The organism is Enterococcus sp. AZ071, from assembly GCF_050499065.1.
Taxonomy (GTDB): domain Bacteria; phylum Bacillota; class Bacilli; order Lactobacillales; family Enterococcaceae; genus Enterococcus_A; species Enterococcus_A ferrettii.
The window spans coordinates 3,790,244-3,847,914 of the sequence record NZ_JBIPAS010000001.1 but is presented as its reverse complement, the minus strand read 5'-3'; the positions used below and the strand labels follow the sequence as shown (position 1 = coordinate 3,847,914).

At 42.5% G+C, this 57,671-nt stretch carries 57 protein-coding genes (1 of these 57 cut by a window edge); 10 read left to right on the top strand and 47 right to left on the bottom strand.

Annotation, left to right across the window (positions count from 1 at the left end; all coding sequences use genetic code 11):
- On the bottom strand, window positions 1-631 hold the beginning of the coding sequence (locus IGI49_RS18595; protein WP_429962912.1) for a collagen binding domain-containing protein. It extends 3,674 nt beyond the left edge of the window; only the first 631 of its 4,305 coding nucleotides appear in the window; it begins with the start codon at window positions 629-631; its stop codon lies off the left edge, out of view.
- A 196-nt stretch (window positions 632-827) separates the two neighbouring features.
- Here IGI49_RS18595 and IGI49_RS18590 point away from each other — a divergent pair, with 196 nt between their 5' ends.
- On the top strand, window positions 828-1,295 hold the full coding sequence (locus tag IGI49_RS18590) for a DUF2798 domain-containing protein (RefSeq protein WP_429962911.1): 468 nt from the start codon (window positions 828-830) through the stop codon (window positions 1,293-1,295).
- Window positions 1,296-1,343: 48 nt separating this feature from the next.
- Here IGI49_RS18590 and IGI49_RS18585 read toward each other — a convergent pair whose 3' ends face one another.
- The 11 genes from IGI49_RS18585 to IGI49_RS18535 form a co-directional block, all read right to left on the bottom strand.
- Window positions 1,344-1,982, bottom strand: a complete 639-nt coding sequence (locus tag IGI49_RS18585; RefSeq protein WP_429962910.1) for a uroporphyrinogen-III synthase — start codon at window positions 1,980-1,982, stop codon at window positions 1,344-1,346.
- Window positions 1,983-1,996: 14 nt separating this feature from the next.
- A complete protein-coding gene (hemC, locus tag IGI49_RS18580) occupies window positions 1,997-2,890 on the bottom strand; it encodes a hydroxymethylbilane synthase (protein ID WP_429962909.1) in 894 nt (297 codons plus the stop codon).
- Between the two features lie 19 nt (window positions 2,891-2,909).
- Entirely contained in the window at window positions 2,910-3,731 is an 822-nt protein-coding gene (locus IGI49_RS18575) for a formate/nitrite transporter family protein (protein WP_207701511.1), read from the bottom strand.
- Between the two features lie 67 nt (window positions 3,732-3,798).
- A complete protein-coding gene (cobA, locus tag IGI49_RS18570; RefSeq protein ID WP_429962908.1) occupies window positions 3,799-4,743 on the bottom strand; it encodes a uroporphyrinogen-III C-methyltransferase in 945 nt (314 codons plus the stop codon).
- 2 nt (window positions 4,744-4,745) lie between these two features.
- Window positions 4,746-5,048, bottom strand: a complete 303-nt coding sequence (locus IGI49_RS18565) for a nitrite reductase (NAD(P)H) small subunit (RefSeq protein ID WP_207701509.1) — start codon at window positions 5,046-5,048, stop codon at window positions 4,746-4,748.
- 1 nt (window position 5,049) lies between these two features.
- Window positions 5,050-7,482, bottom strand: a complete 2,433-nt coding sequence (gene nirB / locus IGI49_RS18560; protein ID WP_429962907.1) for a nitrite reductase large subunit NirB — start codon at window positions 7,480-7,482, stop codon at window positions 5,050-5,052.
- 168 nt (window positions 7,483-7,650) lie between these two features.
- Complete coding sequence (locus IGI49_RS18555) at window positions 7,651-8,103, bottom strand: precorrin-2 dehydrogenase/sirohydrochlorin ferrochelatase family protein (protein ID WP_207701507.1); 453 nt, start codon at window positions 8,101-8,103, stop codon at window positions 7,651-7,653.
- The gene (locus IGI49_RS18550; protein ID WP_207701506.1) at window positions 8,088-8,783 is read right to left on the bottom strand and encodes a sirohydrochlorin chelatase; all 696 of its coding nucleotides are present in this window, start codon (window positions 8,781-8,783) and stop codon (window positions 8,088-8,090) included. Before IGI49_RS18550 ends, IGI49_RS18555 begins: the two co-directional genes overlap by 16 nt.
- Window positions 8,784-8,794: 11 nt before the next feature.
- Window positions 8,795-9,427: a response regulator transcription factor gene (locus IGI49_RS18545; RefSeq protein WP_207701505.1), complete on the bottom strand. Its 633-nt coding sequence runs from the start codon at window positions 9,425-9,427 to the stop codon at window positions 8,795-8,797.
- 6 nt (window positions 9,428-9,433) lie between these two features.
- Window positions 9,434-10,411 (bottom strand): sensor histidine kinase, encoded by a 978-nt coding sequence (locus IGI49_RS18540; RefSeq protein ID WP_429962906.1) that lies wholly within the window; start codon window positions 10,409-10,411, stop codon window positions 9,434-9,436.
- 7 nt (window positions 10,412-10,418) lie between these two features.
- Window positions 10,419-10,847: a GAF domain-containing protein gene (locus IGI49_RS18535; RefSeq protein ID WP_429962905.1), complete on the bottom strand. Its 429-nt coding sequence runs from the start codon at window positions 10,845-10,847 to the stop codon at window positions 10,419-10,421.
- A 121-nt stretch (window positions 10,848-10,968) separates the two neighbouring features.
- Here IGI49_RS18535 and IGI49_RS18530 point away from each other — a divergent pair, with 121 nt between their 5' ends.
- Window positions 10,969-12,450 carry an amino acid permease gene (locus IGI49_RS18530; RefSeq protein ID WP_429962904.1) on the top strand — a complete coding sequence of 494 codons (1,482 nt, stop codon included), beginning with the start codon at window positions 10,969-10,971 and terminating at the stop codon, window positions 12,448-12,450.
- 15 nt (window positions 12,451-12,465) lie between these two features.
- On the opposite strand, the gene IGI49_RS18525 is transcribed toward IGI49_RS18530, so the two are convergent.
- Complete coding sequence (locus tag IGI49_RS18525; protein ID WP_429962903.1) at window positions 12,466-13,245, bottom strand: helix-turn-helix domain-containing protein; 780 nt, start codon at window positions 13,243-13,245, stop codon at window positions 12,466-12,468.
- Window positions 13,246-13,714: 469 nt separating this feature from the next.
- Between IGI49_RS18525 and IGI49_RS18520 the strand changes: the two genes are divergently transcribed.
- Entirely contained in the window at window positions 13,715-14,710 is a 996-nt protein-coding gene (locus tag IGI49_RS18520; protein ID WP_429962902.1) for a hypothetical protein, read from the top strand.
- A 77-nt stretch (window positions 14,711-14,787) separates the two neighbouring features.
- Here the strand turns inward: IGI49_RS18520 and IGI49_RS18515 are convergent, their stop codons facing one another.
- From IGI49_RS18515 to IGI49_RS18495, 5 genes are read right to left on the bottom strand one after another with little or no spacing between them, the layout of a single operon-like run.
- The gene (locus IGI49_RS18515) at window positions 14,788-15,513 is read right to left on the bottom strand and encodes a tyrosine-protein phosphatase (protein WP_429962901.1); all 726 of its coding nucleotides are present in this window, start codon (window positions 15,511-15,513) and stop codon (window positions 14,788-14,790) included.
- A gap of 9 nt (window positions 15,514-15,522) precedes the next feature.
- A complete protein-coding gene (locus tag IGI49_RS18510) occupies window positions 15,523-16,308 on the bottom strand; it encodes a PhnE/PtxC family ABC transporter permease (RefSeq protein WP_207701499.1) in 786 nt (261 codons plus the stop codon).
- Window positions 16,309-16,317: 9 nt separating this feature from the next.
- Complete coding sequence (phnE, locus tag IGI49_RS18505) at window positions 16,318-17,112, bottom strand: phosphonate ABC transporter, permease protein PhnE (RefSeq protein ID WP_207701498.1); 795 nt, start codon at window positions 17,110-17,112, stop codon at window positions 16,318-16,320.
- Complete coding sequence (phnC, locus tag IGI49_RS18500) at window positions 17,099-17,917, bottom strand: phosphonate ABC transporter ATP-binding protein (protein ID WP_429962900.1); 819 nt, start codon at window positions 17,915-17,917, stop codon at window positions 17,099-17,101. The genes phnE and phnC overlap by 14 nt, the downstream gene beginning before the upstream one ends.
- Window positions 17,917-18,831 (bottom strand): phosphate/phosphite/phosphonate ABC transporter substrate-binding protein, encoded by a 915-nt coding sequence (locus IGI49_RS18495; RefSeq protein ID WP_429962899.1) that lies wholly within the window; start codon window positions 18,829-18,831, stop codon window positions 17,917-17,919. Before IGI49_RS18495 ends, phnC begins: the two co-directional genes overlap by 1 nt.
- Window positions 18,832-18,960: 129 nt before the next feature.
- Here IGI49_RS18495 and IGI49_RS18490 point away from each other — a divergent pair, with 129 nt between their 5' ends.
- Complete coding sequence (locus IGI49_RS18490) at window positions 18,961-19,614, top strand: GntR family transcriptional regulator (protein WP_207701495.1); 654 nt, start codon at window positions 18,961-18,963, stop codon at window positions 19,612-19,614.
- Between the two features lie 61 nt (window positions 19,615-19,675).
- Here the strand turns inward: IGI49_RS18490 and queG are convergent, their stop codons facing one another.
- The 15 genes from queG to IGI49_RS18415 form a co-directional block, all read right to left on the bottom strand.
- Window positions 19,676-20,818, bottom strand: coding sequence for a tRNA epoxyqueuosine(34) reductase QueG (queG, locus tag IGI49_RS18485; protein WP_429962898.1), 1,143 nt, complete (start codon window positions 20,816-20,818; stop codon window positions 19,676-19,678).
- A 104-nt stretch (window positions 20,819-20,922) separates the two neighbouring features.
- Window positions 20,923-22,272 (bottom strand): MFS transporter, encoded by a 1,350-nt coding sequence (locus IGI49_RS18480; RefSeq protein ID WP_429962897.1) that lies wholly within the window; start codon window positions 22,270-22,272, stop codon window positions 20,923-20,925.
- A 42-nt stretch (window positions 22,273-22,314) separates the two neighbouring features.
- Window positions 22,315-23,898, bottom strand: coding sequence for an alpha-rhamnosidase (locus tag IGI49_RS18475; RefSeq protein WP_429962896.1), 1,584 nt, complete (start codon window positions 23,896-23,898; stop codon window positions 22,315-22,317).
- A 57-nt stretch (window positions 23,899-23,955) separates the two neighbouring features.
- On the bottom strand, window positions 23,956-25,203 hold the full coding sequence (locus IGI49_RS18470) for an MFS transporter (RefSeq protein WP_429964941.1): 1,248 nt from the start codon (window positions 25,201-25,203) through the stop codon (window positions 23,956-23,958).
- A 222-nt stretch (window positions 25,204-25,425) separates the two neighbouring features.
- Window positions 25,426-26,418, bottom strand: coding sequence for an AraC family transcriptional regulator (locus IGI49_RS18465; protein ID WP_429962895.1), 993 nt, complete (start codon window positions 26,416-26,418; stop codon window positions 25,426-25,428).
- Window positions 26,419-26,548: 130 nt separating this feature from the next.
- The gene (locus IGI49_RS18460; RefSeq protein ID WP_429962894.1) at window positions 26,549-27,943 is read right to left on the bottom strand and encodes an oxaloacetate decarboxylase subunit alpha; all 1,395 of its coding nucleotides are present in this window, start codon (window positions 27,941-27,943) and stop codon (window positions 26,549-26,551) included.
- Complete coding sequence (citX, locus tag IGI49_RS18455; RefSeq protein WP_429962893.1) at window positions 27,936-28,499, bottom strand: citrate lyase holo-[acyl-carrier protein] synthase; 564 nt, start codon at window positions 28,497-28,499, stop codon at window positions 27,936-27,938. Before citX ends, IGI49_RS18460 begins: the two co-directional genes overlap by 8 nt.
- Window positions 28,480-30,012 carry a citrate lyase subunit alpha gene (gene citF / locus IGI49_RS18450; RefSeq protein ID WP_429962892.1) on the bottom strand — a complete coding sequence of 511 codons (1,533 nt, stop codon included), beginning with the start codon at window positions 30,010-30,012 and terminating at the stop codon, window positions 28,480-28,482. The genes citX and citF overlap by 20 nt, the downstream gene beginning before the upstream one ends.
- A 2-nt stretch (window positions 30,013-30,014) precedes the next feature.
- Window positions 30,015-30,902: a citrate (pro-3S)-lyase subunit beta gene (citE, locus tag IGI49_RS18445; protein ID WP_429962891.1), complete on the bottom strand. Its 888-nt coding sequence runs from the start codon at window positions 30,900-30,902 to the stop codon at window positions 30,015-30,017.
- On the bottom strand, window positions 30,890-31,198 hold the full coding sequence (citD, locus tag IGI49_RS18440; RefSeq protein WP_429962890.1) for a citrate lyase acyl carrier protein: 309 nt from the start codon (window positions 31,196-31,198) through the stop codon (window positions 30,890-30,892). Before citD ends, citE begins: the two co-directional genes overlap by 13 nt.
- Window positions 31,185-32,204 (bottom strand): [citrate (pro-3S)-lyase] ligase, encoded by a 1,020-nt coding sequence (gene citC, locus IGI49_RS18435; protein WP_429962889.1) that lies wholly within the window; start codon window positions 32,202-32,204, stop codon window positions 31,185-31,187. Before citC ends, citD begins: the two co-directional genes overlap by 14 nt.
- A 15-nt stretch (window positions 32,205-32,219) precedes the next feature.
- Window positions 32,220-32,345 (bottom strand): OadG-related small transporter subunit, encoded by a 126-nt coding sequence (locus IGI49_RS18430; protein WP_010755538.1) that lies wholly within the window; start codon window positions 32,343-32,345, stop codon window positions 32,220-32,222.
- A gap of 13 nt (window positions 32,346-32,358) precedes the next feature.
- Complete coding sequence (locus IGI49_RS18425; RefSeq protein ID WP_429962888.1) at window positions 32,359-33,474, bottom strand: sodium ion-translocating decarboxylase subunit beta; 1,116 nt, start codon at window positions 33,472-33,474, stop codon at window positions 32,359-32,361.
- Between the two features lie 32 nt (window positions 33,475-33,506).
- Window positions 33,507-33,911, bottom strand: a complete 405-nt coding sequence (locus tag IGI49_RS18420; RefSeq protein WP_429962887.1) for an acetyl-CoA carboxylase biotin carboxyl carrier protein subunit — start codon at window positions 33,909-33,911, stop codon at window positions 33,507-33,509.
- Between the two features lie 14 nt (window positions 33,912-33,925).
- On the bottom strand, window positions 33,926-34,261 hold the full coding sequence (locus IGI49_RS18415; RefSeq protein ID WP_429962886.1) for a hypothetical protein: 336 nt from the start codon (window positions 34,259-34,261) through the stop codon (window positions 33,926-33,928).
- A 419-nt stretch (window positions 34,262-34,680) separates the two neighbouring features.
- Here IGI49_RS18415 and IGI49_RS18410 point away from each other — a divergent pair, with 419 nt between their 5' ends.
- From IGI49_RS18410 to citG, 3 genes are all read left to right on the top strand, one after another.
- On the top strand, window positions 34,681-36,027 hold the full coding sequence (locus IGI49_RS18410) for a CitMHS family transporter (RefSeq protein WP_207701480.1): 1,347 nt from the start codon (window positions 34,681-34,683) through the stop codon (window positions 36,025-36,027).
- Between the two features lie 73 nt (window positions 36,028-36,100).
- Window positions 36,101-36,796, top strand: coding sequence for a GntR family transcriptional regulator (locus tag IGI49_RS18405; RefSeq protein WP_207701479.1), 696 nt, complete (start codon window positions 36,101-36,103; stop codon window positions 36,794-36,796).
- A complete protein-coding gene (gene citG, locus IGI49_RS18400) occupies window positions 36,789-37,679 on the top strand; it encodes a triphosphoribosyl-dephospho-CoA synthase CitG (protein WP_429962885.1) in 891 nt (296 codons plus the stop codon). The genes IGI49_RS18405 and citG overlap by 8 nt, the downstream gene beginning before the upstream one ends.
- Here the strand turns inward: citG and IGI49_RS18395 are convergent.
- A complete protein-coding gene (locus IGI49_RS18395) occupies window positions 37,652-38,362 on the bottom strand; it encodes a winged helix-turn-helix domain-containing protein (RefSeq protein ID WP_207701477.1) in 711 nt (236 codons plus the stop codon). The two genes, citG and IGI49_RS18395, sit on opposite strands and share 28 nt — an antisense overlap.
- A 54-nt stretch (window positions 38,363-38,416) precedes the next feature.
- Between IGI49_RS18395 and IGI49_RS18390 the strand changes: the two genes are divergently transcribed.
- Window positions 38,417-40,231 carry a sensor histidine kinase gene (locus tag IGI49_RS18390; RefSeq protein WP_429962884.1) on the top strand — a complete coding sequence of 605 codons (1,815 nt, stop codon included), beginning with the start codon at window positions 38,417-38,419 and terminating at the stop codon, window positions 40,229-40,231.
- A 10-nt stretch (window positions 40,232-40,241) separates the two neighbouring features.
- On the opposite strand, the gene IGI49_RS18385 is transcribed toward IGI49_RS18390, so the two are convergent.
- The 8 genes from IGI49_RS18385 to IGI49_RS18350 all read right to left on the bottom strand — a co-directional run bounded on the left by IGI49_RS18385 (window position 40,242) and on the right by IGI49_RS18350 (window position 48,244).
- Complete coding sequence (locus IGI49_RS18385) at window positions 40,242-40,664, bottom strand: phosphate-starvation-inducible PsiE family protein (protein WP_429962883.1); 423 nt, start codon at window positions 40,662-40,664, stop codon at window positions 40,242-40,244.
- A 217-nt stretch (window positions 40,665-40,881) separates the two neighbouring features.
- Window positions 40,882-42,306: a PASTA domain-containing protein gene (locus IGI49_RS18380; protein ID WP_429962882.1), complete on the bottom strand. Its 1,425-nt coding sequence runs from the start codon at window positions 42,304-42,306 to the stop codon at window positions 40,882-40,884.
- The gene (locus IGI49_RS18375) at window positions 42,299-42,973 is read right to left on the bottom strand and encodes an ABC transporter ATP-binding protein (protein ID WP_207701473.1); all 675 of its coding nucleotides are present in this window, start codon (window positions 42,971-42,973) and stop codon (window positions 42,299-42,301) included. The genes IGI49_RS18380 and IGI49_RS18375 overlap by 8 nt, the downstream gene beginning before the upstream one ends.
- 12 nt (window positions 42,974-42,985) lie before the next feature.
- A complete protein-coding gene (locus tag IGI49_RS18370; RefSeq protein ID WP_429962881.1) occupies window positions 42,986-44,455 on the bottom strand; it encodes an ABC transporter permease in 1,470 nt (489 codons plus the stop codon).
- 28 nt (window positions 44,456-44,483) lie between these two features.
- A complete protein-coding gene (locus IGI49_RS18365) occupies window positions 44,484-45,173 on the bottom strand; it encodes an ATP-binding cassette domain-containing protein (protein WP_429962880.1) in 690 nt (229 codons plus the stop codon).
- The gene (locus IGI49_RS18360; protein WP_429962879.1) at window positions 45,170-46,444 is read right to left on the bottom strand and encodes an ABC transporter permease; all 1,275 of its coding nucleotides are present in this window, start codon (window positions 46,442-46,444) and stop codon (window positions 45,170-45,172) included. Before IGI49_RS18360 ends, IGI49_RS18365 begins: the two co-directional genes overlap by 4 nt.
- A gap of 58 nt (window positions 46,445-46,502) precedes the next feature.
- Window positions 46,503-47,585, bottom strand: a complete 1,083-nt coding sequence (locus IGI49_RS18355) for a sensor histidine kinase (RefSeq protein ID WP_429962878.1) — start codon at window positions 47,583-47,585, stop codon at window positions 46,503-46,505.
- Window positions 47,576-48,244: a response regulator transcription factor gene (locus tag IGI49_RS18350; protein WP_207701468.1), complete on the bottom strand. Its 669-nt coding sequence runs from the start codon at window positions 48,242-48,244 to the stop codon at window positions 47,576-47,578. The genes IGI49_RS18355 and IGI49_RS18350 overlap by 10 nt, the downstream gene beginning before the upstream one ends.
- 654 nt (window positions 48,245-48,898) lie before the next feature.
- On the opposite strand from IGI49_RS18350, the gene IGI49_RS18345 reads away from it, so the two are divergent.
- On the top strand, window positions 48,899-49,360 hold the full coding sequence (locus tag IGI49_RS18345) for a hypothetical protein (RefSeq protein WP_429962877.1): 462 nt from the start codon (window positions 48,899-48,901) through the stop codon (window positions 49,358-49,360).
- Window positions 49,361-49,405: 45 nt separating this feature from the next.
- Here IGI49_RS18345 and IGI49_RS18340 read toward each other — a convergent pair whose 3' ends face one another.
- The 3 genes from IGI49_RS18340 to IGI49_RS18330 are packed head-to-tail and all read right to left on the bottom strand — an operon-like array spanning window position 49,406 to window position 51,587.
- Window positions 49,406-49,831: a heme-binding protein gene (locus IGI49_RS18340; RefSeq protein ID WP_429962876.1), complete on the bottom strand. Its 426-nt coding sequence runs from the start codon at window positions 49,829-49,831 to the stop codon at window positions 49,406-49,408.
- A 44-nt stretch (window positions 49,832-49,875) separates the two neighbouring features.
- Window positions 49,876-50,748, bottom strand: a complete 873-nt coding sequence (locus IGI49_RS18335) for an ROK family protein (RefSeq protein ID WP_429962875.1) — start codon at window positions 50,746-50,748, stop codon at window positions 49,876-49,878.
- An 11-nt stretch (window positions 50,749-50,759) separates the two neighbouring features.
- A complete protein-coding gene (locus IGI49_RS18330; protein WP_429962874.1) occupies window positions 50,760-51,587 on the bottom strand; it encodes an AraC family transcriptional regulator in 828 nt (275 codons plus the stop codon).
- A 90-nt stretch (window positions 51,588-51,677) separates the two neighbouring features.
- On the opposite strand from IGI49_RS18330, the gene IGI49_RS18325 reads away from it, so the two are divergent.
- On the top strand, window positions 51,678-53,849 hold the full coding sequence (locus tag IGI49_RS18325; RefSeq protein ID WP_429962873.1) for an alpha-galactosidase: 2,172 nt from the start codon (window positions 51,678-51,680) through the stop codon (window positions 53,847-53,849).
- A 45-nt stretch (window positions 53,850-53,894) separates the two neighbouring features.
- On the opposite strand, the gene IGI49_RS18320 is transcribed toward IGI49_RS18325, so the two are convergent.
- Together IGI49_RS18320 and IGI49_RS18315 are read right to left on the bottom strand one after the other, a co-directional pair.
- The gene (locus IGI49_RS18320) at window positions 53,895-55,526 is read right to left on the bottom strand and encodes a glycoside hydrolase family 13 protein (RefSeq protein WP_429962872.1); all 1,632 of its coding nucleotides are present in this window, start codon (window positions 55,524-55,526) and stop codon (window positions 53,895-53,897) included.
- On the bottom strand, window positions 55,519-57,471 hold the full coding sequence (locus IGI49_RS18315) for a sucrose-specific PTS transporter subunit IIBC (RefSeq protein ID WP_429962871.1): 1,953 nt from the start codon (window positions 57,469-57,471) through the stop codon (window positions 55,519-55,521). Before IGI49_RS18315 ends, IGI49_RS18320 begins: the two co-directional genes overlap by 8 nt.
- Window positions 57,472-57,671: the final 200 nt, after the last annotated feature.

Genomic DNA, 57,671 nt, shown 5'->3' with positions numbered 1-57,671 from the left:
TTGTTGATTCTTCCGTCGACGTTGCTTCACTGCTGCTGGTTTCTGACGTTTCCACTTGGCTGGAACTAGTCGATTCCTCACTAGCGGCAGACTGTGCAATTTCTGCTGTTACACGCTGTTGCCCAGTCATTACAGAAAATTCTTTTTTATCGGTCGGATTGACAGTTAGCTTTATACGAAGAACCGGGCTGCTATGTACATTGGGCTTTGTGACAAGGCGAAGTTGATTTCCTGTAATATTTGTTGCTTCCATTGGCTGAAGAGGGGATTCAGTTAATCCATCGCTGGAAGAAGTGGTTGCTTCAGGCTGGATTTGCGAAAGAATAGAGGGCATGTCGGCCATTTCAGCCACAACGTTTCCATCATCCGGTGCAATCACTGCTTCATCGATGGTCACCCCTTCATCGAAAGTCAAAATCGTCTCATTTGCGGACGATTGATCGTTTTTCACCTCTAGCTTTAATTCCCCATTTACTTGTCCTTCTGAGAGCGCATCTACTTTAAACTCATTCAACCGGACAACATCATCAGATGACAGTGTCTCAGCGATTACGGTTAATGGCATCAAATTTGAAAGTATTATTACAATTGTCATAAAAAAATAAATTATTTTAAAACTCGGCTTTTTCATTTTTTTCCTCCTTAATTACAGCGATTATTATCTATCCACCCATCTTATCAAATTCCTTAAATTTTCTAAAAAGATATGATTGTAAATGATAAGTGTCTAATCATTGCCAATTAAAGGAAAAACAAAAATAAAACTTACATGAAATTTTCAAATGTGCTATGGTAAAAACTAGATTTAAAAAAAGGAGTGGATTTATTTGCCAACGAACAAAAAAGAAGGAACTATTTTTACTACACTGATGTGCTTTTTAATGGTTTTGGGAATGAGTGCGTACAACCTGCTGATTCACCAAAGCTTTACACTAGCTGCTTTGCTCACTGGTTTAGTCCCAGGATTTGTGGTTGCTTTCATTTTGGATGTTTTCGTAGTAGGCGTTTATGCCAAGAAGCTTGCCTTTAAGCTGCCGATCAATCGGGAAAAGAAATGGCAGGCCATTATTGCCATTTCCTCCCTAATGGTAATTGGGATGGTTACCTTCATGTCTTTATTTGGCGTAATGATGGAAATTGGATTGACTAATCATTTATTTTCCGACTATTTAACAGCTTGGAAAATGAACGTTATCGCAGCGTTGCCGTTGCAATTATTGTTTGTGGGTCCCTTCTCTCGTATGATTTTGCAAAAGATTCAAGCAACGAATGAGGAAACACCCGCAGTCAGCTAAAACAAAACGGACAAATCGAAGCCTTTAGACTGGCCAGATTTGTCCGTTTTATTTTACTGATGTACATTCTTCTATCAATAGTGCTTTACAGCCAGTTTTTTCAAGCGCCTTTTTGGTAGTTTCACCAATCACAACCAGTTCCATCGGCAAATAGTAGCGTTGATAAACTGAATAAAACCGTTGCCATGCAGAAGGGCTGGTAAGATAAACGCTTTGGATTGCTGCTTCTTTTAACAGATGATCCAGCTTTAACTGGTTGTCTGGTAAAAACAGGTTTTCATAGGCGACAAAGCTGTATACCTGATAGGTGTCTTCAAGCATTTGTTCCAGCAGATTATCTGCCAGCTGACTTTTAGGATAAAAGATAGTGGTTTGCTTTGGATACAACGCCATCCACTCCTGCAACATCCCTCGCTTGGTTTCCTTAGAGCTGACAAAGGCTGGTTCAAACCCCATCCTCCGAACAGCCTCTGCTGTTTTCTTCCCAATCACTGCTATATTGACATCAGGCAATGCCTGGGATAAAACCTGCGGAACCGCTGCCTGACTAGTAAAAAATAGCCAGCTGCTCAAATGAAGCTGCGTCAAGGCCTTCTCTGTTAACGGCAAGATCTGAATCGAAGTTAACGGCAGCACCATTGTCCGATAACCAATTGCTTCAAAAAATGCCTGATCGGCTTCATTCAAACCTTCTGCACGTGTCAGCAGTATTGTTTGCTGGGGACCAGCTCCTTGATTGCTTGCTTGGCTAAAGATAGCGGATCGCCTCCTGTCAATCGAATCCTAGCACCTTCAGCTTCTAAATCCTCTGCCAAAAAACCATAAAATTCCCAGTCCTTCGATAATCGATTCGCAAAAGCGCCAATCGGAATTTCGCAATTGCCATCCATCTGGCGCAAAAAATAGCGTTCAGCCTCTGCAGCTAAATGCGTGTCAGGGTCACTGACCTGAGCCAACAGCTGCTGCAGCTCAACATCCTCCTTGCGACATTCAACACCTAAAATTCCTTGTCCCACTGCCGGCACACATTCAGCTGGAGAAAGAATCCGATAGGCCGGCAGCTGATCAAAATAATTCATACGCTCCAAACCAGCACAGGCCAAAACAGTTCCATCCATGTTCTCAGTGACCATTTTTTTCAGTCTGGTTTCAATTTTTCCGCGAATAGGTACTATTTTTGCATGGGGATAAAGTCTGCTGATTTGCTTATTACGTCGAATGCTGCTGGTACCAATAATGATTTCGTCCTTAGCAGTTAGCCCCGTTGGCTCTGTCAAAATCAGGCAATCATAAGGCATAGCCCGTTTAGGCGTTGCTGCTAAAACTAGATCCTCAGGCAGACGCGCCGGTAAGTCCTTTAAGCTATGTACAGCAAAATCAATCGTCTTTTGCTGCAGCTGATATTCAACTTCCTTAACAAAAACACCTTTTCCACCAATCTGGGTTAAAGGGGCATGCTGCATCCGATCTCCTTTAGTAGAAAGTCCGACAATCTCAATTTCTAAAGGACAGATTTTTTTCAATTGATCAACTACCAGCTGCGTTTGGCGCATGGCTAATGGACTTTTCCGCGTGCCTACTCTTAAGGTCTTCATTATTTTCCCTCTATCTTCATTATTCTTCTACGATTATAGATGAGCTGTCTTTGTTTTCCAACTCTTTCCCAGCAGGCTTCATGCCTACTTTGAAAGCTAAAAAGTACATGCCGGCCAAAATGACTCCACCACCGACTAGATTACCGGTCCATACAAATACCATGTTTTGAGCAAATTCGCCGATGGTTGCTCCGCCAGCTAAGATCCCTGCGGCAATTAAAAACATATTCGCTACCACGTGTTGATAGCCAGCAATGACAAAACCGGCGACTGGCAGCAAGGTACCAAACATTTTTCCAACAAAATCACGAGCAGCCATATTCATGTAAACACCCGTACAAACTAAAATATTGCAGGCAATTCCTGATAAAAAGGCCTGCAGTGGTGCATCCGCTGTTCGTCCCTGTGCAACTGCTATCGTGCGTTCTACAAACGGCCCCTGCAGCGTGTTGGAAAAATAGCCGAAGAAAATCGCTACTGCTACTGCACCTACTAAATTAAACAGCGTAACCAAAAACATATTACGCGCCCATTGCTTTATCGTAATTTCCTTTGCATACAATGCCATGCTAACCGCCAACATATTGCCAGTGACCAGTTCACCACCAACCAGCAATAGACAAATAAGTCCAAAGGGAAAAATTAATGCACCCATTAAATTGACGAAGGTTCCCCACTCTTTTGGCATCGACCCCATCGTGCGAATCATTGCTACGCCGGCTAGTCCAATAAATACACCCGCCATAATTCCTAATACTGCCGTTGTTAGAAAGCTGTAATTTGCCTTGGCTTTTCCGCGAGCAATCGCTTCATCCACTAACTCTTTTGGTGATAATGACATGCAAAACACTCCTACTAATTATTTTTTAACATCTATTTTCTTGGCTTTTTTGTATCACTTCTTTTGTTCAATTTTCGTAAACAGCTTTTGCTTGTTCATCAATGAACAATACTTGGCGAAAGGATTGCTCTGACAAATAACGTTCGCTGATTTCGTCAAAGCGCCGATCTCGCTGCTCGCCCACCTGATGCCACCAAATATCGGCACCTTGACTCGTGAAGGAAATCAACTCCTCTATGGTTGGTGTTTTTGAGGCGACCAGCAGCAGTCGTTCTCCAAACCTCGGCAGTTGGTCAAACCAGCTGAATTTTATTTCCGCCTTTACCGATTCACCAATGATCGCCATTGCTGGATTCTTCATTCCTGCTTGGGCTATTTTGGTTTGAATCGTGGTAAAGTCACCCACTACTTTTTGCTGACGGCCATAGGTTCCCCAACTAATTACGGCAATATCAGTGTCGGTTGGAAAGCCTTGCTTCTGCAAGTGTTCAAGAAATTCAGGCAATGCCCCCATTCCCATATACAAACAAATCGTCTGCTCCTGTCCAAAGACTGGGAAGGTCTGCTGATCGTCATTCTTTAAATGACCGGTCATAAAGGTTACCGAGCGTGCCTTGCCGCGTTCAGTCAGAGAAATCCCACTATAAGCGGCAGCTCCGCTGGCAGAAGTTATTCCTGGGACCACTTCAAAGTTAATCTCGGCAGCAGCCACGGCCTCCAGCTCTTCTGTTAAACGACCAAAAATCACTGAGTCGCCGCCTTTCAAGCGGACGACTCGTGGATAATTTTGATGACTTTCAATTAAGCATCGGTTAATTTCTTCTTGCTTCATGGTGTTTTGATAAGGTGTCTTTCCTACATAAATGAACTGACAAGTCTGTTTACAATGGAACAGCAGCAAAGGATTGACTAAACGGTCGTAAATAACCGCGTCAGCTTCCTGCAAAAGCCGCTGCCCTTTAACTGTCAACAATTCAATATCGCCAGGTCCAGCTCCGACAAAAGAGATCATCGCTACACCTCTACAAAAACATCATCGTCAATCACTTCAACCGGATAAACCCTCACTTGTCCTTCATCCGGCTCTTGAATGACGCCATCCACTAACGAAATCTTGTATTCTCGCATGGGCTCATACAAGTATTCACCAGAAATGATCCCTTCTAAAACAGGTGCCTTAGTCAATGGACAGTAGTCTTCAATGGCAAAAATGCGCCCATCGGTGACTTGGAAAATAGCAATTTTTTGATCCTTCAGGACGACCGAGCGGCCAACCCGAGGGATTAGTTTTGATTTTTTAGTGGCTAATACGCGCATATTATTCACCCGCTCCTACTAGTTCTGGTTTTTCGATGGTATACATTTTCTCACGTAAATCAACATCTTTGGTGATTGGTCCCCAGGCATCCTTGCGTCCTTTGGCCGCAATGGCTTTGTTTAAGCCTTCCCATAGCTCTTTACGTTTTTCAGCATCTAACAAGACCGTCTTCACGTTTTCAAAGCCCATGCGTTCTACCCATGGTGCTGTACGTTCCCCGTAAATACCAGTTTCTCGATAGTATTGCAGCATTGCGCCGCAAAGATCGACTACTTCATCTTCCGTCTCAGCCGTCACTAAGTGTTGTGCTTCAACCAATTCAGTCCCGCCATTTCCGCCGATCATGATTTGGAAACCATTCTCAACCCCGATAATTCCGAAGTCTTTCACTGCTGATTCGACACAGCTTCGAGGACACCCTGAAACGCCAACTTTAAATTTATGGGGTGTATCAATGTATTCGAAGTTTTCTTCAATCCGAACACCCAGCTCCATTGTTTTTTGAGTACCAAAGCGACAGAAGCTTTGACCAACACAGGTCTTTACCGAACGGAACACTTTGCCGTAGGCTTGAGCAGCAACCATATCCAGCTCTTCCCAAATTTTTGGCAAATCCTCTTTTTTTACACCGTACAAACCAATCCGTTGAGAACCCGTTACTTTTACCAAGGGTACCTGGTAGCGTTCAGCAACTTGAGCCAGCTTCATTAACTGCTGAGGAGAGGTCTGTCCGCCGCGCATTCTTGGTACAACTGAGAAAGTGCCATCTTTTTGAATGTTGGCATGCATCCGTTCGTTGGCAACCCGTGAATCTCTTTCGTCTTCATGCTCTTCTGGCCAAGCAACGTTCAAGTAGAAATTAACCGCAGGTCGGCATTTCGAACAGCCCTCGGGATTGCGCCATTCCAACGCTTCAAACACTTCACGTGTACTAGTTAAGTGCTTTGCATAGATTTGGGTAACGACTTGATCCCGATTCAAATCGGTACAGGGACAAATCCCAGTAGCGGTCGTTACAGCATCACCTAATTCATACTCCAGCAAGGTTTGAACCTGCGGCTTACATTTTCCGCAAGACGTCCCAGCCTTAGTTACTTTCCCAACTTCAGCAACACTAGATAAGCCTTTTTCACGAATTGAGCGTAAAATTGTTCCTTTATCTACCCCGTTACATCCACAGACAGTTTCGTCGTCTTCCCACTCAAGAATGTCCTGACCCATACCAGCACCTTCGCCAATTGCCTGCAGCACGGCAATAGATTGCAACTCTTCAATCGTCTGCCCTTTTTTCATCATGTTGTAGTAACGACTGCCATCATCTGTATCGCCGTATAGAACAATCCCCTGAATCTTGCCGTCTTTTAGGAAGATTTTTTTGTATTTACGGGAAGCACTGTCGAAGGCCTCGATGCTGTCCATACCTTCTGTGTTTAAGATATTCCCAGCTGAATACAAATCTGCACCGGAAACCTTTAACGAAGTAAAGGTTTTAGATCCTTGATATGCCTTAATCTCTGGCTGATCTGTCAATACATCTGCTAAAATTTTTCCTTGTTCAAATAGTGGGGCAACTAAACCATAGCAAGTGCCGTTGTGCTCCACACATTCCCCCACACCGTAAATATTCGGCAGACTGGTTGCCATGTAATCATCAACCACAATCCCACGATTAACCTTTAGACCGATTTCGCGAGCCAGCTCAACTGCTGGTCGAATCCCAATTGACATGACAATTAAATCGGTTTCGATTTCAGTCTCATTAGAAAAGCGCATTCCACTTACACGCTGATCCCCTAAAATCTCTTGCGTACTGTATTCCATCAAGAATTTCAAGCCTTGATCCTCCAGCTCAGCCTGCAAAAGCTTGCCAGCCTTTTCATCCAGTTGCGTTTCCATCAACCATTTGGCTAAATGAACAACTGTTACATCCATGCCTTGCTCCTGCAAGCCCTTTGCTGCTTCCAAACCTAAAAGGCCGCCACCGATTACAACTGCTTTTTTGTATTTTGCAGCCGCAGCCAGCATTTCAGCAGTGTCATCAATTGTCCGAAATGCCACGACACCTGCTTTATCCGCTCCAGGAATGGGCAGAATAAATGGATGTGAGCCAGTTGCTATAATCAATTTGTCGTAGGGAATAGTTTCACCAGACTCAGTTGTAACAGCTTTCGCTTCAGTATCCACACCAACTGCGGGATTGTTGTTAATCAGGAAAATATGATTTTCTTCATACCAATCCAAAGGGTTTGTGATGATCTCATCAACGGTCATCTTCTTTTGCAAGACATTTGACAGCATAATACGATTATAATTGGGATATTCTTCGTTGCCGATAATCGTAATTTCGTAACGTTCGGGATCGCGATCCAAAATTTCCTCTACGGTTCGGACACCTGCCATCCCGTTCCCGATAACAACTAAACGTTCTTTCATTCATTTCCACCTCAACCTGCTTATTGTTTGTTCATATCCTCACAATAAAGGAAAAGCTGGACTATTTGTATTAGGGAATCCCCTATTTATTGATCAAAAAAATCGAAAAAATTTGCAAAAACAGCCGGATTTTGTAATTCATTTGGTTTTTTTGCAAAAAAAAAGACGCTAGCTTTTCGCTAACGACTTTAAGAAGGCTTGTACAGCTGTTCTCAATTTTTTGGATTTCTCTGGTGATTTACCACCAGTGGTAATGGCTACCCCCACGTCACCTTCTTTGACAAGGGCCATGTTGAAAAAGTTGCTGCGACTTTGCTTAGTCGTATCATTGACTAGCTGCTGCGGTGTTGTTTCCTGCAAAATCTGTTGATTAACTGCTTCATTGTCGGTACAAATAAAAATCAGCTGAAAGCCTTTTGTGTCCCCTGCTTGAAAGGGGCGCCTCTGCAAAATAATTTTTCCAGCTTTTTCCAAATTTACCAACGTATCTGTTGCTTCGGCAGCAACCACAACGGGGCGACCGCCCTCTTCTACCAGCCCTTTTATCTTGCGGGTAGCAATTTTGCCGCCCCCAATCACTAATATATCTAATCGACTTAGCTTAATCAGGATTGGATACATGCGACTTCCTCTAATCGTTCAACAATTGCCGCTTCTAAAGCTGGCTGATCCTGCAAGGTTGGCAGCAAATCATCAATCGAACCTCGGTCCTGCAGAATTTCATCTTTGATTTTCTTCGCTAAATAGCCTTCTGTTAAAAATAAACGCTGGATAATCAAAGGCTCTGAATGTTGCAAAAGGACTTCCTGGTACGTGTGTTCCCCGTGGTAATGCGCTGGATAAACCGCTTTGCCAGTCGCCTGAGAAACTTTTTCCGCCAGCTGTTGTAATTCCAAATAAGGCTCCTCATAATGAGGAGTTCCATGAGCAATCAAGAGAACCTCGCCAGTCAGAGCAGATAGCTTTACCTGCTGAATGAGGTAATCATTGACGGATTGAGTAGTTCCCAAGGTAGCTAAAATGCGGTAAGTCCGTTTTCCTTCTAGCTGCCTTGCTGCTCGTTGCGGCAAATCTTCTTTCGCATGGGTTGCTGGAAACAGCAATACCGGCAAAAAGATAATCTCTTCTACCTGTTTTGCCAGCAAAGATTGAATCGCATTCTCCAATGTTTGTTGCTCCCCCTCTAGTAATCCAATTTCATAGGGACAGGTTAAGCGGGGGCCTATCTTTTCGATTAAAGCCAAATTAGCCGTTGAAAGCTTATTTTTTCGTCCATGCAACACAAATACAATTCCCTTCATGGCTGCTCCTCCTAAAAATCAATTAAGTGATGTCTCAAGCTGTACTGAAGCAAGCTCGCATAGCTCTCCAGTTGCAGCTTCTTGCGAACATTGGCCTTGTGGACCTCGACTGTCTTCACCGAAATAAATAAGCGTTCGGCAATTTGTTTGTTGTTATAACCTAAAGCTACCAGCGGCAGGATCTCTTTTTCCCGCTTGGATAGACTGCCATACAGCGGATCTTCCTTTTCTAAGGCAATTTCACTCAGGGCTTGCTCCGTATAACCATCATAATACCGTTCCCCTTGAAAAACTGCACGAATCGTTTCAATTAACGTTTCATCATTAGCCGTTTTTAATAGAAAGCCGTCCGCCTGAGCCTCTAATGCTTCCCTTACATAGGAGCGCTCATCGTGCATGGTCAAAACAATCACCTTCACATCGGGAAAGGACTCCTTCAAACGCTTTGTAGTCAGCAGTCCATTTTCCCCCGGAGGCATACTAATATCAATTAAAACCACATCTATTTCATTGCTTTCAACGGTCATAAACACTTCATGGCCGTCAGCAGCATCGGCAACTACTTCCATATCCGGCTGCGCATTTATCAAAAAGGCCAGTGCATTGCGGATCATGGCGTGATCATCTGCGATTAAAATCCTCATCGTTTTCTACCCCTCCTTCAGCGGTACCTGCATCTGAATAACTGTTCCCTGATTGGGTTGGGAATGAATGACCAGATTGCTGCCGATCGAATATGCTCGTTCCTGCATATTCACTAGTCCAAAACCGCTCTCCTGCTGAGCCATATCGAAGCCTGCCCCCTCATCCTGGATTCGGACAGTTAGCTGATTTTTCGCAAAGTCTAGCGTTAAGTAAATCATATTCTCCCCTGAATACTTCATGGCGTTGGAAACCGCTTCTTGAATAATTCGGTAGATAGCTATTCGAACAGGCTCGGTCAGCGGCTGCTTATTTCCACTAACTGTTAGATCAATGTCGAAACCTGTCATTTCAGTCGTGCGTTCAATGAACTGCTCCAGGGCTTGAATTAAGCCAAATTCATCAATTGTCATCGGCCGAAGATCGCCAGCCAAATGCTTGATTTCATTCAACACCTCGGAAAAATGTCGATCCAGGGCTTTCATTTTTTGCGGCTTTTCCTCGTCAACAGCCCATTTTAATCCTCGGGTCTCCAACATTAAGCTATAAACGCTTTGAGCTATTCCATCGTGCAGGTTTTGGGCAATTTTCTTCCGTTCTAGCTCACGAACATTGTTTAAGTATTCAAACAAGGAGCCTTTCTTCTGATCAGCAGGCCGATTCTGAACCTGCAGCACTAGTTGTCCATCGGTACTGTCCACCCTGCCCCAAAACTCCTCTGACCTGCCGCTTTTAGTCAACAAGACAAAAGGAAAGCCTGCCGGCGAAACATTGCCTTCCAACGGACAGTTTAAGCATTCATCTTTAGTGCTATGCAAGGCACAGCCCTGTCCTCGACTGATTTCCAACACAGATTGCAGTTTAAACTGGTAGCTGGTTTCAATTTCCTGAGCTTTTTGTGTTTTGGCGATCAGCTGGTCGCTCTTATCCACCAGCCAAATCGCTTCTTGGATATGGTTAAATAGTGTTTCATTTAGCTGAAGCAATCGGTTTTCACTTCCTTAATCGTTGGCTAAGTTCTGCGGCAGCCGTTTCCAGCTGTTGTCTTTCAACAGAAGAAAATGAGTGGTCCGTTCGATACCCGCTCATTAAAACAGCTTCTACCTCGCTATGATGCATAACGGGTACAGCTAAAGCCGTCTGCAGCTTTTCTGTTCGGGCGATTGGATACTCCACCAGCTTATCCGGCTGCTGAAAAATATGTTCATCCAGCTGGGTTCGGGCCGTTTTCCAAACCATCCCTGCAATTCCTCGACCAACCTGCAAACGAATATTTTTGTAGGCTTCACTGCGATTTCCGGCAACCTGCATCCAGCGTATTTCCTTCGGAGCATCTTCCGCTGCTGCATTCATGGCGATCCCAAGGAAGTCACATCCCCACTTTTCACGATAAGCTGTTACCCATTCTTTGAGTGACTCCATCATAACTACTCCAATTCCCTATATTTTCTTTAACCACTTGTAGTTTGTTATTCATTTCACTATTATAGAGGCAATGATTCAGTATCATCATACCAGAAGTTTAAGAAAGGTGCGTGAAAAAATGCAGAAGAATGTTTCCCTGCCGAACTTGATTTTGATTATTACAACAACGGTTTATTCCTTCTCTAGTATGGCAACAGCCTTCTTTATGTTAGGAAGCCGTTCACTAATCTGGTTTTTTATTAGCGCTGCCTGCTATTTTATTCCTTATGCCTTAATTGTTGCACAATATACAAAAAAATACGCGCAGCGCTCTGGATCGATTTATGATTGGCTGAAGGATTCTCTCTCGCCCAAAGCGGCTTTTGTTACCGCCTTTTTATGGTACTGCAGCTATTTTATCTGGATGATCAGCTTATTTATGAAACTGCTGATTCCGTTGTCTCTTTTACTTTTTGGTCAGGACTTGACTGGAAAAATCGACTGGCTGGGATTGCCGCCGCAAATATGGTTGGCCTTCTTTGCAGTTTTAGCAGTCTTTCTATTAACAAGCTTAATTAATCGCGGCTTTCAGACGATTTTATCCTTTCTGAAGCTTAGCAGTTATGCCATGATTGGCTTGCTTTTGTTGTCCTTATGCAGCAATCTGACGTTGATTTTGCTGCAACCAAATCAGGTAGCGGCAAATATTTTGCAAAGCCTGCATGCTCCTAGTTTTTTTGCGGGGACCAATGAACATTTTTTATCCCAGCTGCCTTTTTTTATCTTTTCAATCACTGCATTTGGCGGTTTGGACACCGTTGCCAGCTTGGCTGATCGCACGAAAAAAAGCCGAACTCGTTTTCCTAAAGCGATTGTTTACAGTGCTGGTCTGATCTTTTTACTATATTTTGGTGGAATTATCTTATGGAGCGCTGCAGCTAATTTGGAGCAGCTGAGGAGCGGCGACCAAATGCATTTAGGTAATCTGATGTATGGTTTGATTGGGAGTACAGCTCATTCTTTAGGTGAGGCTTTGCAGTTGAACAGCAATCAAAGTCAGCTGTTGCATCAATTTTATATTCGGTATACAGCCTTTACTATGTTTGTTTCTTATATCAGCCTGCTGTCATCAATTATTTATGGTCCGCTGAAAAGCTTGATTCAAGGTACACCCAAGGAGCTTTGGCCGCAAAAATTGACACGTTTAAACAAGCAGCAGATGCCTGCGAAAGCTTTATGGGTTCAGTCGCTGCTGTTGGCTGTATGTATTTCAGTTCTTTCAATGAACCATTTCTTTGTGGCTGATTTGTTTAATCAGCTAACATACATGACGAATGTCTCTCGGGCACTGCCTTACTTTATCGTTGCTATGAGCTTTCCCTTCTTTCTGCGAAAGGGCATGGTTCAGCCTGACGAGCTGCTGATTCGGCGAAAGAAGATCAATTATACTCTTTCCTTAAGTGTTTGTGCCTGTATCTTTTTAGCCATTGCTTTTCAGGTCTATGAACCATTGAAGGTAGGGAATTATCTGAATTTCTTAACTTTAATTGTCGGTCCACTACTATTTGGCGGACTAGCCAGCTGGATTTATCAGCGCTTTGAACGAAAACAAATCGCATAGAAAAAGAGGAATCGCTCACTGCGATTCCTCTTTTTGCTCTTGCTGATGCATATACTCGTAGATCGAATTCCCTTGAATCAGTTGTGGCAGAATTTGATCCGAATCTTTGACAGGTACTCCTTTTCTTTCTAGGAAAGCGAGAAATTGCGGTAAAAAATCCTGTGCATTTGCTGGCAGATCCAATGAATATTTTTCCTTTGCCTTTGTTAGTACTGATAAGTAAAAAGGATCCTTATTTAGATCAAACGGTGAGTAGCGCTCCCGTATGATGTAAGCAATGTCTACCGATTCAATCATTTCATAGGTTAAGCTTGTTTGGTTACTCTTTTTTTTGATTAATTGCAGGACCAATTTAAACGGATTGTCGGAAAAGTTCTCTAACGTGATCCTCTGCTGATGAATCACCCAATAATCATCCACCAATGCTGGTAGATTTGCTAAGGTGATCAATGCAATTAAGACGATTATTACGATAGAAATCCCCAGTGAAATTCCTAAAAGCGGCAGCATCATGAAAAATATCAGCCAGATAAACCAAAACTTTCCGGGACTTACTTTAAACATTCCTTTGCCTACTACATAGGGCTTTTTGAAAAAGGGACTGCCCTGAACCAGCTCATCTAATGAAACATTGTAAAGATCACTCAATAAGATGAGATTATCGATACTAGGAACGGCTTCGCCATTTTCCCACTTGGCAACCGCTTGGCGTGATAGATATAATTGATCGGCTAATTCTTGCTGAGTCCAATTTGCTTCTAGACGCCGCATTTTTAATAATTGATTGATTTGCATCCTGGTCACCTCCTACTATTAGTGTACCAAATCCCGTCAAATAGGCACGCAACTGTTGGTTGCCTGTTAAAATTCCAGAGAAATCCCCCACAATCCGGTGTATTTACTTCTAGGATTTCACCTAAGAATTCTCTGCAGTTCATTTTTATCCAAATAGAGACTATTTACTTCTTTTCTTAAAAGGAACCAAATAAAAAAACATTCTTCCATTTCGAGTTTTATCAAAAAAATTTATAAAAAAACAAAGAAAAAAGATAATCGACTCCTGAAATCCCCTATCATCCCGTTATTCACAACCATCCCCCGTTTTTCTGTTTTTTGGTATAAATATCACTGAAACGATATGGATTTAATTATATTCAACAAGCATTTTCAAAAAAATCAAATTAGATAAAAGTTTTACTTGATTATTACAAATCAGTTGTTTTATAATTGTAAACGAATTACAAAGAAGATTGGGGATGTAAGTATGAAACTAGGCTATAGACAACTAATGACGATGAAACCCGCTGGGCTCGCACAACGGTTCTGGGACTTTTTTGCGGAAAATGATGAAAGCGCCTACCTTATTCAGTGCGCACTTCTTGTTCAAATTCGCAATTCATTGTCGCCGACAGATTTTTCTTTCTTAGCTAAAGAGTTAATCTGCCAATTGTTTCTAGAAGGTTCTGATCTTCAAGAGGTTAAGGAGTTATGTGTTTGTTTTCGTCCTTATTTTACTGATAATGAGTGGCAGAAGGTAACGACCCGCCTGTTTCCAACCCCTAAAGAACGTGCCAAAATTACCGAGCAAGCTCGCTTATATACTAAAAAGTTTCCTTTGCTGTATTCAGGTGAAAGAGAAGTGCAGACCAAGGCTAGTTTGCTTGCAACCTTTATGGATGAAAATGGCAAAAAACACAGTTGGACCACGAGCAATGTTGACCCAAATCTAACCTCTCAACAGCATGAGGAGTATTTGTCGTTGTTAAGTACCTTAACCATTCTCCAAAAGGATGGCGTTCGCCGCTTTGTGTCATTGGTTGAAGTGAATTACAGCCTTTTTCGTACAAGCATCGCCCGTCGTACTCAGGAAGAAATCGATGAACATCAAGCAAAAGTCAATGATCTACCACGAGTAAACACTATCGGACAGGCTGTGGCTCAACCAGAAGAGCAAGCGCTAGCTGACAATATACAAGAACTATCAGAATCCTCAGAAAAAGTTTCTCAGGCAGCCAAAACGGGTACAGCGAAGCCGCGAGAAAATCGAACCAGTCAGAAAACCCAGAAGCAATCGCCACAAAACAAACCTGTGCCGCCAGAAGCCGATTCCTCCGAAGAATTGAATGATCCTGAAAGTGTTGCCGCCTATCTCAATCAGCTGAAAAGAAAAGCAGCTGGTAATCCACCTACTAGAGAAGAGCGGAAGAAACAAAATCAGATAAATAAGGCGTTGGGTAAGAAGAAGCGGCGGCGGAAATAGCCAACAATAAGTTGCCTTGTTTAGCTGGAATTCATACAAAAAACGCATAACCAATCGCTTGATTATACGTTAGAGGATTAAACGAGGATTTCGTTAAGGACCATTCGAGCTTTCAACTCCGTCAAGATCGCTTGTGATACACCAAAGCTGCGCAAATAATTTTCCACTGTTCCATAATGCGAATGCAAATAATCCAAGGCTTCTTCAATGTAATTCGGCAAAGAGTAGGACATCTCAATCGGATAGCTTCCGTGTGTCTGCTTAAAGCTTGGATTTACCTGAAGGTAAGTATGGGTAATTTGATAATTAGCGATAATATCCGCTTGCGAAACACCGGCTAATTCTAATAGAAAAGCCGCAACAATTCCGGTACGGTCTTTTCCAGCGGCGCAATGAAACAGAATGCAGCCTTCGCTTTCGGCAAACGCTTCAAAAATTTTTACCAAGCTTTCCGGATAGCGTTTTAAGCAATCCACATAAAAGCTGCCCATGGAATAATTCATTTCTTTGGTAATGTCCTTAGTAGCATCTGCAACATTGCCAGTCACTAAAGGAATATGCAAATTCTGAATAAGCGGAGAGTGCGGATTCGGCGACTCGCTCACCTCACTATCGCTGCGTAAATCAACAATGGTTCGCACACCATAGTTTTCTAAAAAGGTTACATCCTGCTGAGTTAAGTCCGACAAGCTGTCACTGCGTAAAAATTTATGGAAATGGGTAGCGCCCTCTTTTACAGGATAGCCTCCCAGCTCCCGAGTATTAAAGCTGCCGTCTAACGGCAAACGTGTATAATTTATCATATGCTGCTCCTATCTAATTGCTTTTTTAATCTGTCCAATCAGCAGTTCCACGGTGATCATGGTCACAAAGATGACTACTATGATCGTGGAGATTTTAGCGTACTCATATTTGCCAATCGCACGTGTTAATACCATCCCAATACCACCAGCACCTACCATCCCTAGAGAGATTGATTCCGCAATATTGGATTCTAGTCGAATGGATGTCCAAGACAAAATCGGATTGGTCAAGCCTGGCAGTAAGCCTTCCGTGATCAGCTGCAGCCAACCGGCACCGGTAGATTTCATCGTTTCGATAATTGCCGGGTCCTGCTCTTCAATGGAACTGATAAAGGACTTGGTTAAGTAACCAGTCGTTGGAAAAATCAGACCGACAACTCCAGCGGTGTTCCCAAAACCTAAGCTTGCTACAACAATCAAAATCCAGATTAATGCTGGGACTGCCCGCACAATTCCAACAATCCCCTTGATTAAGCCTGCCAACAGAGGATGGGGTGTTGTGTTGCTGGCACCTAAAAAGCTCAAAGGAATGGAAAGAACAAAACCTAAAGCCAAACCGGCCACTGCCATACATAGAGAAACAAACAATTCAGAAATAATTGTTCCCAACTCCGAAAAATCTAAGGCAAAGAATTTAGGTACTACCTCTCCAGCTGACTCAAACCGGCTAACAAAGGTTTTAACATCCAACTTTAAGAAATACAGACTTGCTGCAAATAAACTAATTAATCCCAGTCCGACGATAAGGGTTGTTACCTTTTCTCGTTTACTGGATACTGCTATTTTTGCTTCCATAAGCTCCTCCTACCTCACAAATCGCCGCAAACGATTCACGACAAATTCCGTTGCCAGAACCATCAGCACCAAAATAATAATCAGCGATAGAGCTTCATGGTATTTGAACAGCCGAATATTGGTTTGAATCATGATCCCGATACCGCCAGCTCCTACCATTCCCAGAATCGATGATGCCCGAATATTGATTTCAAAAGAGAATAACGTCCAGTTAATCCAGGAAGGAATAAACTCTGGAATCAGACCATGAAACAAAATCTGTGCATACGATGCTCCGCTAGCCCGTAATGCTTCCAGCTTACTGCCGGCAATTTCATCAATCGAATCCGCATAGGAGCGTGCCAAGAAACCTAGTGTCGCAATAATCAAAGCCAACAATCCTACCATATTGCCTATTCCAAAAATGTAGACCAGCAGCGATGCCCAGACTAGCACGGGAATATTTCTTAAAAAGGAAATGAACACCCGTACCGCAATCCGTACCCAACGAAAGGGATTGGTTTGCTCTGACATTAATAAGCCAAAGACAAAGGCCAAAATTGCTGAAAAATAAGTCCCCACTACCGCAAAAAGAATCGTTTCAATAATCAGCGGCACATAGGTAGGCAGCTGGCTAAAGTTCGCTGGCAGGAAATTGGTCAAAAAGAAGTGCAAGAAACTAGGAAAGGCTAGCAAAGCCTCGATCACATTCACCTTTAAGTAAGCAAAGGCAAAAATGACGACTGCCAAAATACTCACATACTTCATAATTGCTGAAAACTTCCGCTGGTCAGTTAAAACGACCTTGTGACTAGATTTCTCCATAGGCCAAGCTTCCTTCCTCCATCACCGAAGCCGTTTTCTGCAGCCTCATTTGTTCTTCCTTGCCTTGATAGATCATTGCGGTTGTTTGATCATCCAGTTCCTCTGGCTTGCCATCAAAGACGACTTTACCTGCTTGAATCCCAATAATACGTGTCGCATATTTTTTGGCAAAATCAACCTGATGCAAATTTACAATACAGGTAATGCCACGTTCCATCGTTACCCCCTGCAAGTGATCCATTACAATATTGGCGGAATTGGGGTCCAAGGAAGCAATCGGTTCATCTGCCAGAATCAGCTTAGGATGCTGCATAATTGCCCGGCAGATGCCGACCCGCTGCATCTGTCCACCTGATAAATCATTGGCTCGCTGATAAATTTGCTGACCCAGCCCGACCTTCTTTAATAAATCTACGGCTTCCTGTTTATCACTTTCAGGATAGAGACTAAACAAACTCTTGGCGAAGGAGATTTTCCCCAGCCGACCATGCAGCACATTCTTGATTACGTTTGTGCGCCCGATTAAATTATAGTGCTGGAAAATCATGCCGATGTCTGAACGCTGACGCTTCAATTCGCGTCCTTTGATCTTTTCCATATGCGCTCCATCGAAAATAATTTCGCCTTCTGATGGATCAATCATGCGATTAATTGAACGAATAAATGTAGACTTTCCCGCTCCCGATGGTCCGATCACTACAATAAATTCACCTTTATTAATGGTTAAATTGATCTCTTTCAACGCATACTTTTTCTTGTCATAGGTTTTGCCTACATTTTTTAATTCCAGCAGCTTTTTGGTCATTATTCTGTCTCCTCAATGTTTAAGGTTTCAACCATTTCTTTCACGACGTCGTAATCTTCATCCTTGGCTTCCACAAAACGAACATCTTTACTACCATATAAGGTTTCAAAGTAGTCGCCATTTTCATAATTTAAGTAGAAGTCTTTGATTTTGTCCTTCATTTCCTGCGGCAAATCTGCGCGGATCACAAAGCATGCATTCGGAATAACATCTGTTTCGCCAACGATTCGAATATCATCTTCCTTCATCATACCGGCTTCCACCAGTTGAGGAATAATCTGCTCTGCCACAGCAGCTGCCTCATAGTCGCCTTTGATAACGCCCATGATACTAGAATCATGTTTACCAGAATAAGCCACGGTTTTAAAGAAGTAATCCGGATTTTCCAGTTGATCTGGATCAAGGTCTAAATCATTAACTAATTTTGATTTAGGGAACATATAACCAGAAGAAGAGGCTGGATCAACAAAGGCAAAGGTTTTCCCCTTCAAATCCTCCAAAGACTGTGTTTCTTTGTCATCCTTGTTCACGATAAACACTGTTCGGTAAGGCTTTTCACCCATCGAAGTGGTTGTTACCAGTGGTTCAACTCCCGCTACTTTTTTAGCTTGGTAATAGCTCATCGGGGTAACTAACAAGACATCTAATTTACCTGCCTTCATGGCCTCAATTCCGACCGAATATTCCGCTCCCTCTAGTTCTTCTATCTCGATTCCTAATTCTTTTTCCATATCCTTGCGAAATTCGTCATTCTTGGTTCCTGCGTCAGGGTTCGTTTCATCTGGCATTTGGACAATGGTTAATTTATCTACTTCATCTGCAGCTGTCGCCGATTGATCGTTCCCACAGCCAGTCATAATTGCTAAAGTCGTGCCGCACAATAGTGCCAGCATTGCTACCTTCAATTTTTTCATTACTCAAACTCCCTTGTTTTAAGTTTCAGTAGTATACCACTGAACAATTGTAGTATACTGTTGATGGGGAGCAGGAATCATCAAGATTCCGTTGTTTTTTTGTAAATTCTATGTAAAGGAATGAATGTCATGACTCAATCGATTGAATCCAGTGCTTATCAGGAGATCAAACAGGCGATTCTTTTTGGCAGGATTGAACCTGATGAAATTTTGTCCGAGGCTTCTTTGTCGAAAAAGCTGGGACACAGCCGAACGCCGATTCGCTCAGCTCTGAAACAGCTGGAGCAAGAAAAGCTGGTAGTTTACAAGAAGAACCGCGGCGTGGCTTTGCGAGAAGCCAGTGTGAAGGAAATGGTGGATGTAACTCAAATTTGTGTCGAATGGATGATTCTGGCTACAAAAAACGCCAAAACGGGGTTAAGCATGCTAGATGTGGAAGCTATTCAGGAAAGATTGTCAGCAGCCAAAGATTATCGCGCAGCTTTAGACTATGTTCAGTACATTAATCAAATGCCTAAGGTTTACACCAAAATCATGGAAGCAGCCGGTAACGAGTTATTGATCCCTACCTATGAAAATCTGTGGGCCCGAGTGATCAGTACCTCTTTGTATCGCAAAATGGCTGATCCGCAAAATTCGCCAAAGAAAACCATCAGCACCATTCAATTCTTTCAAGAATATTTGCAGCTGATTGAGAAAAATCAGTTTGATCAGGCGATTGCTAAATTGGAGGATTATCAAGAATACGCCAATCATCAAATTCTGCACTACGGCACCCTTTAGAAAAATCAAAAAAAGGTCGAATGATTCGGTACTCTTGCAAGTATCGAATCATTCGGCCTAGTTATGCTAACCTATCCATTGCCTGTTGGATTTCCTTCAAGGCTTCTTCATCTTGTTCCATCTGCTGCAATTCCTTCAAGTTCTCTAGCCAAACGTCAGCTTCTTTCTTCCCCAAACGACCAATTGCCCAAGCTGCCGTTCCCCGAATCACTGGACGAACATCTTCCTTGGCTACCTTGAACAACTCTGGCAAAGCCGAGCGATCCCCTAAGTTAGCCAAGGCAATAATAGCATTTCGCTGCAGGGGCTTCTTGCCGCGCCAGGAACCGGCTAAATGGCCAAATTGCTGTTTAAATTCTTTGTTGGAAAGACTCAGCATTGGCTTGAGTTTAGGATAAACTGTATCAATCTCCGGCTCCATTTCTTGATGAAAATGAAAATCCTTCCCTTGATTGTAGGGACAAACCAGCTGGCAAATGTCGCAGCCGTAGATAACATTGCGCATTTTCTTACGGTATTCCTCTGGCATCATGCCTTTGGTTTGCGTTTGATAAGACAGACAACGCTGCGCGTTCATTCGTCCATCGCCTAATAAAGCTTTCGTCGGACAGGCTTTAACACAACGCATACACTCACCACAGCCGAAAGGAATCGGCTGATCCACTGCAAATTCTATATTGGTAATAATTTCACCTAAATAAACAAAAGAGCCGAACTCCTCTGTGATCAACAAACCATTGCGTCCAATGAAACCTAAGCCCGCACGTTGCGCTACCGAAACATCAATTAATTCACCTGTATCTACCTGCGGAGCAAATCGCCACTGCGCTTCCTGCTGCAAGGACTCCGCTTCAGACTGGATAAAAGCAATCAGCTTTTGCAGGCGATCGCGTAATACATCGTGGTAATCAATCCCCCAAGAAGCCCGGGCAAACATGCCGCGTTTTTCATCCCGTGGAATCTCTTCTTTTGCTTTAGTCGGATAGGCTAAGGCAATCGAAATAATCGTCTTCGGATTTTCGAAGGTACGCTCAGGGTAAATACGTTCTTCAATTACCGGATGCTCAAAACCGGAAGTATAGCCCCGCTCTTTTTGCTCCTGCAGGGATGCTTCTAGTTCGGTAAACGGCTCCGCTGAGGCAAAACCGATTTTATCAATCCCCAGATGTTGACTTTCGGCGATAATTTTTTCTTTAAGGGTCATAGCAAGCTCTCCTCCCTCTGCCTCTATTATAACGGAGCATACAAATTTTTACGAAAAAATGAGTACCCGCTGCGGCATTTGCCAAACAGAGGATACCCCTTTTGTTATGCTTCTCTTTTTGCTTCCAATTCCTGTTTAATTTGCGGATAAATACTATCCAGCTGATAGAAAAGCATAGTCACAATTGAACCGATAATCAGCAGCAAGGGGATGTACCCATACATTGCTTTAATTGCTAAAACTGCCTGTGAACTTTGAGCAGCTGCTCCTGGTGTGTAATTCCCCCACGCTAATAATGCGCCTGCAATCCCACCAGATAGGGCTTGAGCAACCTTCCCTAAAAAACCGTTGATCGCTGAAAGGGAACCCGAAACGTTCACCCCAGTTTTCCATTCACCGTAGTCCACCGGATCAGCCTGCATGGAGAAGTAAATACTTTCCTTCACCCCATAGCCAATCGCTGAAACAACCGATCCTGAAAGGATGACCCCATGATTGATATCTCCCAGTAAAATAATCACGATGCCTAAAGCCTGTATGATCGACGCAGAAACATATAGATTGCGCTTGCCAAGTCGTTTGGCCAGGAAAGGTACAAAAAAGTTCGCTACCATTGGAACAATCGACATAATGGTTGCTACCGAAATTGATAAAGCCCGACTGCCTACTACTACCGTGTAGTAATAAACCAACGCACTCGTTTGGATAAAGAATCCCGTCCACATAAAGAGAATATTTAAGGCAAAAATCAGCCACGGTTTATTTTGCTTCAAACTGGTAAAAATCTCTTTTACCGAAACCTTTTCTGCTTTGGTGGCTGCCGTTTCCCGAACACTGAAGAAGGTAAAGAAAAACAGCAGACAGCCAATCACACCAAAAATGGCCATAACAATTTTAAACCCAACGGCTTGATTGCCCTTGCCAAAGTAATTCACTAATACCAAAGCAGAGGAACTAACCACAGTTGCCCCCATAAAGCCGAAGAATTTTCGTGAAGTCGACAAAGCCGTTCGTTCCTCAGTATCGTTAGTTAAGCTGGGAAGAATCGACGCCATCGGTACATTGACAACGGTATAAGCCAAGGAAAGTCCAAAGTAAGTAATGTAAGCATAAATCAGCTTGCCATTAGCCGATATATCTGGCACGTTGAAGCAGAGAAAAGCAAAGAGAGCAAAGGGAACCGCGCCAAAAAGAAAATACGGACGTGACTTGCCCCAACGAGTATGGGTGTGATCAATTAAATAGCCAACCAGCAGATCAGTAATCCCATCCACGAAGCGGGTCAAAATAAACATCAAGCTAATCGCTGAAGCGCTCAACTGCATAATATCTGTGTAAAAAAACAGTAAATACAGCGAAATCATCTGCCAAATTAAATTACAAGCTAAGTCAGAAACACCATAACCAATGCGCTGCTGCCATTTTGAGATAGGTTTGTCCGTTTGCCCGCTCATTTTCAAAGACTCCATCTTCTTTCCCCATTTCTATTACTGATTTTATCCGGCTAAATATTTCTTGATCAAATAAGCCGGTGTACAGCTCCAGGCATGGCAGTAGCTGCTGATAATCGGACTGCCGTACGGTGAGAAGTCCAAGTCCTCTGGTTTGAAGGCTTCCCAGAAGGTATCGGCTCCCATGCTGATCATTTTGCCCCAGTAATCCTTCATTAATTGCACTGCTGCTTCTGGCAAGCCAGCTACGAAGAGAGCTTCCACTACATGGTGATACATGTAAGGTGTACCAAAGCCAGTAATCGGAAATTGTTCCTTAATGGTTGTTTCCATAATCTCATGATTGGTTTTAGCATCCATTACTTCGGCTAAAACCATCCAAACTTGACTAGCTACATTCACTTCGCCGCTGCCCTCAATTACAAATTGCTGTTTCTCTGTATCATACAGAGTCGTCCTAGCAAACTCTTCCAATTGCTGGCAAAGAGCTTGATAATGCTTTACCTGGGGATCCTGCATTCTTTCAGCCAATTGAATAAATCGTTTCATGGCATAAATAATGACCGCCTGTCCAGCTGTAGCTTTGTCAAAGTCATTGGACCAGTCGATAAATACCGGCCAGTCTTCGGTCAACACTAAGCGTCCTGCTTCATCTACCTGTTGCAGAGCCAAATCCATCCCTTTTTTCGCCGCTGGATATAAATCCTGCAGAACTGTTTCGTCTTGGGTGTGTTGTACATAATCAAACAATATCGTGGCAAAGAACAAGCTGTAATCAAATAGGAAAGTATCATCTGGCGTTAAATTCGGCTCCGTAAAAACATTAGCCGGTATTTTACCTTCCTCAGTTGTCATTCCGCCAAACAAATACATGCAGCGTTTGGTTAACGCTAAATCATCAAAGGTCGCATAATTAGCTAAAGCCTGTAAACGCAAATCCCCTATCCATAAACGGCGATCACGCTTAGGACCATCCTCAAAAACCGTCTGCATACAATCCTGCAGAGTTTTAACCGAAATAGTATAAATTGCTTCTAATTCTTTATCCTCAATCACTGGTTTAGGCAGCTGCTCCATTGATACGCTGCTTTCTGCCATAAAGATTGGATTACTGAAACTAGCCTTCCATTTGGGTGAAGTATCAATCACACTCAGTTCGATATACCGGCAGCTGTAACGACGAGGCATCTCCAGAGTCGTTGGCAGCACATCCAAATGGACAAATTCTTCTTGAATCCATGAACGGGACAACCAGCCGTCGTAATCTGTTGCTTCAGCTACAATTTCGGCTGGAACCTCTGCGAATTTTAAACGTAAATACAACGGCGCATCCATTGGAGACCCCACCGAATCAATGTCAATCGTAAATTTACCTACATAGTGATCGCCTAGATCCAGTACGATTTTTTCATCTCGACCTAAGGTATAGTCAGGCAGCTGCGCAATATTTTTCTCGCTAACCACTGACTTGAAACCGTTGACACTTTTCTCATCCGCGATAATTTCGGCAATTGCAGCTGGTTGAATCGTGGTTTGAATCAGCTTAGGTGTATTCCTTTCGGCCTTTGCTAGCAGCTTTTCGTCGTGGTTCCAAACCACATCATTATTAATTTGAAATGTAAATGTCATGTTTTTCCCTCCATTAATGGAGAAGCAATTCATTGATTGCTTCTCCTATTGTTCCACCTAAACCGTTGCATCCTTCATTTTTGGCGCTTCCGTTGTTTGTTGCTCACCAACTCCATGCTTTTTCTGCAAATGCATCATGATGACTCCCGCAATCGTTGCCAGCAATACGATGCCCGCAAAACCGTACATCGATGTTTGAATCCGATCTGGTGCCACTAAGAAGGGGGTAACAAAAGCAAACAGTCCGCAGCACATCCGAGAAAATCCGTTAATAAAGCCTTGCAGAGAAGCCCGTACTTCTGACGGAAAAGATTCCTGTGTCCATACTTTGTAAATTGCTTCGCCTGCCAAAGGATTCCCAAAGTTGTAAAAAGCAATTGTGATTGCTAAAGCGATGAAGCCGGCACCGCCACCAATTAAAGCCATGCCCAGCATTGCGGCAAACTGCACGAAAGCTCCGATGAAGAAAGCTTTGTTGCGGTACTTTCCACCTGCGACTGAAGCAAAGACAATCGTTGTGGCCAAGGAAACAATATTTAGAACAATCCCTAAACCAGTGGCTTGTGTTTGACTAGCCCCTGCATTAGTCAATGCATAGGTTTGGAATTGCCCCCAGGTATTAGCTAACAAATTCCAACACACATAGAAAATTAAAATTGCCGCGAAGAAGCCCAGATATTTATTTTTATTTTGACCAAACAATACCGTTTTGAAGGAAACTTCCTGAGTCGCATTTTGGGTTGCTTTTTGGGCCAATTGACGAGCAGTGCCTTCTTCGTGAAATCGTTTGAACTTTTGCGAAAAGGAACGCCATAACCAAGTGATTAAAGCAAAAGCAAAAAGAATACCAAAAACAATTCTTGCTCCTAGGACACCTTCGATTCCTGAAAGCAGGAAGGAACAAATATACGAAATGAAAACCCCGATTTGCCAAAAAATCTGAGTAGAGGAAACCAGCTGTGCTGAGGTTTGCTCGTCTGGTGCATCGTGGGAAACTACGGTTAAACTGATGGGTAAATCTGCTCCAGAAGAAATCCCCATTACAATCACACCAGCCAGCAGCATGGCAAAACTATTAGACAGGATACATACCCCTGCGCCAATTGCGTAAAATAAATTCAACCAATTGAAAGAACGAATAAGACCAAAACCTTTAGTAATCTGACCAGCAAACAATGACCCGAAGGCAATTGCGAAGGTTAATCCTCCAGAAATAATTCCGACTTGACCCGCTGTTAACGCCAATCCCTTTTGCCAGACTGGAATGGTCGCTGACAAGCCAACAATACATCCTGATCCTAACATTGAGCCGATTCCAGCAGCTGTTGCCAACGGCGAATACTCCTTTACCAGTGTTGAGCTTTTTTGCTTACTCACAGTTAAACACTCTCCTTATTTTTTGTTTTCTTACTACTTGAATTGTAAGCGCCTCACCGCATTTCAGCCATTGCAAATTCCCACACATTCCTTATCCATTTCACAGATGAAGATAAAAAAATAGAGAACCTTATAAAAAAGGATCTCTCATTATTTTTCTTGTTGATATCGCTCTAAAATGCTCTTTTTAAGCTCTTTTGGTGTCTTATCTGTGTACTTAGCAAACAGCTTATATAAAGAGGGAACTGTTTCAAAGCCTAAATCATAGGCGATTTCTTCAAGACTTTTATCCGTTTCCTCCATCAATTCCAAGGCTGTCTGATAGCGCAGGGAATTGATTAACTCTTGGAAGGAGCGACCGGTTTCCTTCTTTAATTTATTGCTGATGTAATTGGAATTGTAGCCAAAATGCTTGGATAACCGGGTCAAGGTCAGATGCGTATAATGAGCTTCAATATAACGCAAAATGTCTAAGATTTCTTCGTCCCGTTCATTGGATTGCTCCAGACTATCTTCTTCGATCACTCTAGTTAGCTCAATCATCACCAGCGAAAGCAATAAATTCATCGCCCGCATAAAATAATTCTTTTTACTGAAGTATTCCAGCATCATGCGATGCACTATTGACTGCACCTCCTTATTGTCCCCGCAATGAAAATGAATAAAGGCATCATGGCTGCTATAGTCATTGGAAGCATTCATAAGAAATTCATTCACCAGTCCGTTGGATTTCACCATGTTCACCACAATCTCAGTGGTAATGGAGTCATCCTTTAATAAAATATTGATTAGAATATCCTTTTCCTCCAGCGCATCAATCCGCTGGACAATCTCCTTATCCATCAGGAGAATCTCGCCTTCCTTCAGCTCGATTCGCTTGTCATTCACATACTGAACACAGCTGCCGGAAAGCATATAATTAAATTCCACAAACTCATGCGTATGAGCCGGCATTTCCGAGTAGCGATGGTGCTTATTGATAAAAATGTTGCCTTCTTTAAAAAAGGATTCACTGGGCATCTTAGGAACAGCCTCTTCATCATAAGGCAGATGTTGATCGTTGACGTTGTACCCTTCAATCCGCTGCTCCCGCTCAATTTCATTTTCTGCTCTCAGCTGTCTTTTCAATTCAGTAAAGTCCATTCACTTTTCCCCCTGCCATTCCGCTTTATTATAAACGTTCCCAATCAAAAAATGAACGCACAAATAAACAGAAGCAACCAGCACTGCTTCTGTTTATTCTATTTAAACTTGTCATAAGGAGGACACAAAATCAAGAAATATCAATCGTAACTTGAACGGTTTGCAGAGGAACATCGTAGAACCGATCTTCTCGGCGGCCAAGAAAATCCTTGGCCTGCTGCGGAAATAAGGCGTACATCAGAACATCTTCCTCTGATTTGGCATATTCCTTGATTTCTTCTCGGAACGCCGGCAGCTGCGGTGCAATTAAGTCAGCTGGTCGAGCTGTAATTACTGCTTCATCACCGATAATCTTTTCTTGAATCGTTGGATTAATCGGTGCTGGTGGGCGGCCATAAAGCCCCCGCACATAATCCTTAATTTCAGAAGGGACCAGCTTATACCGTTCTTGAGAAATGACGTTCATTAAGGCCTGGGTCCCAACCATTTGCGACAACGGTGTAACCAATGGCGGATAACCTAAATCGGCCCGAACTTTTGGCACTTCACTTAAGACCTCTTCATATTTATCCTGCATGCCTTGCTCAGTCAACTGACTCAGCAGATTGGACAACATACCCCCAGGCACTTGATAGATCAAGGTTTTTGGTTCGATGTCCTTCACTTTAGGATTCAAAATGCCTTCATCACGGAAACGATCACGAATCGGATTGAAGTAATTAGCAATTTCGCTCACCTTATCCATCTTCAAGCCCGTATCAAAGCCTAGTTCTTCTAGAGCTAATGCCATTGATTCGGTTGCCGGCTGACTCGTACCGCTGGAGAAGGATGAAATAGCTGTATCAATAATATCCGCACCCGCTTCAGCAACCTTCAAATAGGTCATTTCTGAAATTCCGCTAGTGGCATGAGTATGAACTTCTAACGGCAAATCAATTCGATCCTTGATTCGGCTGACTAGTTCAAACCCGGTTTGGGGCGTTAAAACCCCCGCCATATCCTTGATACAAATTGAATCGGCCCCTAAATCAGCCATTTCTTTCGCCAGCTTCACAAAATAATCCACCGTATGGATGTCGCTGGTAGTATAGGAGATCGCTGTTTGACAATGTCCCCCAGCTTCTTTGGCTGCCAAAATGGAGGTTGCCAAATTACGGGTATCATTTAACGCATCGAATACACGAATGATATCAATTCCATTTTTAATCGATTTTTCGACAAAATCGCGAACAACATCATCGGCATAGTTTTTATAGCCTAATAAATTTTGCCCCCGCAACAGCATTTGCAGCTTAGTATTTTTTACTTCTTTGCGGATCAAGCGCAATCGCTCCCAGGGATCCTCATTCAAAAAACGAATGCATGAATCAAAGGTAGCACCGCCCCACATTTCCAGTGAATAATAGCCTGCTTCATCTAAGGTTTTTAAAATCGGCAGCATATCCTCCGTTGGCATACGCGTTGCGATTTGGCTTTGTTGACCATCCCGCAGTACGGTTTCCATAAACTGGATTTTTTTAGCCATGTTTCAACTCCTCTTCCTTTTCAACAATTTGAGCAATCGCCTGCTGCATTTCTAAAATCGAATGGGCTCTGGAACGGCCGCATTCCTTGGCATCCTTGTCGCAAATAAAACAGCGCCGCGGGGCAAAACCCAGCTCTTGTCGGCTGATGCTTTTTATTTCATCATTCTCCTGCCACAGTACGTCCAAGTCGACCAATCGACCATAGGGATGCTGCTCTTCAATCTGCACCATCTTGGTCTTCAGCTCTTGAGGAGCCGAGGGCAGCAGCAGGTAGTATTCCAGCCCAGTATTTTTCTCCCAATATAAATTGGCGTCAGGAGAAATCCCCGTTAATTCCTGTTCAATGGCTTCAGTGATTGTTTCAAATATCTCCTCTAGCTTCATCGACGTCTTCACTGGACCAGGAATATTCATCGTCGCGCAAAGCAATGAACTCTGGCTGTCGGTGAGCAGCAGTTCTTGTTGCATTGCTGCTCGTTCTTCTCGACTTTCCAGCATTTCCTCCAGTGAGATAACGGGTCCATTGAAAAGATCATTAAACGTTTTTGACGACATCAATAATGGTCCCATCACGGTATTCGATCAGCGCTACTACTTTGTCTCCGTATTGAATGGGCTCAGGATTTCCTACGATACTGTAGGCCTTCTCCTTAAGCTCCTCAATCGTATAAATCGGTACATCCAGCTGACTAAAGTGTTCAATCAAGTCAGCCCGTTTCGGATTAATGGCAATTCCGACTTCGGTGATAATTACGTCAATACTGTCACCTGGGGTAACGACTGTATTCACTTCATCTACAATCGTGGGGATTCTTCCCCGTACTAAAGGTGAGATTACTAGACTCATTTTGCAGGCCATACTCGTATCCGAATGACCACCGGAGGCTCCACGAATAACTCCATCTGAACCCGTCATGACATTCACATTGTAGTTGGTGTCAATTTCCAAAGCAGACAGAATAGCTGTATCCAGCTGATTAATGAAGGAACCTTTACTCAAAGGCGAAGCGTACATATTGGCATCTATTTCATAATGTTGAGAATTTTTACCTAAAGAAATCGCTGACGGATGGTCAAAGTCCTGAACATCAATGATTTTTCCGACTAGGCCTTCCTCCAACAGTTCAACCATCGCATTGGTGATTCCGCCTAGAGCAAAGCTGGCCTTTATGCCATCCTTGATCATCGCCTCTCGTAAAAAACGGGAAACGGCCAAGGCTGCTCCGCCAGTTCCTGTTTGGAAAGAGAAGCCGTCTTGATAATACGGAGAGCTGGTAATGACTTTGGCTGCATATTCCGCAATTAGCAATTCCTTGGGATTCTTAGTAAAACGAGTAGCCCCTTTAGCAATTCCTTTTGGATCGCCAATCGCCTCTACTTCCACAACAAAATCAACATCGGTTTGCGGAATGCTGATCGGTGTATTTGGAAAAGGAACTAAGGTGTCGGTAATGATAACTACCTGATCCGCATATTTTGCATCTACCATGGCATAGCCTAATGAACCACAGGTGGCTTTGCCGACGGTTCCATTGGCATTCCCATACGAGTCTGAGCTGGGGGCACCCAAAAAGGCCACATCAATATGAATATTATCAGCCGCAATCGCCCGAGCTCGACCGCCATGAGAACGAATCACCACGGGATTTCCCATAATTCCTTCAGAAATTGCTGCACCAACTTTATCCCGCAAGCCGCTGGAGGTAATGTTGGTGATCACACCATTTTTGATATGGTCTATCAATGGCTCATGAACATTGGCAATTGAACTAGGCGCAATCGAAATATTTTTGATTCCCATGTCAGCGATCTCCTGCATGACCATGTTCATTACAAAATCACCCTCCCGGAAATGATGGTGGAAGGAGATCGTCATACCGTCTTTTAGACCCGTTTTCTCAATCGCTTCTCGTAAGCTGGAGACTAGTTTTTTATCCCGAGGACGCTTGGGTTGGATTCTGCGGCTAGCTTCTTGATAGGTATTTATATTGGCTAATTCACCTTCGTATATACCATACTGATCCGCATATACCTGAGGAATATCACGCTTTACTTTATTCATTACCATAATTAAATATCCTCCTCGGTTAATAATTTCGCCGCTTTAGCTAAAGCAATAACTCGCTCAGCCCGCTCTACAATGGGTTTGTCGACCATTTTTCCGTTTAGTGAAATGACACCAGAACCCTTCGATTCCGCTTCACGAATCGCCCAGATGACTTCCTTAGCATTCTGAATTTCTCTCTCCGTTGGCGCGTAAATGTTGTTGACTAAAGGAATTTGGCGCGGATTAATCACCGATTTCCCGTCGAAGCCCAGCTGTTTAATTAAACGAACTTCATCTTTGAAGCCTTCCGCATTGTCCACATCAGAATAGACCGTATCGATGGCTGCAATACCAGCAGCTCGAGCAGCATGCAAAATCATACTGCGGGCAAAAAATAATTCCTGCCCATTGGGATAGCGGCGAGTTTTCATATTGGTTACGTAATCCTCTGCACCTAAGGCAATTCCAATCAGCCGATCAGAAGCTTTCGCAATTTCTCTTGCATTCAAAACACCCTCTGCTGATTCAATTGCTGCCATCATTTTGGTGGTTCCTACAGAAATTTGATTGTCCTGCTCCACTTGGGTAATTACTGCCTCTACATCAACAATATCCTGAGCCGTTTCCGTTTTAGGCAACCGAATAACATTTACTCCAGCTAATACCATCGCTTCAACATCCAAAGCTCCCACCGTATCCAAACCATTAATACGCACGACCGTCTCAACCTGGCTGTAATCAAAGGTTTTTAGGGCAAAATGCACCAAGGTTCGGGAAGAATCCTTTTCTTTTAAAGAAACGGCATCCTCTAGATCAAACATAATCGAATCGGCCCCATATAAGGGAGCATCTCTCAGCATCGCTGCATTGGCCCCTGGCACAAACATCATTGTTCTTCTTAAGCGTTCCATGAGTCGATCTCCTTCCAGTTGTAGGCTTGCTGATCTGCGGCCCGATAAGCAGCAGTCACGGTGCGGGCTTGAATCGTGCAATCCAATGCGCCCTTATCTATCGCTACAACCTTCGCTGAAGTAATGCCCAGCTTCTCCAGCGTTTCCTTAATTACCTTGCGAATTTGATCACCAAATTGCTTTTCCACACTGCTGTCCAACTCAATTTCAATCAATGCTCCTTCATGAGGACCTAGCGTGATCATAATATCGCTTGATTCAACTGTACCTGCTACCGCACTCTTAGTAATTTCCACTTAATTCCACCTCTATTTTCTTGATTTTTTTCAAATAGTCATAGGTTGTTTGAGGAACAAGATGGGTTAACCCTTCGACATCTTTTTCCTTTAAAGCTTTGCGTACATTGGTGGCACTGATTGCTACGCCCTCCACTTCCTTACGGGGAACGATCACCAGCTCCAGTTCGGTACCAAATACGGATTGCAGCGAGCGATTGTAGACCTCCGTTACTGGTGAAAAAGGCTCCTCGCCTACAAAACGAGAGCGAATGTTCAAAATCGGTGCAATTTTTTCTTTAAACAGCAGAGCATCCACCGCTGCCTGAGTTTTCGCTACAGCCAACGGCGCATTCTCTTTTAAGAAGTAGGCTGGAAACGTCGCTGTCGATACCATGTAATCACGACTCGGCAGCACCGTCACATTTTTCAAATGGCTCACTCCCAGCTTGACCATATTCATCCGATCCTCACTAGAAAAGTCTGAACGATCCTCTGACAGAACAAACACATAAACATGATCGCTCTTAGCTGCGGCTGTCTCAATTAAATACTGATGCCCCTTGGTAAAAGGATTAGCATTCATCACAATACTGCTGGCTGTTCCCGGATGCCGATGTTTCTCCAACAGCTCCTGATAGTCATCAATATTGGGCGAACCCTGTTCGGTGAACAGCACCGATTCGTTTTCTACTATGGTATGGAATCCCAGTGAATGGAAAATCTTGGCTTCACTAGGCTTGGTATACAAGAAATAATGGTTTTGATCCTTTTCCCGCATCCGTTCCATTAAATGAATCATGAGTTGAGTTAACAGGTTTTCTGACTGGTATTCCTTCTCTACCGCCAAGCACTTAATAATGTTTTTTTGATAGGAACCCGAGGCGATCAATTGACCTTCTTTAAACAGTCCTACTGTGTATTCGACACTTTCTTGCGGACTTAACCCAGAACGCCTCATCAGGTCGGCCCATTGCTGAAACATAGCTTGGTCTTTGTCCAGCCAGAGCCTTCTTAAATCAAACATGCTAAAATCCCCTTTTTATTTTTTGACTGGGAACAATTTTGCTAACAATTGCGAAGCTACGTAGATGATCAGAATCACGACAAACACGCCGCCCCAACCAAATACCAATAGCTCAAATGATTTCATTAAATCTGCAGACATCTTTTTTTCCCTCCTAAACTAACAAGGCTAGCAGCAGACCACCAGCAATAACCGAAGCAATCTGACCAGACACGTTGGCTCCAGCTGCATGCATCAAAATGAAGTTCTGCGGATCTTCCTCCGTAGCCATCTTCTGAATAACTCGACTTGACATCGGAAAGGCAGAAATTCCAGCCGCACCAATCATCGGATTGATTTTCTCTTTACGGAACAGGTTTAGTAATTTAGCAAAGAGCACACCGCCTACTGAATCCATTACAAAGGCTACTAATCCTAAACCAATTACCATCAAAGTATCCACCTGCAAGAACTCTGCATATTGCATTTTTACCGAAATAGCAAGTCCTAACAGAATACTGATAATATTTACCAGTTCATTTTGGGCGGTTAAGGACAAACGATCCAGTACACCGCATTCTCTCAATAGATTTCCAAACATCAAGAAACCAACTAATGGCAAGGAAACGGGAGCAATTAGCCCAGCCACCACTGAAATGACAATCGGGAATAAAATCTTCGCCGTTTGAGAAACCTCGCCGGCACGATAGTTCATGCGAATTTGACGTTCGTGTTTTGTTGTCACAGCTTTGATCGCTACTGGCTGGATGATTGGTACCAATGCCATGTAAGAATACGCAGCCACCATGATGGCTCCCATATATTTCGAATTCAAGGTATTCGCCACAAAGATAGAGGTTGGTCCATCCGCTGCTCCGATAATCCCAATCGAGGCCGCGTCATTTAAATCAAATCCTAACAATACTGCAACAATTATTGTAAAGAAGATACCAAATTGAGCGGCAGCTCCAAATAATAGTAAAAACGGATTTTGCAGCAATGGTCCAAAATCAATCATCGCCCCAATTCCGATAAACAATAGCAATGGGAATAATTCTGTGCTGATCCCAATATCAAACAATACCTGAAACGGTCCCGGCTCTCCTGCAGCACTCAGCACGCCAGAATTCGGGAAATTCACTAAAATTGTTCCTAGTCCCATCGGCACCAGCAAGGTTGGCTCATACTCCTTCTTGATCCCCAAGTACATTAAGACTGCCCCGATCACCATCATTACGATGCGTCCCGGCTCCTGCCCCATACCTAAAACTCCTTCAATCAATGTTTCCAACAAAAGTCACTTCCTTTTTCCATATTTATTTCTTAACCGACTGTGATCAAAGGATCGCCTGGATTTACGACATCGCCTGGTTGTACGTGGATACCGGTAACTGTGCCGTCACTGCTGGCAACAATTTCATTTTCCATCTTCATCGCTTCCAAAATCATCAATGGCTGGTTTTGCTTTACGGCATCCCCTACATTCACCAAGACCTTCAAAATAGCTCCCGGCATTGGAGCAGTCAGCGCATCCGCACCAGCTGGAGCGGATGAAGCGGCAGGTACGGTCGGTGCTTCTTCTAAAGGTGCGGCGGCCGCTTGAACTGGTTCAGCCACGGGCGCCGGAGCTGCTGGTGCAGCAGGTGCAGCCTGTGGAACCCCACCGATTTCCTCCATTTCTACTAAATATTCCTGACCATCAATTGAGATTTTAAATTTACGTAACATGTTCTTCCTCCTAATTACTTTCTCTTTGAAATTTTCCGAATGCTTAGCTGACTTTCTGGATGAGCTCCTGCAGCAATGCTGGCGACAATCAGCGATACTTGCTTTGCCTCAGGGTTCCGCTTCAAAATCCGTTTCACTACAAATTGACTGTCGGGCTGATCGCCAGTCGCAATCGCAGTCGCAATTAGACTAACGAGCTGATAGTCCTTTGAATCAGTGTCGATAAATCCCGGCAGCTCTTCCCATACTTCGTTATCTTTGGCAGGTGATTCTTTGTCCACGCTCTTAGCAGTCGGTTGATTTGTTTTTCCAGTTTTATCCTTTTTAAAAAACTTATCGAATAAAGACACGTCAATCTCCTTTCCAACTTTATTTGCTTGAGTCCAGATTAAATGATTTGCTGGGTAATTGGATAGTCTTAAATCCCCGATTATTGTTCTTTCGTTGTTCCTTTTATAAAAGAAAGAGAGAAAAACCTACAAAAACGTTGATTTAACAACATTTATACAGCGTTAAGATTCTATTAATATCTTGTTAAGCAATCGCTAAGACTATTAGATAATAATTGTTCTTTTCCTGTTCTTTTTGTCTTAGGGCTCTTTTTTGTATTGCAAGAATTGATTATTCTATAGGTGCTAAGCGGTTACACACCAACGATAAATAACACTAGTATTATTTGAAATAAAAAATTGGTTTTTTATCGCCAAGGGTTGTCAACGCTTACAAACTAAAAGGTTTTTTAGCTTCATATGAGAAAGGAAGGGAAAAAATGTTATTAACTGTATTGTCTTATTTAATGATTATTGTCTTTATGTTTGTAATCATGAAAAAGAAAATGTCCCCATTTACCTCATTGGTGGTCATTCCATTAATCTTCACTTTGATTGCCATGGCGACTGGGGTAGCCGAGAAAGGAAATATCGGGGAGTTTGTCTTAGAAGGGATCAGTACTACCTCCACTACAGGGATTATGCTGCTTTTTGCTATTTTATATTTCTCTATTATGTTGGATGCGGGGTTATTCGATCCAGTCACAAAGAAAATGATTCACTTTGCTAAGGGCGATCCAATGAAGGTCTTGATGGCAACTGCAGTCGTTGCAGCTGCGGTTTCATTGAATGGTGATGGAACAACTACGACCCTGATCTGCTGTTCAGCTTTTATTCCGATTTATAAAAAACTAAATATGAAAATGATGAACCTAGGTGTCTTAGTCATCCTGCAAAACACTATTATGAACCTGCTGCCGTGGGGTGGTCCAACTGCTCGTGCTATGGCCGTACTAGAAGTAGATGCTGACATTTTGAGCTATTTAGCACCAGGGATGGTATTGTCCATTCTTTATGTAATCTTGTTTGTTGCCCGTCGGATGGGTAAACAGGAGCGTGCCCGCTTAGGGATCACTGAATTATCAGATGCTGAAATTGACGAAATGACTACGGTAACTGATCCAGAAACTTTAGAAATTCGTCGTCCAAAAAACTTTATCTTTAACGGTATTTTGACTATCGGTTTGATCGCCTGGTTAGTAGCTGGATCATTCTATGAGCCAATCGGTCTGCCACCACTTTTGTTGTTCTTAGTTGGTACGTGTATCGCATTAATGGTAAATTACCCAGTACTGAAGCAGCAGTCTGCTCGAATCGGTGCAAACGGCGGCGATGCTGTGCAAGTAGTTATCCTCGTATTTGCAGCCGGTGTATTCATGGGCTTGTTCCAAGGTTCAGGGATGGCAACTGCTTTGGCTAACAGCTTCACCACGATTATCCCTAAACAATTAGCTGGCTTCTGGGGCTTAGTAATCGCCTTGATTTCAGCACCCGGCACCTTCTTCATCTCTAATGATGGGTTCTACTTTGGGGTCTTGCCAGTTTTGGCGGAAGCAGGACGTGCTTACGGTTTCACCAATATGCAAATGGCTCTAGCTTCTTTGATGGGACAAGCGTTCCATCTGCTGAGTCCATTAGTAGCGTTCATTTATTTACTGCTGCGTCTAACAGGTTTAGACATGGGGCAATGGCAAAAAGAATCAGCTAAATATGCCTTAGGTATCTTCCTGATTTTTATTGTTACCTTAGTGCTATTTGGTTACATGCCGCTATATGTTCCTCAATAAGAAAACCTGCAAGGCCGGATTTCTGGCCTTGCTTTTCCTGTTTTATCTTATGCTAACTGAAAGGAAGAAAATCATGAGTCCTTACGTAGAAGCCATTCGCAAAAATTTGGATCTAACCCAAAATAAAACATTGAAAGTACTGATTTACGAAGCATTTCGGAAAACGATTATTTTAGGAGAAATCCCAGCTGGAGCAAGAATCAACGAAAAAGAATTCTCTGAAGTACTGAATATCAGCCGCACCCCCATCCGCTATGCAATGACTCAATTAGTGAAGGAACAATTGGTGGAGCATGTACCAAGAATTGGCATCGTTGTGAAGGGAATCAGTATTAAGGATGCCTACGAAATTTATGATATACGCAAAGCCTTGGATACAATGGCTACTATCAAAGCGATGGAAAGTATGACCGAAGCTGATTTTGCCGAATTAAGGGAGCTTCTGAAGTACGGTGAACAGTTGAATCAGGAAGACAAAGTAGAAGAAGTTCTAAAGAATTTTTCTGACTTTAATGCATTTATTTATGAAAAAAGTCAGATGCCCCGCCTGAAATCAATTGTACTGAATCTGCAGGCTTATCTTGTCTATTTTCGCGACATTGCTATTCGATCCTCCAATCGCCGGGAACAGGCCTTGAAGGAGCACTGGTTAATTTATCGCGGGATGAAAACAAATAATGTTGAACAAATTACGTTAATTACTCATGAGCATTTAGAGCGCTCACTGAAATTCATTTTAACGGAAATGGAGCGGCGAAAAATTGACTAATCTAGAAACAGCTATTGTCAGCTGCGCCGAAAAAGCACTGTGGCTTGAGGTAGCTTTGACACCAAAACCGGGATTAGTAGATCGAAGAACTAACGGTGCTCACAACGACATGGATTTCACCACCTTTATTCACAGTATCGTTAGCCTGCGTCCATTCCTGCAAGAATATTTTGAATTAGGCTATCATCATAGAGGAACACTGCCGGATCTCTTTAATCAGCTGCGACAAACCGGCAGCTTAGCTGAGAAGGCCATGCTGACAGCAACCAATGGGATTAATACCCATAAAGGTGCTAATTTTTCCTTTGCTGTTTTGCTGGGAGCTGCTGGCATGTATCTTCAAGAAAAACCAGATATGACACTGCCCTTCTCACCCGTTGATACACAAGCGATTCTAAAGCTGGCTAGTGAATTAACTAAACCCTTGTTAGTACAAGATTTCCAACATTTAAATAGGAAGAAACACCTTTCTTATGGTGAACACTTGTATCTAGAAAAGGGCAGCACTGGCATTCGCGGCGAAGCAGCCGCCGGATACCCTGCCTTAGCAAATTACCTGCTGCCTTATCTGCGCGCGAATCAGACAGAGAAGACGGATATCCTACTATTGCGGAGTTTGATCTACTTAATGAGTGAAGTTGAGGACAGCAATTTATTGCATCGTGGTGGAACCGCAGCCTTAGATACCGTTCGCAAAGAAAGCAAAAAAATTCATCAAGCAGCTCTTTCAGAAAAAGAATTGCTTAATGAACTCATAAATTATGATACACTGTTGACGAAACGTTATCTTAGTCCCGGCGGCTCAGCTGACTTACTGTCTCTAGGAATTTATTTTGCTCAGCTGGAGGGGTTGTTTTACTCACCATTTGGTAAAAAGGTGTAGCCTAAGCCCCAAATTGTCTTGATGTATTGAGCATCCTTAGGGTCGTCCTCCATCTTATTGCGCAGATGGTTAATGAACACCATGATCGTATTGGCATCCATTTCGCCATCGCCCCAGACACTATGGTAAATTTGCTCTTTGGAGAAAACCTGATCGGGATTCTCCATGAAGAACTGAATAAGCTTGATTTCCTTTGAAGACAGCTTGATCGGCTCATCTTTTTTGTACAGCTGATAACGACTACGGTCAAAGCGAAAGTCCCCTTCAATGATCTCATTGTTCTTTTCAGTAATCTGGTGATTCTTAATGATTTTGCCGCGGTCAAGAGTTGATACAACCTGGGCCTTCAACAAATTCGGTGAAAAAGGCTTGGTAATATAGTAATCTGCTCCTACTTCCAGCCCGTTGATAATATCCTCTTCATTCTTCTTACCGCTAAGAAAAATGATAGGCACTACCTGATCCTGTTCTCTAATCAGCTGTGCCAGATGATAGCCGTCATTGTCATGCTCCAGACTGATGTCCAGAATAAACAGATCAAACTTTACACGACTCATGATATCGACGGTTTTTTCTACCGAGTCGCTTTGATAAATTAAAATACCGGTTGATTGTAATGATTTCCAAATTAAACGCCGAATGGCTGAATCGTCGTCTACAACCAAAATCTTTTCGTTTCTCACATTAGTTCCTCCTAATAATGGGTGGATAATTCTTTTTTTCGGAAAGGATCATTTATGGATAAACCTTCAAATAAATGGTTGAGTATCAGCCTAATCAGCATCCTCTGCTTAACAATTATTGGGATTGTCGTGACGGCGACTACCTATCGCAGTACACAGAAGCATGCACTGAAAATGGGAACTGATCAGCTAATTAAAATAAACGATTTTGCAATTAATATCCTAACATTAGAAATTGAATCTTATTCCTTATCATTGGAGGATTATGCTTCCAATGTCTTTTTCGATAATACACCGCTGGAATTAAGCAAGACCGAACAAATCGAGAAAAGCTTAAGCAATAAATCCTCCGCTATTGTCGGTCTCTACCTGCTGGATACTCAGGGAAACCTGTTGGACGGCAAGTCTTTTGATAAACAAACCTTTGAACCTCAGACTGAGTTTCCGGCCTTTTTAAAAAAAGACCCGTCTTTCTCTCAAGCTTTAAACGGTCAGGTGGATCAAAATGGAAGCAGCTATTTTGAAAAAGAAAAATCATACTTAAATCTGTATCGGGTAATCAAAAATAATCAAAATCAACCGATCGCTCTACTTGTGCTTCCTCTAGATTTGGAACAATTATATCTTTCAACTCTAGATGCAGATGATCAATTCAGCGGCTATACCATGATCAAAAATCAGGATATGAAGGTCGTAATGCACCCTTCCAATGAACAAATTAGTCTGTCGATTGTGGAAGATCGCCAAAAAAAATACCCCAACCTTGATTATACCGATCTCGAACGCTTGGAAAAGACTCAATTAGCTAACTCTGATGGAACCATGAGTTATCATTCCTATTGGTGGGATAAAAAAGACCCCACTCGGGTACTCAAGCTGACCGCCTATCGCTGGATTACCGTTGGAAAAGCCAAATGGATTGTCGCCACCAACTCTGATTTTTATGAACAAAATGGCGTAGCAATTCAAGAAAGTCTAATCATTTTAGGCTTGCTGTGTATTCTGCTGGCTACAATTTTACTTCTGACCTTTAGTCTGCGAAGCTATTCACGGCGCAACCAAAGCTACTTGGAAAACCTGCGGCTGCTGGAACGGCAAAAGCTAATGAATGAGCGGCATTCCTTGGAAAAAAGCATGCTGCAGGAATCCAAGCTGGAAACCATTGGCCTGCTGACTACTTCGATTGTTCATGATATGAATAATTTCTTAACTCCGATGATTGGTAATTTAGAATTAATGATCGAAGAGCACCAGCAAAACCAAGCATTAATTGACGATTTGCAGGAAGTCTACCATGCAGCAGAACGGGGGCAAAAACTTTCAACCAATGTTTTGCGTTTTTCCAAGCTGGCCTCCAACACAAAGGAGACTGTCAATATTACCGCAGCCGTTGCCGAAGCAATCGAAACGATGCGGATCTTAATTCCTAAAAAAGTAAGATTGACCTTTCAGCAGCAGACTACTGGCAACAGCTGCTTTGAAAAAGAAGAGCTGCAGGTCATTTTATACAATCTGTTAACCAATGCCTATCAAGCCCGCAAAGCCAATACAGTGATTAATGTTTTGGTTAAGCGCGCAGATGAACAGGAAAGCCAACAATTTCAGAAGCATTCGCTAGCTTACAGCACCAAAGATTTTGCCTTAATCCAGATTACCGACAATGGACCAGGTATTCCTAAAGAAATTGAAGACAAAATCTTCACGCCTTTCTTTACAACGAAAACGGCTAGTGGTGGTACTGGACTTGGTCTATTCATCGTTTCTTCGATTATCAAGAAGAACGACTGGCTGCTTTCAGTTACCAGTTCAAATGCAGGAACCTCCTTTGTTATCGGAATTCCTTTGACTGATGACACGCCAACAGCTTAACCCAAGCCTTTCACAATTCGCTATCGGATTTGTGGAAGGCTTTGATTCTTTCCAGTACAAATAATACAAACACCAGAACTAAGATTGACAACGCCAAAAATAAAGTTTCAACGCCCTCTCCCTGAGCCAACAACAGCTCCCGCAGAATCGCTGTAATACTAATCAAAATCAAGTAGCGAACCGGAATATGATGGCCCTCCTTAACATAGCGCAGCAGCATCAAAATAATTTCCAGCAAAATAAACAATGTAGCGACTTCTTCAATTAAAATCGACAATTCCTCCATTGAAGCCAGCGGAATAACATGGGTAATGATCGTAAAGATCGCTTCTCCCATTACAATCATTACCACAATGATTAAAAGCGCTAACAAAAAATCAATTAAAGAACTGATTCCCTTTTCAAATAGTTTAAATTTCTTCCCCAAACGCATCCTCCTTGTCCTTCTTTTAATTATAACTAAAAAACACATGCTTTTTTAGCTAAACACAATAAAAAGACAATAAACTTTCTAGCGCTTCTCTATAGCTAAGAATCCGAATTTCAAGAGGTTTGTGACAAAAAAAGAGTAACCATCGCTGAGAATAACGTAAACGATGATCACTCTTTTTATAATTACTAGCATTCTGCTGTTAAGACTATAAACAGATTTATTCCTGTCCTTGACTGCCTTCCTCGGCATTGTCGCCTCCGCCTTGCTGCTGGTTGTTCCCATTAGGAATACTATCAGCTGAGCCTAAATTTCCTAAACTAATATCCAGTGAAACCGTATAGTCCAGTGGCAGGTAAACATTGCGAGTGCTCATGCCCACCACAGTTCCCTTCGGCTGATCAGAATCCACATGACGGATGACATAATTGATATTGGCTCCTTTAGATTGGAACTCATTGTAAAAGTATTTTTGTAAATCTCCTTCAACAGTCGTTCCTCTTAAATCTTTTAGGTACGGCTGTCCCAATGAATACAACACTTGAACGCGCAAATCACTTTTGGCGTTTAATACTGTCCCAGCAGCAACACTTTGGGAAACTAGCTGACCATACGGCAGGTTGTTTGTGTAAATTCCTTTCGCTTGAACTTGAACACCTTCGACCGCATTGGCTGCATCTTCTAAACTGTAGTCTGCAAAATTAGGAATAGTGAACCCTTTGCCTAATGACACAACTACTGTCATGGCATCCTTTTTCGCAATTTTTTCGTCCTTCGAAAGATTTTGCGAAACAATGCTGTCCGCAGGTACATCGTTGGAGGTCGCTTCTTCGTAGGTTACATTGATCTCGTTCGTTTTTGCCCAGGTTTCTACTTCCCCACGGGATTTACGAATAAAATCAGGGACTGAAATATTCTTCTTATAGGTTTCTTTTCCTTTTGAATAGAAGACCTTTGCAGCATCCTTGCGTCGATAATTTTTGTTGGTTACCTCTGGATTGGCAATCTCAAAATTGAGATACTTTCCTTTCTCAGCTGTATCACTATACTCCTCGATTAAGGAAATATTTGTTGCCTGATTTTCCTTAATCCAGTTTTCCGCCTGCTGCTTGCTTAAGGTTGAAAAATCCGGCAGCTTCAGCTGTTGCTCTGGATCCGGTCCTTTGCTGGTAGTCAGTTGGAGCTTGCCACCTTTTTTTACTTGGCTGCCCGCTTTCTGAGATTGGGATAAAACAGTGTTGGCTTCCTTCTTCAGTGAAAATTCCTGTTTTGTATTCACCTGCATTTTGTTTTCAGTTGCCCACACCCGAGCTTCAGACAAAGGCTTATCCGCAAAGTTGGGCATTTTTACATGACTGACCCGGTAATAAGCAATCATACAGAGGATTACAGCGACAATCACTCCAAAAATAATCCGTCTTTTTTTCTTCTTTTGCTTGGCTTGATAGGTATCGTCTATCTCAGTAATTTCAGTCTTTTGACGACGGCTCTCAATTTTTGGTTCCTCTGAAAGCGCCGATTGTTCCGGCTCCTCCTTGACTGGTTCCGAAGGCTGCTTGGGGGATGTTGGCTTTGACTCTTCAGAAGAGGGCTTGTCGGTTTTTTTATAGTTGTTGCCGTTAAAATTAGAGAGAAAATCACTCATAGCTGATCAACTCGCCTTGTTTTAGAAAGAAGGTTTTGTCCGATTGCTTGGCGATTTCCTTGGAATGGGTAACCACAATCACACATTTATTGTGAGTGAAGGCCAAATCCTTGAAGATATCCACAATTTCCTGCTCCATCTCCTCATCCAAGTTTCCTGTGGGCTCATCCGCCAAAATGATATCCACATTGGTTGATAACGCCCGAGCAATCGCTACCCGTTGCTGCTCTCCCCCTGAAAGCTGTGTCACTAATCGATCCGCCTTAGTTTTGGTAATGCCAATATAATCCAATAGATTGTAAGCTACCTCATTTTGAGATGCTGGCAATTTATTATCAGTAATTGTCATAGCTACCAAAACATTTTCCAAAGCAGTCAGATACGGAACCAAGTTGTAATTTTGAAAAATGATGCTAATATCATCTCTACGATACTCATCGTAGCCGATTTCCTTGATGTTTTTATCACGATAAAGAATTTGCCCGGCCTTTGGTTCATCCAAAGCACTAATCAGTGATAAAAAGGTTGTTTTTCCTGAGCCTGAATCGCCTAAAATAGTATAAAATTGTCCCTGCTCAAAGTTAATGGAGGTATCCTTTAAGATAATCCGTTTTTGGTCTCCATCTTGATAAAAATAGCTAACATTTTTTGCTTTTAAAATTGTCATCCTGAATTCCTCCTACATCATAATTTTCTTAGGGTTTAGACGCATTACATAGGTCAGCGGTAAAACAGCTGACAGCAGTACAGTCGCTAATCCCGAGAATAGAAACGTAACAATGTAGGACAAAGAAAACTTCACTTCATAGTTGCTGATAACGTCATCAGTCGTCAAACCGGAGCCTAGACTTTGACCACCAGCCATAATCATCTGGTTGCCTGCCCCGCTTTGGACCTCGGCTAGGGCATCGCTGGAAACTAAGGATTCTGAAATTAGTTTACCTAAGAAATTCCCAGTAACTAAGGACAGACACATCGCTACCATACTAATGACTAATAGCTCCATCACAACCTGACGCATAATATTTTTACGACGCTCACCTAAGGAAAGATAAATGCCCCATTCATGCTTTCTATCACGCAGAAACAGAACGACTACTAAGGAAATAATCAGTAATGACGCTACAATCGATAGCAAAACGACATAACCAGAAATCGTTGACAGCTTCTTCACACTAGCACCTACCTTATCAAACTCATCGGTAGAGGCTGTTGCTTTATAGCCCTCCGGCAGCATGGTACTCATTTCTTCCTTGAAGGCTTCGACATCATCTGGACTTTTCAAGGTATAGATTGGTGTGATTTGTTCCGAACTGTCAGAATCTTCATAGGCGGATGGATCGATTTCTTTGCCTTTCTCAAACTCAGCTTGGCCAATGGATTTCACTAACTTATTAGGCATGTACGCTGTATTGAACTGATCCATTTCCATGAATTGCTGTTGAATCCCGCCACCTTTGCCATCGTTTTTCTTTTTATCTAATTTAATGGGTTCAAAAAGACCCACAATTTTAACCGAATGCTTCAATGATTCCTGAGAATCAGTACTACCATCTTCTTTTTGCGAAACAAAGGTTGTGTCCAGCACCATTTGATCACCGACACTTAAGCCGTTCTCATCGGCAACTTTTTTAGAAATCACCGCCGTAGATTGACCATTTTTTGCATCTTCCTGCGATGGGAAGCTGCCTTCTACCAGCTTAACTTTTTTGTTTTTAAAGTCAGCAGGCTCCTCTTTGTTGCTGCCCCTTAAGGTCAGCATGTTCGTGCCGCCGTTGACACTAACGTTCTCCTGCTCTAATTGATAGGTTTTAAAGGAATCCAAGGTGAGATAGCTTGTATAGCTGTAATCATAGTCCTTCACATAAGAGGATTCGCCAATCTTTTTGATGAGATCCTCTTTCAAAGGCTCTGGACCTTTCATGGCAGCCATTGAGTCGCTTTCTTGCATCAGCTTATCCATATCCACTTCAGCTGACACCGTAGCTCCCAGCTGCTGCTTCATTTTCTTCTCCACATTTCCCGTGGATTGCTGAATAGCAATCGCTCCAGCAATAACGTTTCCTAAAACAAAAATTACGGCAAAAAGAATCAATGATTTCCCTTTTCTCCGACTGACACTGCTCCATGCACGCTTCCAATAATTCATTTGCTGTCCTTTCAATCGCTGAACAGTGTTACCTTACTCCACCCTTTTTAATAACCTGCTGTTCTTTGATAAATAGTAGTTTTCCTCCATTCAAGCCCCAAAGTTCATCAGCAAATTTGACAGTATTTTTCGACTGCGAAGCAATAATCAAACATTTTTTGTGTTTACGGCAAAAATCAGACAGCTCATCCAAAGTTTCCTCTAGATTAAGTTCCGAAAAAAGCTGCGCTGGTTCATCCAGCAAAACTAGTGGTGATTTACTGACCATCAGTTTAGCCAAGCTCACCAGCTGCTGAGTCTTTTTATCCAGCTTATGAACAGCCGTCTTGATTTGTACTGGCGTTAATCCTACCTGTTGAAGAACCCTATTTAGCTCACTGGTTGACACTTCCTGTTGAGCAATGATTGCCTCCAATGCCAAGTTTGCCAGTGGTGTATCCTTAACCAGCATGCCTGATTGAAAAAGACAACTGACTTTTCCAGCCCGATAATCATCTCGATTCATTTCCGCCAAGTCTTGCCCATCGAAGGTGATGGTACCCTCAGAACAGGTCATTAGACCAGCCAATAAAGAGAGCAGTGTAGTTTTACCCGACTGTGCATTTCCTAGAATCAAGTACACCTTGCCCGGTAAAAACTCCGCATTCAGCTGATGAATAAGTTCAATTGCTGGTCTGTTGGTCGAATAGCTGACATTTTTCAGTAAAAGCTGTCTCATGTTTTTCTCCTTAGCTGAAAAGAATAATGACCAAAGACGAAAATCATCCGGCTAGTCAGTCCTACAATCACTAAAAGGAAACTCTCAAAATACGGTAAAAGAAATTTTGCACTGTCATTACTCTGCAGCAATTGACGAATTTCCGCAGCAGTTAGGCCAGCATGCTTCATTGTGATTAACGGAATCTGGGTTGTACTGGTTTGACGCAGGCTATTTAGCCAATTAGTCACCAAACTCTCACTGATAAAGCTGGCACTGATATAAGCTACAACGAAACTGAGCAAGGCAATCAACGTAATCTCCAAAATATTACTGATAACCAATTGACTCGGACGCAGTCCCATCAAACGAAGAGCGAAAATATCTGGCCCTCGACGCTTAAATAATTGACTGTAAAACAGGCCCATAAAGAACAGGCTCAAGATTCCTGCAGCAATCGCACCGTTTAGCAATAATTCCTGTTGACTGATAAAGGTTTCGAAAATCTGAAAATACCCTTGGTCGGTGTAAACTTGATACTGGTCAAATGCTGACTGCTTACGTAATTCTTTTTTAAAATCTCCAACTGCCTGTGGATTTTTTAAACGCACCGTCACAGTATTGAGGCTGTTCTCAGTACTATCTGCCAGAAACTCATTGGTTGGCAAATTGACGAAAATAGCTCCTAAAAGTTCCTGGGGTTCGTTGTCGCTCGAGGAAATACCGACAATTTTCAGCTTTTTATTCCCGTTGCCAAGGCTTAACTCATCTCCCAGATTCAGCTTGTTACTTTTAGCAAATTGTTCAGTCACCAGGCAGGTTCCCTCCTCTAAAGGCAGCTCTCCTTGAAGAGTTATTTTCTTTGCTGACTGAAAATATCTTTTCAACGAAGCGTTATCCAAAGCAGTCACACTCACTTTAGGTGTCCCAGATGTACTGATAGTGCCCGAACTAAAGGTCGCAACACTTGCTCCATCTTCCAAGGTAATTCCCGAAATCTCCACTGCCGTGTAGCCAATCAGTGTACTTTCTTCAACATTAGGTAATTCATTTAACGCTTGTAAATCTGCTTCATTCAAATTTGTGACATGCTTTTGTTTTTGAAAATCTGGTTCCACGTTTACAATCGTATCGGTTTGTTTCTTAGTTTCCACCAGCGAATGTTCCACCGCCGCATAAACCTGCAGCAAGCAAAAGAAGCCTAGCAATAAGCTAAAAAAAAGCAAGCCGATGAAAAAATCATTGCGTTTGTTCCGCTTCAGATTTAAAAAAGCATGTTGGATGAACATCATCACCATTTCCTCCTACCTCTACATATTAGCAAATCAATTGTTAACTCTGTGTTAACTGTTAAACACTGGGAAAGGTCAAATAAAAAGTTGATCCCTTCTTCTCTTCGCTTTCCAGATAGACAAACCCTTTACACAAGCTGCAAACATGCAAGACGACGGATAACCCAATACCATAGCCATCCTGCTTCAAGCCTTGAATCCGATAGTTATGGGCAAATATTTCTGCTTGTTTCTTCTTAGGAATTCCTGCACCCTGATCGGCCACCTTCAGCAGCACACTGCCTTTTTTATTTTCTACTGAGACTTTTATCGGCTGGCCTTCACCATATTTAATAGCATTATCCACTAAATTAGAAATCGCCCGGTAAATCCAGCGGTCCTTACCGTGAATTAAAGCCGGCAGCTCTTCATCAAAGTCAAAGCTTAGCTGCTGATAATTTCGTCTGTATAAATCACAAACTTCCGCACTGATCATCGCCACATCCACCAGTTCTTCCGTTAGATCTCCTTCATTATTGGATAACGTCAAAATATCATCAATGCTGTCCGTCAAGCGATCCAAAACCTGCAGATTGGCTTGTCCCGCAGCCTCCAGCTCAAGATTGGTACGCAAAATAGCAATCGCATTTTTCTGTTCATGAGTCAGATAGCTGTTTAAACGTTTGTAGTCATTCAAATGTCCATCAAATTTCTGCTTCAAGGTCTCAAAAGCACTGGAGACTGCCTCATCCTTTACACTTCCTTGAGACAGCTGCTCGATAAAATTCAAGTCATGAGTGATCGCTAAAACCTGTGAGCCATATATTTTTCGCAGAACAGCCCAAAGCACAAAGGTCAGCAGCAAGATAACCCCACAAATGCCTAAAGCAATTGATGGTAAATATTTAAAATATTCCTTCATGTATATACTGTCCAAAGTCTCACTGCTGACTGCCAGTCTGGAAAACGCCAAATTTTCATCACTGCTGATCTCAATTTGAGTCTGCCCCACATTTTCCACAAAAAAATTGTCGCCTAAAGAATCAGCGACATTTGTTTGCACGATATTGATTCGCATCAAAACAAAGCTGGAAATCAACACCGCCGTAACTAGCAGCGAAAAGACCAGCATTACTAACGTCATCTTAAAATTTAATCGCATAATTGATACCCCTTTGTTCGAATATTTTTTAACAATTCTTTGCCTGCCGCATCGCCTAATTTCTTTTTCAAACGGGCCATATGTACGCGCAAAACTGATGAAAAAGGATCAAAATCCTCATCATAGACATGCTCCGCAATCTTCACCAAAGGAACAATCGCCGGATAATTCTCAGCAATACACAGCAAAATATCAAACTCCTTCGGCTTCAGCTCGATGACATTACCACTATAAGTAACCTCTCGACAGACCGGATTCACTACCAAATCACCAATGGTAATTTGTGGCGTTGTTCGACCATGAAAGCGACGAATGATCGCCCGTAAACGAGCATTCAGCTCCAGCAGCTCAAAAGGTTTTACCAAATAATCATCCGCCCCAAAATCCAAGCCCTTCGCCCGTTCCTGAATTTCATCTCTGGCAGTAATAATAATAATCGGGGTTTCAATCTGAGATTCTCTTAAAAAGTTAAGGATTTCCAACCCATCCTTGTCCGGCAGATTTAAGTCTAACAAAAGCGCATCGTATTGATTTACAAAAGCTTTTTCTTCCCCAGCTAAACCTGTATAAGCCACATCGACAGAAATATTTTCCCGTTCCAGTCCTGCTTTTACTGTATTCGCTAGTTCAATACTGTCTTCAATCATCAATACTCTCATTTATTAAACACTCCTTTTTCTCTTGTTTCTAAGAATAGTATAGAAGGTTTCCCTTTGTCTACGCCTTTTTATTGAAGAAATCGTGAAGATGAACCTCGTAGCAAGCTAAAAACACTTAGTTAATAGCTATCTAATCGTTTTTTGAAATAAGTCCAACTGATGACAAAAAGGAGCCAACAAAATATTCTGCTCACCCTTTTTTTCTTATGAATGAAGCTTGCTATCTCTATCCAACGCCAAACAACTAACAGTCTCTGAATTATCTCCTAATTCTTGTGTAACGATATAGTCTTCCAGTTTTGGTGTTTTTTTTATGATTCCACCGCCGAAAATGATTTCATTCGTAGAGAGCATTAAGGTCATGTTATACGTACATTGAGCTAAATAATAAGCTTCGATATCTCAATTTGGATCATCCTTAGATAAGTCTCCAGGCTTTTTGACAAGAAATGTCCAAAACTATTATTAACTATCTAATTCAGATTTAGCTGTCATTGGATTAATTAGTCATTATCAATCACTTATAACCTATTATATAATTAAAATATATAGTATTATTTTAATAAGAACACATCTGGGGATTAATAATCTATAAGAACAGGAGGGATAACGACAATTATCTTCTATTAAATACATTTGGAAAAGAGGGAGAAAATGAAAAAGTTACTAAAGCTTGGGTTGGTTTTATCATTGGGGTTGACTCTCACAGGCTGCGGTTCTGGCAACAGTGAGGAAACAATTACCCAGCAGTCGCAAACGATAGAGTCGCTGGAAAAAGAAAACAAGGAACTAACAAAAACCGTTTCATCCTTGGAGAAATCAGTTAATTCCTACAAAAAGGAAAAACAAGCAGAAACTAAGGAATCAAAAGAGTCAGAGACGGCAAAGAAAAAGCAGGCCGAGGAGGAAAAAAACAAGGCTGAGGCGGCAAAAGCAGCAGAAGAAAAAGCCAAAGCTGACGCAAAAAAAGCGGAAGAAGAACGGATCGCTGCTGAACAAGCGGAGGCGGTAAAAAAGGCCGAAGAAGAACGCATTGCTGCTGAACAAACAGAAGCTCAACGCAAAGCGGAGGAAGCTCAGGCACGCGGTCTGACCCCCTGTTCAAAATGCTACTAAAAAGTGCAAGAGACTGGTTCACCAGTTTCTTGCACTTTTTTTTGATTAAATAAATTCCCGAACCGTCTCCGTCAGCAGTTCATGATCTTCATCATGCTTCAATCCCGAGACACCAATTACCCCACGTACTTCACCATTAATAATAATTGGAAAACCACCACCACAAACTGCATAATGATTATCTTCAAGCCAATCACTATACTCATCCTGATGAAAAAAGACATACAACGAAGAATGCCCGCTGTCTAAAACCGTCTTTTCTTTGCGTTTTAGCCACTTGTCTTCGGTCTTTCCATCCATTAAGTATTGGAAAATCAGCAGCTCATCCAAAAGAATACGGACACCAACACTTTTTAACTGTCGTTCCTTTACCTTTTCAACAATTCGCTGTGCAATATTAAAACCTAACTCATGGGTGAAATCCTTGAAGACCACGTCTTGCTCGTCTTGAATAACTTGCTGTTTGTCCATTCGGCAGCTCCCCTTCATTTTTAAGCAATGTCTGACGATTTATGCTATGAATGCAATTTACTATCCCTAGCCAACGCCAAGCAACCAACAGTCCCTGCATTATCTCCTAATTCTGGTGTAACGATATAGTCCTCCAGTTTTGGTGTTTTTACATAACCCTTCATCAGCTCTTCAAAGGCTTGGTAGATCTTAGGCAATAATTGTTTCTGCTTCATAATACCGCCGCCTAAAATAATCTTGTCTGGTGACAACATCAAGGTCGTATTGTAAGCACATTGTGCCAAATAATAAGCTTCGATATCCCAGTTCGGGTCATCTGCCGCTAATTCCTGACCTTTTTTACCTGCACGTTTTTCCATTGCTGGTCCTGCCGCCATGCCTTCTAGACAGGTTTTGTGGAAAGGACAATTGCCTTCAAAGGAATCGTCTGGATGGTTACGTACCAGCATATGGCCCATTTCTGGATGACTAAACCCTTCCACAAAGACACCATCCTGCAAAGCGCCACCGCCAACACCCGTTCCAACAGTATAATAAACAACACTGGAAAAGCCTTGGCCCTCACCAGCAATGTACTCGCCATAGCATGCCGCATTAACGTCCGTTGTCCAAGCCATTGGAATATCAAATTCCTTTTTCAAGGTTCCAACAAAATCAAAATTCTGCCAAGCTAGTTTCGGTGTAGAAGTAATGTAGCCATAAGTTGGTGAATCCCGGTGAATATCAATCGGACCGAAAGAGCCAATCCCAATACTTTCTAATTCAGTCTGATACTCCTTGAAGAAATCAATCACCAGCTTCATCGTTTCCTCGGGTGTGGTGGTTGGAAAGCTCGCCCGTTTTGTGATATTTAACTCATTGTCACCAATGGCACAAACAAATTTTGTTCCGCCTGCTTCAATTGCTCCGTATACCATGTTGTCACTCCTCATTTTTGATTAATTGCTGTATCTGTAAATAATTGTTTATTTTTCTGATAGTCGCTAGGTGTCATTCCCAGTTCCATCTTAAACACTTTCGCAAAATAGTTCCCATTAGAAAAGCCCACCTGTTGAGCAATTTCATCAACCGTACGCTGCCCCTCGATTAACAAAGGCAAAGACCGCACCACCCGATATCTTTTTAGATAGGCCATCGGTGAGCTGTCAAAGGCCTGCTCAAACAATCGAATACTTTTGTATTTAGACAACTGAAAGACTTCTTCGATATCGGTTAGACCAATGGCTTCCTGGTAATGTTGTTCTAAATAAGTTTTTATTTTCTCAGCTAGCGGATACTCCTCGGTTTTCTTCGTCAGCAATTCCTTTTTCAGCGCTACAATCAATTGATACGCTGCCTGGGTATTTGCAAAGAAATCCAGTTCAGGAAGTTTTCTCAATTCTTCTACTAGAGTCAACATGTGCTGCTGAAAACACTCTGAACCCTTATGATGGCTTTGATCCACTGGATAAAACCAGGGAATAATCTCTTTAGAAAACTCGAAAAATACAAACTGCCAATCCTCTTGTCCATAATAACGGCAGTCTCCTGGCACTTCAGCCAAAAAAAAGCTGCCTGCGTGTTGCTGAATCTTCTGATCAGAGGTCTCAAAAACTCCTGTCCCTGCTAATGTATATTGCAGAACGATAAGATTGTCTTTTCGTTTTCGGCTGTCCCAATAATAGTTTTTACTGGCATGCCCATAGCCGATTCCCTTTAAATAAGGCAACGAATAATGCTCCAAATAATAATAGTTATGCGAAAAATAGTTTTGCAATTTTTTACCTCATACTTACAATTATTTCTTCTTGTTTGCAACCGATCCATTGCTTATTCTTACAGTATACAGAAGAAGGGAGCAGATTTCATGCCCATTTTATACGATTTTAAAAAACAATTCTTTCATCTAACCAACTCTCAGATAAGCTACGTTATAGGAATTGAAAAGGAGCAATATCTTACACATCGCTACTATGGCAGAGCCCTGCCTTTTTATGCTGGCAGCACTGCTTTGCAACAGATTGATCGCGGTTTTGCGACTAATCCTGACGAAAACGATCGCACCTTTTCACTAAATGCATTGCCTCTGGAAACAAGCACACAAGGGACCGGGGATCATCGCATCAGCAACTATCAAATTCGTTCTGGCAACGGTTCTAATATAACCAATTTCTTTTATCGCGACCATAAAATTTCTTCTGGCAAACCGGAGTTGCCTGGTTTACCTAGCTTACGAGGAGAACAGGTGACTACGCTGGAAATCACCTTATATGATGCTGTTCAAGAACTAGAGATGGTGCTGCTTTATTCTCTTTATGAAAATCAGCCTATTATCAGTCGCAGTGTGCGTTTCAATAATTTGGGAACAGAAACGGTATTTTTAGAAAACGCCGGTTCTATGATGGTTGATTTACCCACTACAAATTTCGACTTGATTACTCTAAATGGCGCACATACAAACGAAGCCAACCTTTCGCGCCAGCCCTTGCACTCTGGCATTCAAAAAATTGAAAGCTCCCGAGGAACCAGCAGTCCTCAGCACCAGCCCTTTTTGGCCTTGGCAGATCCGAGTACAGATGAATTTCAAGGAGACGTTTACGCCTTTCATTTCATCTACAGTGGAAATTTTGCAGCGCAGGTTGAGGTTGAGCAATATGGCTCCAGTCGGGTTCAATTAGGCATTCAGCCTGAAACTTTTGAATGGTGTTTAGCTCCGACCCGCAGCTTCCAAACTCCGGAAGTAGTGATGAACTATTCAACAACTGGTTTTAATGGCCTGTCGCAAACCTTTCACCAGCTTTATCAGCAGTACTTAGTTCCGGCAGCTTGGCAAAAGCAGGAACGCCCTATTTTACTAAATACTTGGGAGGCAAATTACTTCGATTTTCATGAAGCAGATTTACTAAAGCAAGCGGATTTAGCCAAGGAAACTGGGATTGAGCTGTTTGTCCTAGACGATGGCTGGTTTGCTCAGCGCAATGATGATGCCTCTTCTTTGGGTGATTGGTTCGAAAACCTAGAAAAGTTACCTCAAGGAATTGCTGGATTGGCTGACAAAATCCATCAAAAGGGATTGAAATTTGGCCTATGGTTCGAACCGGAAATGATTTCAAGAAACAGTCAACTATTTGAAGCGCATCCTGACTGGGCTCTGCAAGTTCCAAATTATCCCTTGACTGAAGGGCGCCGTCAATATGTCTTGGATTTAAGCCAGACAGCTGTTCAAGATTTCCTAATCGAGATGTTAAGCAGCTATTTATCTACTAGTAAAATTGACTACATTAAATGGGATATGAACCGCCATCTGACTGAGGTTGGAAGCCTGGCCTTTCCAGCGAATCAGCAAAAGGAAATTCCCCATCGCTACGTATTAGGTCTCTATCGGGTCTTGGAAGTAATTACTAGTAAGTATCCCGACTGCCTATTTGAAAACTGCTCCAGCGGCGGCGGACGTTTTGATCCAGGCATGATGCATTACATGCCTCAAACTTGGACCAGTGATAACACAGATGCCCTTTGCCGCAGTCAAATTCAGTATGGCTACAGCTATTTGTATCCCCCGATTATGATGGGGGCACATGTCTCACCTGTGCCGAATCATCAGGTGGGCAGAACGACAAATTTGCAGACTCGCGCTCTAATCGCTATGAGTGGAAACTTTGGCTATGAGCTGGATTTAACCGCTTTGCCAGCAAGTGAACAGGAAGAAATTACTCAGCAAATTGCTTTTTATAAAGAGCATCGCTCCCTATTCCAGTTTGGCCGCTTCTACCGCCTGCAGCCAGCTAACGAGTTCTTTGCGACAGCCTGGTTGATTGTCAACGAAGAAGAAGCGGCAGTTGTCTACTTTAACGGACTAGCACGACCAGCTGTACCTGTAAATTATTTGAAGCTTCATTACCTTGAGGATTCAGCCATTTATGAAGATCTGACAACTGGTCAACAAATCTCTGGTGCTGAATTAAACCACGCCGGGATTACTATTCCTCGAATTAAGGAAGATTTTGCGACACTGCTTTTCCACTGGAAAAAGTATTAAACCAAAGATTCCCTTGCCGCTATTGAACAGCTGCAAGGGAATTTTTTATTTATGGCGTTTCACAGCAAATGCTTCGTAAGGCTTTAATTGAGTCCATTGCTGAGAGCGTTCAGGATAGTTATGAATTAGTTCTTCAGCAACTAGCCAGTCCTGACCCTCTAAACTATAGCTTTGAGTTTCCTTAGAGAAATTAACGACGACCAATATCTCCTCACTGTCATCGAAACGTCGGTAAGCCAATACCTCAGGATTATCGGTAGCAACAGTCTCATAGCCACCAGTCACAATAACCCTGTGTTGTTTTCTTAGCTGAATCAGTTTTTGGTACGTATAGAAAAGAGAGTCTTTGTCAGCCAAAGCTGCTTCAACATTAATCGTCAAATAATTCGAATGAACCGGCAACCAAGGTTTAGCTTCGCTAAATCCAGCATTTGTCTGCTGATTCCATTGCATAGGGTGACGAGCATTGTCCCGTCCCTTAGCATTAATAGAAGTAATCACGTCTTCTACTGAGTAACCTTCTGCCACTCGGTGATTATAGGTTCGAATGCTTTCAATATCATCCACCTCATCAATCGACTGAATCGGGTAGTTGATCATCCCAATTTCTTCTCCTTGGTAAATGTAAGGCGTTCCCTTCATAAAATGAAGATAGATCGCCAGCATTTTGCCGCTTAATTCCCGAAATTCCGGTGAGTCATCTCCCCAGCGAGAAATAATTCGTGGCAAATCATGATTGTTCCAAAACAGCGAATTCCAACCTTTTTGATCTAGCTGAATTTGCCACTTAGAGAAGACTTCATGCAGCTCATGAGGGTTCAATTTCTTCAAATCCCATTTACGTTTGCCAGTCTGTTTATCTAGATTGATATGCTCAAATTGAAAGACCATCGACAATTCATTGCGTTCAGGTCCCGAATACAGCTCTGCAATTTCAGGAGTTGCTCCCCAGGTTTCGCCAACAGTCAATACATCGTATTTACCAAAGGTCTTCTGATTCATTTCCTGCAATAGCTCGTGCAGCTTGGGTCCATTTTTAGTAATACCGCGATCCGGCTCTTTCCCAATTAAGTCAATTACATCTAAACGAAATCCACCAATCCCTTTAGCCAACCAATAGTTCATCATGTCCCAAATCGCCTGCTTCATCTTGGGGTTTTCCCAATTCAAATCCGGCTGTTTTTTCGAGTGAAGATGCAAATAGTATTCGTCCAAATGAGGTACATAGGTCCATGCTGAGCTGGTGAAGTTCGACTGTAAATCATTGGGTGGGCCGCCATCAACGCCTTTACGCCAGACATAAAAATCATAGTAAGGATTGTCTGGTCCTTTTAGCGCCTCTTGAAACCAAGGGTGTTCATCTGAGGTATGATTCACCACCAAGTCCATCACAATTTTAATGTTACGCTTTCCAGCTTCTTCAATCAGCCGATCCATATCCTCCATCGTGCCATATTCCGGACCGATGGCTTCATAGTCACTAATATCATACCCATTATCGTCATTAGGCGAACGATAAACAGGGCTCAACCACAGAGCATCGACACCCAAAAGGGCTAGATAATCTAGCCGTTGGGTGATACCATTCAGATCGCCAATTCCATCGTTGTTGCTGTCCTGAAAACTGCGAGGATAAATCTGATAAATGACTGCTTCTTGCCACCATGTATTAGTCATACGCTACGCTCACTGCTACTAAATCATCACCAGCAGAAACCTGAGTCTTGTCTAAAACAGCCACTTCTCCGTAAGCTGCCGTGTTGGTTACTAGAAGCATAACTGTATCGTCGTAGCCAGCTTCTTTAATTGCTGCGCGATCAAAGGTTCCCAAAAGTTCGCCCTTTGTTACTCGTTCACCACGTTTTTTGTTGGTGGTAAAGAACTTGCCTGCTAGATTTACCGTATCAATTCCAATGTGAATTAGAATTTCTGCTCCATTATCTGATTGGATGCCATAAGCATGCATAGAATCATACATTACGGTCAATACGCCATCTGCGGGTGCAAATACTTGGTTATCTTCTGGAATAACTGCGCTTCCTTTACCCATCATTTCCGTTGAAAACACGGGATCATTGACCTCTTTTAAAGGAACAACTTTTCCAGCAACAGCAGTAGCAAGTACTTCATCTTGGAGGATTACTGCCTGATCAGGATTTTCATTAATTGCGACAGCTGCTTCCCCATCTGCTGTTTCAGTTACTGGAACATCCATTTTGTTTTTCCCATAAATGAAGGTTAAAGTAAAGCCCAGAACAAAGCTGATAACTACCCCGATCATAAAGAACGGAATCGATTTAGGTGCAATAGAGATAAACCCGATCACGCTGGCTGGTCCCATTGCGACAGATAATACATGGAAAATACCTAAAGATACACTGGCAACTCCAGAAGCAATCATGGCACAAATGAACGGGAACTTCAGCTTCAAGTTAATCCCGAAGATAGCCGGTTCAGTAATCCCTAGTAAAGCAGAAATACTTGCTGAAGAAGCCAAGCTCTTTTGTTTTTCATTCTTTGTTAAAACAAAGATGGCTAAGGTTGCTGCACCTTGCGCAATGTTGGCCATTGAGGCAACCGGAAAAATAAATGATCCGCCCGTACGAGCAACATCTGCCAGCAAGGTCGTTTCAATCGCAGGGAAGCTTTGGTGCAACCCAGTAATAACAATTGGTGAATAGAACAAGCCAAAGATTCCTAAGCCAAGTGCTCCAGTTGTATTGTATAACCAAACTAAGCCATCCGTTAAGCCATCAGAAACGGTCCGCATCACTGGTCCCACGATAATAAAAGTCAAAAATCCGGTAATAATAATAGCTAACATCGGTGTAAAAGTATAATCAAAGGCCGCTGAGATTTTCTTGTGGAAGAATTTTTCCAGCGTAGCTAAAATCCAAGAAACTGCCAGTACTGGCAACACTGATCCTTGATAACCTGCTTGAGCAACCTCTAAACCAAATATATTCCAATAAGGCATCGTACCTTCTGCAATCGCATTTGCGACACCGTAACCATTGATCAGGTCAGGCATAACCATGACCATCCCCATAGCGGCTCCGAGATAACCATTTCCGCCAAAGCGTTTCGTGGCTGAGAAACCAACTAGGATTGGCAAGAAGGCAAAAGGTGCAGAAGACAGCAGATTAATAATGCTGGCAACATCCTTAATATTAGGAAACATTTCAACCACTGATTGAGGGCCAAATAAATTAGGTGAGGTTAAGACATTGTTGATAGCCATTAACAAACCGCCAGCAACTAAAGCCGGAACAATTGGAACAAAAATATCAGATAATACCTTGATGAAGGCCATCACCGGGTTCGTCTTTTTCCCTTCAGCTGCTACAGCTTTCAAATCCTCTGTAGACGCTTCCTTTACATTGGTTAATTTAACCAATTCTGCATAAACTTTATTCACGTCTCCCGGTCCAATAATGATTTGGAATTGTCCGTTGGCTTCAAAGGTTCCTTTAACATCCTCGTTATTATCCAAAGCAGCATGGTCAACCTTGCTGGGATCTTTTAAGACTAAACGTAAACGTGTGGCACAGTGAGCAGCGGCTTGAATATTCCCCTCTCCGACTGCTTTGTTTACCTCTTGTGCTACCTTTTGATGATTCATAAATAAGCTCCTTCCCATGTAATCGCTTTTTTCATACCTATCATACAAAGATTTTCCCGAATTGTCAAACGTTTATCAAAAATATTTTTATTAAATCTTAAATCCCTTTATTTAATAGAGTTACGCGTGTACCAGAAATGATATACGTTTGACAAAAGTGTTCCGATGCAGTATCTTATTAGCGAAGGAATACGTTTTCT

What these genes read in the sequence shown, in the direction of transcription:
- IGI49_RS18530 (WP_429962904.1), top strand. Translation starts at nt 10,969, where the DNA reads ATGCAGAAGAATGTTTCCCTGCCGAACTTGATTTTGATTATTACAACA.
- IGI49_RS18495 (WP_429962899.1), bottom strand. Translation starts at nt 18,831, where the DNA reads ATGAAAAAATTGAAGGTAGCAATGCTGGCACTATTGTGCGGCACGACT.
- IGI49_RS18565 (WP_207701509.1), bottom strand. Translation starts at nt 5,048, where the DNA reads ATGCGCGTATTAGCCACTAAAAAATCAAAACTAATCCCTCGGGTTGGC.
- IGI49_RS18385 (WP_429962883.1), bottom strand. Translation starts at nt 40,664, where the DNA reads ATGCGTTTGGGGAAGAAATTTAAACTATTTGAAAAGGGAATCAGTTCT.
- IGI49_RS18510 (WP_207701499.1), bottom strand. Translation starts at nt 16,308, where the DNA reads ATGGAAGCAAAAATAGCAGTATCCAGTAAACGAGAAAAGGTAACAACC.
- IGI49_RS18405 (WP_207701479.1), top strand. Translation starts at nt 36,101, where the DNA reads ATGAGTCCTTACGTAGAAGCCATTCGCAAAAATTTGGATCTAACCCAA.
- IGI49_RS18475 (WP_429962896.1), bottom strand. Translation starts at nt 23,898, where the DNA reads ATGACATTTACATTTCAAATTAATAATGATGTGGTTTGGAACCACGAC.
- IGI49_RS18545 (WP_207701505.1), bottom strand. Translation starts at nt 9,427, where the DNA reads ATGAGGATTTTAATCGCAGATGATCACGCCATGATCCGCAATGCACTG.
- IGI49_RS18515 (WP_429962901.1), bottom strand. Translation starts at nt 15,513, where the DNA reads ATGATAAATTATACACGTTTGCCGTTAGACGGCAGCTTTAATACTCGG.
- IGI49_RS18370 (WP_429962881.1), bottom strand. Translation starts at nt 44,455, where the DNA reads ATGAATTATTGGAAGCGTGCATGGAGCAGTGTCAGTCGGAGAAAAGGG.
- IGI49_RS18350 (WP_207701468.1), bottom strand. Translation starts at nt 48,244, where the DNA reads ATGAGAGTATTGATGATTGAAGACAGTATTGAACTAGCGAATACAGTA.
- IGI49_RS18520 (WP_429962902.1), top strand. Translation starts at nt 13,715, where the DNA reads ATGAAACTAGGCTATAGACAACTAATGACGATGAAACCCGCTGGGCTC.
- IGI49_RS18360 (WP_429962879.1), bottom strand. Translation starts at nt 46,444, where the DNA reads ATGATGTTCATCCAACATGCTTTTTTAAATCTGAAGCGGAACAAACGC.
- nirB (WP_429962907.1), bottom strand. Translation starts at nt 7,482, where the DNA reads ATGAAAGAACGTTTAGTTGTTATCGGGAACGGGATGGCAGGTGTCCGA.
- IGI49_RS18535 (WP_429962905.1), bottom strand. Translation starts at nt 10,847, where the DNA reads ATGGAGTCACTCAAAGAATGGGTAACAGCTTATCGTGAAAAGTGGGGA.
- IGI49_RS18550 (WP_207701506.1), bottom strand. Translation starts at nt 8,783, where the DNA reads ATGAAGGGAATTGTATTTGTGTTGCATGGACGAAAAAATAAGCTTTCA.
- IGI49_RS18355 (WP_429962878.1), bottom strand. Translation starts at nt 47,585, where the DNA reads ATGCGATTAAATTTTAAGATGACGTTAGTAATGCTGGTCTTTTCGCTG.
- IGI49_RS18470 (WP_429964941.1), bottom strand. Translation starts at nt 25,203, where the DNA reads ATGTTAGGATCAGGATGTATTGTTGGCTTGTCAGCGACCATTCCAGTC.
- IGI49_RS18335 (WP_429962875.1), bottom strand. Translation starts at nt 50,748, where the DNA reads ATGGTATACGGAGCAATTGAAGCAGGCGGAACAAAATTTGTTTGTGCC.
- citF (WP_429962892.1), bottom strand. Translation starts at nt 30,012, where the DNA reads ATGGTAATGAATAAAGTAAAGCGTGATATTCCTCAGGTATATGCGGAT.
- IGI49_RS18375 (WP_207701473.1), bottom strand. Translation starts at nt 42,973, where the DNA reads ATGACAATTTTAAAAGCAAAAAATGTTAGCTATTTTTATCAAGATGGA.
- IGI49_RS18420 (WP_429962887.1), bottom strand. Translation starts at nt 33,911, where the DNA reads ATGTTACGTAAATTTAAAATCTCAATTGATGGTCAGGAATATTTAGTA.
- queG (WP_429962898.1), bottom strand. Translation starts at nt 20,818, where the DNA reads ATGACCCTTAAAGAAAAAATTATCGCCGAAAGTCAACATCTGGGGATT.
- IGI49_RS18380 (WP_429962882.1), bottom strand. Translation starts at nt 42,306, where the DNA reads ATGAGTGATTTTCTCTCTAATTTTAACGGCAACAACTATAAAAAAACC.
- IGI49_RS18315 (WP_429962871.1), bottom strand. Translation starts at nt 57,471, where the DNA reads ATGAATCATCAAAAGGTAGCACAAGAGGTAAACAAAGCAGTCGGAGAG.
- IGI49_RS18410 (WP_207701480.1), top strand. Translation starts at nt 34,681, where the DNA reads ATGTTATTAACTGTATTGTCTTATTTAATGATTATTGTCTTTATGTTT.
- phnC (WP_429962900.1), bottom strand. Translation starts at nt 17,917, where the DNA reads ATGACCAAAAAGCTGCTGGAATTAAAAAATGTAGGCAAAACCTATGAC.
- citE (WP_429962891.1), bottom strand. Translation starts at nt 30,902, where the DNA reads ATGGAACGCTTAAGAAGAACAATGATGTTTGTGCCAGGGGCCAATGCA.
- IGI49_RS18390 (WP_429962884.1), top strand. Translation starts at nt 38,417, where the DNA reads ATGGATAAACCTTCAAATAAATGGTTGAGTATCAGCCTAATCAGCATC.
- phnE (WP_207701498.1), bottom strand. Translation starts at nt 17,112, where the DNA reads ATGGAGAAATCTAGTCACAAGGTCGTTTTAACTGACCAGCGGAAGTTT.
- IGI49_RS18460 (WP_429962894.1), bottom strand. Translation starts at nt 27,943, where the DNA reads ATGGCTAAAAAAATCCAGTTTATGGAAACCGTACTGCGGGATGGTCAA.
- IGI49_RS18320 (WP_429962872.1), bottom strand. Translation starts at nt 55,526, where the DNA reads ATGACTAATACATGGTGGCAAGAAGCAGTCATTTATCAGATTTATCCT.
- IGI49_RS18480 (WP_429962897.1), bottom strand. Translation starts at nt 22,272, where the DNA reads ATGAGCGGGCAAACGGACAAACCTATCTCAAAATGGCAGCAGCGCATT.
- IGI49_RS18525 (WP_429962903.1), bottom strand. Translation starts at nt 13,245, where the DNA reads ATGCAAATCAATCAATTATTAAAAATGCGGCGTCTAGAAGCAAATTGG.
- IGI49_RS18365 (WP_429962880.1), bottom strand. Translation starts at nt 45,173, where the DNA reads ATGAGACAGCTTTTACTGAAAAATGTCAGCTATTCGACCAACAGACCA.
- IGI49_RS18430 (WP_010755538.1), bottom strand. Translation starts at nt 32,345, where the DNA reads ATGTCTGCAGATTTAATGAAATCATTTGAGCTATTGGTATTTGGTTGG.
- citC (WP_429962889.1), bottom strand. Translation starts at nt 32,204, where the DNA reads ATGTTTGATTTAAGAAGGCTCTGGCTGGACAAAGACCAAGCTATGTTT.
- IGI49_RS18465 (WP_429962895.1), bottom strand. Translation starts at nt 26,418, where the DNA reads ATGGACTTTACTGAATTGAAAAGACAGCTGAGAGCAGAAAATGAAATT.
- hemC (WP_429962909.1), bottom strand. Translation starts at nt 2,890, where the DNA reads ATGAAGACCTTAAGAGTAGGCACGCGGAAAAGTCCATTAGCCATGCGC.
- IGI49_RS18490 (WP_207701495.1), top strand. Translation starts at nt 18,961, where the DNA reads ATGACTCAATCGATTGAATCCAGTGCTTATCAGGAGATCAAACAGGCG.
- citX (WP_429962893.1), bottom strand. Translation starts at nt 28,499, where the DNA reads ATGTCGTCAAAAACGTTTAATGATCTTTTCAATGGACCCGTTATCTCA.
- IGI49_RS18345 (WP_429962877.1), top strand. Translation starts at nt 48,899, where the DNA reads ATGAAAAAGTTACTAAAGCTTGGGTTGGTTTTATCATTGGGGTTGACT.
- IGI49_RS18555 (WP_207701507.1), bottom strand. Translation starts at nt 8,103, where the DNA reads ATGTATCCAATCCTGATTAAGCTAAGTCGATTAGATATATTAGTGATT.
- IGI49_RS18340 (WP_429962876.1), bottom strand. Translation starts at nt 49,831, where the DNA reads ATGGACAAACAGCAAGTTATTCAAGACGAGCAAGACGTGGTCTTCAAG.
- cobA (WP_429962908.1), bottom strand. Translation starts at nt 4,743, where the DNA reads ATGATCTCTTTTGTCGGAGCTGGACCTGGCGATATTGAATTGTTGACA.
- IGI49_RS18575 (WP_207701511.1), bottom strand. Translation starts at nt 3,731, where the DNA reads ATGTCATTATCACCAAAAGAGTTAGTGGATGAAGCGATTGCTCGCGGA.
- IGI49_RS18325 (WP_429962873.1), top strand. Translation starts at nt 51,678, where the DNA reads ATGCCCATTTTATACGATTTTAAAAAACAATTCTTTCATCTAACCAAC.